This window comes from Paenibacillus pasadenensis, from assembly GCF_023715725.1.
GTDB classification, from domain to species: Bacteria; Bacillota; Bacilli; order Paenibacillales; family Paenibacillaceae; genus Paenibacillus_O; species Paenibacillus_O pasadenensis_A.
In genome coordinates this window covers 56,712-114,382 of record NZ_JAMBOT010000010.1, presented here as the reverse complement: position 1 = coordinate 114,382, position 57,671 = coordinate 56,712, and the positions used below count along the sequence as shown (strand labels likewise).

The following is a 57,671-nucleotide window of genomic DNA, read 5'->3' as shown; positions in this document are numbered from 1 at the left end:
AGGTAGGACCGTGCACCTGCCCTCGATCCATGCGCTCCAGCCGGCATTCCTGATTCCAGCTCAGGCCAGGCACCCCTCCGGCACATGAACGAACTTGCTTACGGCTGCTTCCTTCCGGACCTGACCGAGTTCACAAGTGTCCATTGCGGAGGACCCGTCCATCAACACCGTTCACAGGCGCCAAACACTGCAACGCATAACCTACGGCAGGAATTCAACCTCGCTATAGCGGATTGCGAGTTACAGGGCACCGCTACCTCCCCATCTAGCACGGCAGATCTTTAGTATAGCCCATTTAAAGGGCTTGTGCAACTGAACGCCGTTCAGCGTTTTGCGCTTTAGATGCTTGTTTTGGCAAAAGGTGCACCCCCGCTAAAAGCTCTCCGGACAGCGTTTCCCCTTCTATTTCAGTTGTTCAATCCTCCAGACGGGTGACCACCTTGTAACGGGGCATGTTGAAGGCCAGCTGCGATTGAACGCGGCTGCGCACCTCCTCCTGCTGCATGGTATTAAGTCCGCTTTTCGGTTTTACATAAACGCTCATCGTAGCGCCGTTGAACACAAGCCGCGCCGATTGCACTCCCTGCACCTCAAGCGCTTTCTGTTTGGCAAAATTGGAGTCCTGCTGATAATTTTGAGCGTGAGGCGTGTTAATTAAATGAGGATTCGTATTGGTTAAGCCAAGCTGCCCGTCCCGGTCGTAGGCTTTGCCCTTCATGGAGTTCGGGCTGCCTCCGCAAGCAGACAGTGCCAGAGCGCTAATAAGCAGCACAGCGGCGGCAAGCGGCAGTTGGCGGGAACGAATTCGATTGTTCATAGCAAAAAACCTCCCTTTAGCCATAGGATGGCTGAGGGAGGTTCTTCTATACTGCCAATAGATGGCAGTTGCAGTCGATTAGATGCCGTATTTCTTTTTGAAACGGTCTACGCGGCCGCCGGCGTCCAGGAACTTCTGCTTGCCCGTGAAGAACGGGTGACAAGCGGAGCAGATCTCAACGCGCAGGTTCGGTTTAACGGAACCAGTCTCGAAGGAATTGCCGCAAGCACAAGTAGCAGTAGTCACGTGGTATTTCGGATGAATAGCCTCTTTCATCGTCTTTCACCTCTTTCTGCCCTGAGCCTCATGCGAGCCCAGAGTTATCACATACCTGAATAATATATCATGCCTGCACGTCCCGCGCAATCATCAATCCCGCTTAACGGGGACGGGCCAGCTCGGCAGGCGGCACATGCGTGTAGGAGCCAATGACAACATCCGGCAGTTCCTCACGGAAAATTTGCAGCATCTGTTTCATGCCGTAAATCTCTCCTTGAGCTTTCGGAATGAGGTTCAGATAACTCTCGGGATCGATGTTCAAGTTGCGCATCTGGATCAGGCGAAGCCCGGTGCGGCGCACAAAATCAATCATTGCCTCCATCTCCTCCTCGCGGTCGGTGACCCCGGGAAAAATCAAGTAGTTGATGGAGGTGTAAACGCCTTTGTCCGCTGCGTAGCGCAGCGATTTTTCGACGTTTTTTAGCGTGTAGGCACGCGGTTTGTAGTAAGCATTATAATGATCGTCCAGCGCGCTGATTGTGCTGACGCGCATCAGGTCCAGACCGGCGTCAACGATGGCCCGCATGAAGTCGGTCAAGCCCGCGTTTGTGTTGATGTTGATGTAACCCAAGCGCGTCTGCTCACGCACCTGCTTCATCGCTTCGACGATGATTTTGGCCTGAGTGGAAGGCTCGCCCTCGCAGCCCTGGCCAAAGCTAATGATGGATTCGGGATGTTTAAGATGTTCCATCATAATCTGCACCAGCTCGTCCACAGTCGGCTTGAAGTTCATGCGTGTCTGCGGCGCAGGAAACGCGCTGTCTTCCGGTTGCTCGGAAATACAGCCGAAACAGCCGGCATTACAGGAATAGGAAACGGGGACAGCCCCTTCCCAGCGCTGCAAAAAGGTATTGGAAGCGGTCAGGCACTCGTAGCCGAGTGCGCAGTTGGAAAGATGCTTGTACAGCCGGTTATCCGGGTACTTCGCCAGCAGCTCCTCCACTTTGACGTTCAGCTCCGTGCGGTCGCAGTTAAGCGGATTCCAGCGCTCCGGATCGTCGCACTGCTCCGCCGCTACATAAAAACCGCCGTTTTTCCAAACGACAGCCGTATACCCGAACAGCGGCAAAACAGCGTTTTTGTCTGCTTTGACGTAACCGGGCAGCGCCAGGCGCGTGTACCCCTGCGGCAGAAGCGCTCCGACAGCTTGATAGGAACCTGGCAACAGCTCCATTTGACCGCGTTTGCTGATTCCGATCGGACGGGTTCCGGGCAGGCCGACCAAGGTCGCGCCCTCCGGCAAAGGAATAAGCTCGTCCTCCATCAGCTCGATAACGACGTCTCCGCCGCGGCCGAGCCCGGTCCAGTCGGGATGATCGAACAATTGGCCTTGTTCGTCGGCATAGACAAGATTCATGATGTCCTCCTAAGTCGGTAAAAGCGGCCGGCGATTATTCCGTCGGCGGCTGCTCGGTCGTCGCGGCTTTGGAACGCGACGTGCGGCGGGTCGTGGATGCCGCAGGTTTTTCTGCGGCATCAGCTGCAGCTGCAGCGCGCGGCGTTGCTGCGGCGCGCTTGCGCTTAGGCTGCGCAGCCGTCTCTTCGGCTGCGCTTGCGGTTTCGGATGCGGCGGGAGCTTTGGCCGCATCATCGGCTGCGGCGCGCGGCTTCCGCGTTGAGCCGGGAGGCCGGCCGCGCTTAGGCGGCGCAGCTTGAGCGGCCGGCGCCTCAGCTGGCGCGGCTGGCTGCTCCGCCGTTGGCGCGGCGGAAGCATCCGCCGCCGCCGTGCCGCGCGCTGCGGCTGAGCGCGCGCCAGGCGTGCGCCCGCGCGGCTTCGCGGCCGGCGCAGCTTCGCCTGCGCCAGCGGCTTCGCCTGCCGCCGCGCTGCGCGTCCGCGGCGCCGCCGGCTTTGCCTCGGCGGCGCGCTCGCGCTCCGGCTGCGCCGGCGCTGCGGCTGCGCTCACCGGCTTCGCAGCGGCTTCGCCTGCTCCAGCCGCTGCGCTTGGCGCCTGCGCTGCCTGATCAGCCGCAACCGCATCAGCGGCACGCGCCGTCAGGCGCTCGCCGCTGCCAGGCTGCTGCTCCGGCTGCTGCGGAGCAGCGCCGGAGCCAACAACCGGGCGCGATGCCGGGCTGTAGCCGCCCGGACGCGGGCTGCTGCTGCCGACGGGGCGGGACGTTCCCGTCTGAGCCGGACGGCTGCCGGGGCGAAGCCCCGATTGAGGACGGCTGCTGCTGTAGGAGCTGCCGGTTTGACCGGAGCGCTGCCCGCTGTAGCCGCCCTCGCTGCGGTTCGCGCTATAACCGCCTTCTCCGCGCTGCTGGTTATACCCATTATCGCTGCGCGCTGTGCCGGAGCCGCCGGTTGAATTGCCGCCACCGTTATTGTAGCCGGACGTGCCTGTACCCGAGCCTTGAGAAGAGCTGTTATTGCCTGCAGAGTAGCTGCGGTACCCGCTGCTCTGAGGATTATGATTGTTATTGCGGTAAGCGGCCGTATTGGAAACGATGGGACTGCCGCCCGCTGGAGAACCGGCTGCAGCCGATCCTCCGGCAGAATTTGTGCCAGTTGCACCAGTTACCGATGAAAGGTTTTGACGGCTGCCGTTTTTGGATTCCAGAGTAGAAAGGAATTCCACGTTCGTTTTTGTATCCCCAAGCTTTTTGAGGAAGCCGTCAACAAAGTCAGGCGAGTCGTTCATATTTTTGCGGATGACCCAGATTTTATCCAGCTCTTCCTTCGTTAAAAGCAAATCCTCGCGGCGGGTACCGGAGCGGCGAATATCGAGCGCAGGGAAAATCCGGCGCTCCGCCAGCTTCCGGTCAAGATGCAGCTCCATGTTGCCGGTGCCCTTGAACTCTTCATAAATAATATCGTCCATGCGGGAGCCCGTATCAATCAGCGCGGTCGCCAGAATCGTCAGGCTGCCGCCCTCCTCAATATTCCGCGCCGAGCCGAAAAAGCGCTTCGGACGATGGAAGGCCGCCGGGTCAATACCCCCGCTCAGCGTACGGCCGGACGGCGGAATGACAAGGTTGTAAGCCCTCGCCAGACGAGTGATGCTGTCCAGCAAAATGACAACGTCCTTTTTATGCTCGACCATGCGCAGCGCTCTCTCCAGCACCAGCTCGGCCACCTTGATGTGGTTCTCCGGCAGCTCATCAAACGTAGAGGCTACCACCTCGCCGCGTACGGAACGCGACATGTCCGTTACTTCCTCCGGACGCTCGTCGATCAGCAGCACGAACAGCTCAATTTCAGGATTGTTTTCGGAAATGCTGTTGGCAATTTCCTTCAGCAATAACGTTTTGCCCGCTTTAGGAGGCGCAACGATCAATCCGCGCTGGCCGAGGCCGACTGGAGCAAGCAGATCCATAATCCGGGTGGAAAGACGATTAGGCGTTGTTTCGAGAACAAGCTTTTTTTGCGGGAAGAGAGGAGTCAGTGCCGGAAAATGAAGCCGTTCGGCTGCCGTTTCCGGGCTCATGCCATTAACCGCATTTACTTGAAGAAGACCGAAGTAACGCTCGTTTTCTTTAGGAGGCCGGCATTTGCCGGATACAAGGTCCCCGCTGCGCAGGTCGAACCGCCGAATCTGGGATGCGGAAATGTAAATATCCTCATTGCTTGGCAAATAATTAATCGGGCGCAGAAATCCGAAGCCTTCCGGCAGGATATCCAAAATGCCCTGCATAAACAGCAGTCCGCCGCGCTCCGCCTGGGCGCGCAAAACGGCAAAAATCAATTCTTTTTTCCTCATCTGATTAAAGCTCGGCACCTCAAACTGCTTTGCGAGCTTGTACAGATCGTTTAATGACATTGCTTCCAGATCCGCGATCTGAAATTCGCTCATAAACTCACCACTTTATTCAGTTTTCGCACCTTAATCTTTACCTCATGATCGAACAATCCGAATCTATCAACTCTATTCTTTCAGTGTGTCCGCCAGAGCGTCGCTCTAACCGCAAAGAAGGAAAGGCTGTTCATCTCGTGTTGGAAAGTCTGGAAGAGAGGAATGCGCACAGATGCGGGGAAAAGAATGGCGGGCCTGCGCCGTTTGAACGATGCGCAGGCATTTCCGCCGATTAATCAGCTAGGCAACCGCCCTGGACGGGCGGCGATATCTTATATCTGCAACAATTAGTCATTCATGCTCGCGCCATACTTCAGCGCCAAGGCGGCGGAGGTTGTCCACCAGGTTGTCGTACCCGCGGTCGATATATTCAACCCCGGTAATTTCGGTGACGCCATCGGCGACGGTCAAACCGGCGACGACGAGCGATGCTCCAGCGCGAAGGTCGGCAGCGCGAACTTTGGCGGCGTTCAGAGGACTTCCCTCAATAATTGCGGAGCGTCCCTCCACACGGATATTGGCCCCCATGCGGACGAGCTCCGGCACATGCTTAAATCGGTTGCTGTACACATAATCAGTCAATATGCTTACGCCGCTCGCTTGCGTCAACAGGCTTGTCATAGGAGACTGCAGATCGGTCGCAAAGCCCGGATATACAAGCGCCCGGACGTCCACCGGCTCATAGACAGGCGTTCCAAGGATGCGAATGGACTCGTCCATTTCGATCACCTGTACGCCCATTTCCAAAAGCTTGGCGCTCATCGCTTCCATATGCTTCGGAATGACGCCATCGATAAGCACGTCTCCACGCGTAGCCGCTGCGGCAATCATATACGTACCGGCTTGAATCCGGTCCGGAATGATGGAATGGCGGCAGCCATGCATGCTATCCACACCCTCGATCCGGATCGTTTCCGTTCCGGCTCCTTTGATTCTGGCGCCCATAGAGTTGAGCAGCGTGGCGACATCGATAATTTCAGGCTCCTTCGCCGCATTCTCGATCGTCGTTACACCTTTGGCCCGGGATGCAGCCAACATGATGTTAATCGTAGCGCCAACGCTGACAACGTCCAAATAAATCTTGGCGCCGCGCAGCTCGCGGGCTGATATGCGAATGGAACCGTGATCGTTTGTCACTTCGGCGCCAAGCGCCTCAAATCCTTTAATATGCTGATCAATTGGACGCGGCTCAAAGTTACAGCCTCCCGGCAAGCCAATTACGGCTTCTCCGAACCGGCCGAGCAGAGCTCCCATCAAATAATAAGAAGCGCGCAGCAGCTTGACCTTGCCGTCAGGCATCGGGGCCGAAACGAGGTTGGACGGATCGATGCGCATTGTATCGCCGCTCCATGACACGCCCGCGCCCAGCTGCTCCAATATTTCCCCATACACCGCGACATCGCTAAGATGCGGAAGATTATCCAAAACGACTTCCGATTCAGCCAGAATAGCTGCCGGCAGCAGCGCAACCGCGCTGTTCTTGGCGCCGCTGATTTGAACCGTGCCTCGCAGCGGACGTCCGCCGCGAACCATTAATTTCTCCATTGATGCGGTATCCTCCCCGGGGAAAAACAGACCTTAAGCCGTCAGCCGGCAGGCCTGCAGCTGAAAATAACGCAGCGCGCGCCGCAGTCCATGAGAAGGGGCGCGCGCTCATTATCCTGATTCATTAGGAAGAAGACTGCCGGCCGACGGGCCGCAGACTTCGCTGAAGGAAAAGATGCGGGTCATTCTGGGCTATTATAACACACATGAAGAAGACATGTGTACTCGGCCCGCCCCCTCGAACCAATCGCCATTATTTCCCGTAATACAAAAGAAAATCCCTGCCGTACTGCCTCAGCAGCCACGAAACCGGAAGCCCGGGAACAAAAAAAGGTCCTGCAATCAGGACCCGATGGCGTACTTGCTATTGTTCTCTCCGTCGCGGCGCAGCTGCATGTTGACGGCTAGACGCATTTCGTCGATATCAAACGGCTTTGTGAAGTGCATCACAGCGCCCAGATCGGTCGCTTCTTTAATCATGTCGAGCTCTCCGTAAGCCGTCATCATAATAACCTTGATGCTGCGGTCAATCGCTTTGACATGTTTGAGGATTTCAAGGCCGTCCATGCCGGGAATTTTCATATCCAGCAGAACAAGATCCGGGCTTTCGCTTCGGACAATTTCCAAAGCCAGCTTGCCGTTCGAGGCCTGGAAGGTGGTGTACCCTTCGCTTGTAAATACCTCCATCAGGAGCACACGGATACCGTTCTGGTCATCTACGATGAGCACCTTTTTTTTGTCCAAACTTGTCTACCTCCCGTAAATTGCATGCTGTTCAACTGAGCTTAACCCTCCTCTAAACGAGGAGGAAAGCCTGTGCAGAAAATCGTGGTACATATTTCCATTTTAGATCCGGATTTACTAATCCTGTATATTCGCCCTTGCCTGCTCATCTCCTTCTTAAACATGCAAAAAAGCCGCCCATATCCTTAAAAGGAAGATGAGCGGCTATTTAGTAAGAATCTATCCTGCATAAAGCAATAAGCGCTTATTACTCTGCCACGTGCAGAGAGGCATTCACGAAACCGCGGAACAGCGCCTGCGGGCGGTTCGGACGGGAAGTGAATTCCGGATGGAATTGAACGGCCAGGAACCAAGGGTGATCCGGCAGCTCCACCATTTCAACCAGGCGTCCGTCCGGCGACGTACCGGAAATGCGCAGACCGGCTTTTTCCACCTGCTCGCGGTATTCGTTGTTAAACTCATACCGGTGGCGATGACGCTCGTATACGAGCTCGTCGTTGTATTCACGCTCGGCCAACGAGCCGGCCACAACTTTGCAAGGGTACAGGCCAAGGCGCATCGTGCCGCCAAGATCCTCAATATCCTTTTGCTCCGGAAGCAGGTCAATAACCGGGTACGGGGTAGTCGGATTGATTTCCGAGCTGTTCGCGCCTTCCAGTCCAACTACGTTGCGGGCATACTCAATAACCGCTACCTGCATGCCAAGGCAAATACCGAAGAAAGGAACGCGCTGCTCGCGCGCATAACGGATAGCCGCTACTTTGCCTTCAATTCCGCGGTCTCCGAAGCCGCCCGGCACCAGAATGCCGTTCACGCCGCCCAGCTGCTCGGCTGCATTGTCGTCCGTCAGCTCCTCAGCGTCCACCCAGCGGATGTTCACTTCGGAATCCGCCTCGATGCCCGCATGGGCCAAGGACTCAACAATGCTGAGGTACGCATCATGCAGCGCGACGTATTTGCCCACAATGGCAATTTCCGTCTTGCGCTTCAGGTTTTTCACACGATCGACGAGCTGTTTCCACTCTGTCATGTCCGGCTGCGGAGCGCTCAGCTTGAGGTGGTTGACGACATACTCGTCCAGCCCTTCCTCTTGGAGCATAAGCGGCACCTCGTACAGCGTTGAAGCATCGAGGCATTCTACGACGCCGTTCGGATCGATATCGCAGAACAGCCCGATTTTGCGCTTCATATCTTCGGAGATTTTCTTTTCCGTACGGCAAACAATGACGTTCGGCTGAATGCCGATGCTGCGCAGCTCTTTAACGCTATGCTGCGTTGGCTTTGTTTTCACTTCACCAGCGGCTTTAATGTATGGAATGAGCGTAACATGCACGTACATGACGTTGTCGCGTCCGATGTCGCTCTTGATTTGGCGGATCGCTTCCAGGAACGGCAAGCTTTCGATGTCTCCAACCGTGCCGCCGATCTCGGTAATCACGACGTCCGAGCCCGCTTCGCGTCCGGCGCGGAACACACGCTCTTTAATTTCATTTGTAATATGGGGGATGACTTGAACCGTGCCGCCAAGGTATTCGCCGCGGCGCTCTTTGGTAATAACGGAAGAGTACACTTTACCAGTCGTTACGTTGCTGTTCTTGGACAAATTGATGTCGATAAAACGTTCGTAGTGGCCCAGATCGAGATCCGTTTCCGCTCCGTCGTCCGTAACAAATACTTCGCCATGCTGATACGGGCTCATCGTTCCCGGATCGACGTTGATGTACGGATCGAATTTCTGGATCGTTACCTTCAGGCCCCGGTTCTTGAGCAGCCTGCCGAGCGAGGCTGCGGTAATGCCTTTACCGAGAGACGATACCACTCCACCCGTTACAAAGATATATTTCGTCACTGTTTAGTACCCTCCATATTTCTATGTTAGTTAAAGGTTGCCCAGGCCAGCCGGGAATCATGGCATAGCCCCTTATAAAAAACAAAAAAAGTGTCACCCGTATAAGGGGGCACTTTCTTCAATCACCCATGCAATATGCAGACTGCCCGCATCGGCATCCACTTGCCGGATCCATGCGCCTGCAGCCTTGAGCTGATTAAAAATCACTTTTCGCTCCAAAAAGCCCATGCAATAGTGTACTTCACGGCTGATGCCGTGTCAAGGACAAGCATTAAGCCCGAGCAGAGAAAAAAGGCGCTCTCCGGCCACTAAACCGGAAGCGCCTCCCGCCGATGAGCTTCATGCAGCTCAAAGCCAGAGTATTATTTTTCTTCTTCGTCGGAATCGTCGTCTTCGTCTTCTTCCTCGTCGTCGAAGTCTTCCTCGTCGTCGTCAGACTCTTCCGCCTCAGCATCCTCTTCCTCGATGGACTCGTCAACAGCAGCGTCTTCTTCCTCGCTCTCGTCGAACTCGCGATCCTCATCGAACAGATCGAAGTCTTCTTCGCTCTCGGTATAGTTCTCGTCCTCTTCACCCTCAAAGACTTCCTCGTCTTCCAGGTCGTCATCATCGTTGATGATGCGCGGACGTTTTGCATTGCTGATCGGGTCTTCGTTTTTCTCAACCGGATACCAGCGCTTAAGCCCCCACGTGTTGCTGCCGACGCAGGCGAAACGGCCGTCGATATTAATCTCCGTATAAACCTGGGCAATGACATTGTTTACTTCGCCATCCGTCAGCCCGCGGTATTTGGCAATCTCTTTCATCAAATCGCGGTAGTAGAAAGGCGTATTAGCCGCCTTCAGCACCTCAAATGCCAGATCGACCATCGGCATTTCGCGCAGGCGCTCCGCATCGAACTTTTGGGAAAGATTCGTCGTGCTCATCTAATCCAGACACATCCTCTCGGATAATCGTACGCTAGTCTTTATTCCATCATGTCCACAGTCAACCTATAGTAAAACCTATTTGCTTCAAAAAATCAAGGCGATTCGGCAGTCCGGCAGCCTCGGAAAGCCAAGTATAAGCTGTCTGCTGCGCCGAAGGCTTGTCCTCTTATCACTGCGGACCTTTGAATTCTTCCAAATCGGTACCGAAATAGCAGTAGAAATTCGGTGTCTATTCGTGTTTCAGCTTTTAATTCCGCCCCGAAAAAAGGAAGAACGAAGGGTCCCCCCTTCGCTCCTGACTGTATCCTTCCGGTTGAATGCCCCCTGAGGCGGCATTGCCCAGCTTGCAAAGAGCCCTTCGACTCTTGGTTCATTGTATGAAGCCAACAGGGCGATTGACACGAGTCGCGGCCCAAATTGTTGTAAAACGGGCAAGTTGCTCATTCGGGCAAGGACTGCACCCTCATACACTATCCAAGCATTGTCCGTCAGGAGGGACATCACTTGGATCAACTGCTCCGCTGGCTGCGCCACCTTCCTGCCTGCGCCGGCGCTCCGGCAAGGCGGCTCATGCTTTGTTTTCGCCACCGCGATGATTATTACTCCGTCCTCCATTCCTGCAAGGAAATCTCGTTTCCCCGGGAGATGCTCACTCCGCTTCCTCTCGTCCAGTCGATTAGCCTGCTGCTGCCCGCAAAAGCGGCTCTGCCGCAGCTTCCGGACAGCGTTACGTTGGAACATGACAGCTTGATTCATATGAATGCCGCAGGACTGCCCAAAGCGATGCCCGAAAAAGGGCTCCCCTGGGGCGTGCAGCAGATCCGCGCACCATTGGCATGGAACCGGACGACCGGCCATCGCGTCAAAATCGGCGTCATCGACACCGGCGTAGATCATTCACATCCCGATTTAAAATCTTCGCTCGGCCGCGGCATCAATCTGATTGACCGCACCCAGCCGCCTCATGACGATAACGGGCACGGGACTCATATTGCCGGCACTATTGCGGCAGCCAACCAGCCCTCCGGCATGATCGGCGTTGCTCCGAGATCGATTGTATACCCCGTTAAAGCGTTTGATCAGCATGGCAGCGCTTATGTGTCCGACATCATTCTCGGAATCGAGTGGTGCGTGCGCAGCGGGATGAACATCATTAATATGAGCTTTGGCATGAGATCGCGCAGCAAAGCTCTGCATACCGCCTGCATCAATGCCACCAATGCCGGGGTCATCATTATTGCCTCCTCCGGCAACGACAGCCGCAGGCGCTCTGTCGATTATCCCGCTCGTTATCCGCAGACGATATCCGTCGGCGCGACGAACCGGTTAAGGCGCATCGCCGCCTTCAGCAACCGCGGACCGTACATCGACATTTATGCGCCCGGCGACCGGATTCATTCCGCTTGGCTGAAGGGCAAGTATCATGAGATGAGCGGCACCTCGATGGCAACCTCCCATGTCAGCGGAGCTGTCGCTTTGCTGCTGGCCCAGAAGCCCGAGCTTACTCCCTCCGATATTAAAGCGATTTTGAAGCGGTCTATGATCCCGTTGCGCGGGGCCAAGGACAGCAAAGCTCCCGGGGAGCTTGACGTTCCCAAAATGATGAAAGCCGCCGAGCTCTGAGCCTCGGCGGCTTTTTTGCGAATGGTATTGCTTACATGCGTTCCGGCGCGGATACTCCGATCAGGCGCAGCGCATTAGCGATGACGGTGCGCACCGCGTCCAGCAGCGCCAGACGAGCGCCTGTTTGAGCCGCATCCTCGGTGATGGCGCGCTCGGCGCGGTAGTAGCTGTGCAGCTGGGAAGCCAGCTCGTATACATAACGGACAAGACGGTGCGGCGCATGCTGCTCCGCCGCCTGGCGGATCTCCTGCGGGAACTCCGCAAGCTTGAGCAGAAGGTCGAATTCGTGCTCGGTGTTTAGGCGGGACAGCTCCGTCTGTTCTAGCGACGGCAGACTGACGCCCTGCTCCGCAGCCTGGCGCAAAATGCTGCAAATGCGGGCATGAGCGTACTGTACATAATAAACCGGATTTTCGTTGGATGTGGATACGGCCAAATCCATATCAAAGTCCAGATGAGAGTCCATGCTGCGCATCGTGAAGAAATAACGAATCGCATCAACGCCGACTTCATCCATCAGATCTTCCATCGTCACCGCTTTGCCGGTGCGTTTGGACATTTTAACCTTTTCGCCGTTCTGGAACAGGCTGACCATCTGCGCGATGAGGACAACAAGCTTGTCCGGATCGTTGCCGAGAGCTTCCATCGCTGCCTTCATACGCGGAATGTAGCCATGGTGGTCAGCGCCCCAAATATTGATCATCGTGTCGTAGCCGCGTCCGTACTTGTCGCGGTGATAGGCGATGTCTGGCGTCAGATACGTATAAGAGCCGTCGTTCTTAATCAGAACGCGGTTTTTATCGTCTCCGTAGGCGGTTGTATTGAGCCAGGTCGCGCCTTCCTCCTCGTACACCTGACCCTTTTCGCGCAGGGCGTCAAGCGCTTGTGTGACAAGACCCTTTTCGTAAAGGGATGTTTCGCTGTACCACAGATCGAATGGAACGCGGAAACGCTCCAGGTCGCGTTTAATTTTTCCAAGCTCGCGCTCCAGGCCGTACGCTTTGAAGAAAGCAAATCGCTCCTCGTCGCTCATGGAAAGCAGGGCATCGCCGCGCTCGGCCGCAAGCTCGCGCGCAAAACCGACGATATCCTCGCCGTGATAACCGTCCTCCGGCAGCTCTGCTTGCTGTCCAAGCTGCTGGCGGTAGCGCGCCTCAATAGACTTTGCCAGATTGTTCACCTGTGCTCCGGCATCATTAATGTAGTATTCACGCGTCACTTCGTTGCCCGCAAAATCAAGCACGTTGCAGAGCGCGTCGCCGACAGCCGCTCCGCGCGCATGGCCCAGATGCAGATTGCCTGTCGGATTGGCGCTGACAAACTCAACCTCAACGCGTTTGCCGGTGTTTTCACCGCGGCCGTACTTTTCTCCTGCGGCCTGAACCTGACCGACGACCGGATACAGATAAGCGCGGTCCAGACGGAAGTTGATAAAGCCCGGTCCGGCAATATCTGCAGACAGAATGGACGCTTTCTCCTTGTCCAGATTTTCCAAGATGGCCTCAGCAATTTGGCGCGGGTTTTTGCGGGCGAGCTTTGTCAGCTGCATCGCGGCATTTGTCGCCAAATCGCCATGCGATTTGTCGCGCGGCACTTCCAGCACAAAAACCGGCAGCTCCTCGCGAGCTGCCAGCCCTGCGGCGACAACAGCGTCGGCAATACCTTCGCGGATCGCCGTATATACTTGCTCCAAAACATTCTGACTCATGAGTGATTAGCCTCCTGTATCGTAAGCCGCAATTGAAAGCGGCCGCTTAACTGGTCTTCAATGCGCAGCCGGTACGTCCACGCTAGCGTCAGCGGCAGCAGCGTTCCGCCCGTCGCCGTCGCCGACAGCTCCTCCGTCTCCGTCACCATGGGAAAGGCGAGATGAGGCGAAGAATACCTGCCTCCTCGGGATTGACCGGCCGCAAACGTCTGCTCCGACTCCAGCCCTCCCCGGCGAATAAGCGACAGCTCCTCGCCGTTCCAGCGAAGCGTCGTTCGCACCCCGCCGTGCAGCTCGTCCTGTTCCTCGTAACGGAGAAACGTCGTTTTTCCTTTTTGGATAAGCTCTCCGCGATGCTGCGCGGCAGGCGAGCGGCGTCCGTCCTGTGTGCTGTGCACGGTAATAATGACGTCGCGTTTGCCCTCTTGCGGCGGCGTTGCGCGGCGGCCCTCAGCCTGCTCCGGCGGAACGGAATTGTCCGGCAGCCCGGCCTCGCCCATGCGATTCGCGCCGGGAGAAGCTTCATTATGTCGTGTCATATCGCTTAAGCAACCCCTCTGCCCGAGCGTCAGGCGACGGGCATCGTTATCTTCATTACTATATACAGGATAGCAGCAAGTTTCAATGATCCTCTCCGGATGACGAAAAACCTTCGGGCTGCCGTTCTGCAGCTCGAAGGTTAAGATCAGAGGCGGCGCTAAGCGGCGCCGGGTACATTGCTCACAGCTAAGCTTAGTGCTCCTCCAGGCCGCGTAAATACGGTTTAAGCCGAACCCACTCCGTTAGACGATCCTCCAAATTGCGCATAGCCGGAGTCGGAACCGGGCTTGTGGAAGGCAAGCGCAGCAGCTCTAATCCCGCTAATGCGGAATGATCCTTGAAGTGTTTTTGAAAAGTGGCGTGCGACTTGGCGCCATTAAAAGCAAGCGCGCGCAACGTCGGGTATTGCTGCACCAGCCCCGGCAAATCGTTTGGCTCGGCATCGCGGATGTTCATGTCCAGGCTTCCGGGGCGGATGCAGGAGCCGATCATATCCCACATCGCCACTCCAATGCCGGCTGCGTAAGCAAGCCTCTCTTCGTAGGCATCGTCGGGCTCCCGCCCGCTGAGCGCATAAAGAATGCGCCACATATAATTGCGGTCGTTGGCATAGTACCGCTGCTCCTGCAGCGATTTGACTCCAGGCATGCTTCCAAGCACAAGCACGGTTGCGCCCGGCGCGATAATGGGCGGAAACGAATAAACCTTGCTATCCTCCAGCTTAATCCCTCCCAAGCGGCGCAGCCGGAGATCGGCGGAACGTTGACATGTATCGCAAATAAACGTCCTGTCCGGGCAAACTTTCATCCCTGTTGGCGTGTAACGCAACTGAGACGCCTTATTGAGCCAATTTTCATTCCTTTTGACACGTAACGCAACTGAGACGCCTTATTCAGTGCTGGAAGGGCCATAAAGCTCTCTTTTCCAGCATATAAGACTTCTCAGTTGCGTTAAATCTCAGAAAAGGCGATTTTAGCGGAAATAACGCTTCTCAGTTGCGTTAAACCGTACGTTGGCCGTGAGCCATCTGCTGACCCTCTGGGCTGGCCCAGCCTCCTCAAGCATCGCTACATCCATCAGTCCTGTCGAGGCCCGCACTTCCGCATCGCTACATCTACCAGTCCTGTCGAGGCCCGCCAAAGCGCCGCCCCCCTCTGACCGAAATCCCCGCCTCTATGAGAGGCTCGCAGGAGGCAACCGGCTTTTTCAGGGGGCGTTCGAACTTACCCTGGGCAAGCCGAGATACTCGCGCGGGTTAAGTCCAGGGAAGCGGAGTGAAAGGCGATTGGCAGGGGCGATGTCCTCTAGACCTGTCCGTTTTTACCGCGGAAGGCGGGCGGCGTTCCGTCGAGCTTCTCGATTTTGCCGCAAATTTCGTGATGCCACTCGGTGTCGTTGGTCATAGACGCGAGCAGCGACATATTGTACAGGTTGGCCAACCGCCGGCAATGCGAGGCGTTCACCGCCAAACAATGCTCAAAGTCCGCCTGTTCCTCGCTCGTCAGCGGCCGGCGTTCGCGGATGGTCCACAGCTCGGCCAAATGCTCATGTATCGGCAGCAATCCCATAGCGCTTTAGGCACCTCCTTGTATTCTATCAGCCAGTATAGCCAAACAAGTAGAGGTCCAAGCATCGCCGGACAAAAAAATCCCCGCTCCCCGCGTCGCAGACGGGAGGAACGGGGCTGTGCAGCGGGAACTCCCGCTGGTCGGGGATTTCAGCAGTGCCGAATAAATTAAAGCAATCCAGGCTATTAGCAGACTGCCCCGCTAACAGCAGCGCCGCTTATTGCAACGGTTTGTGCTAACGGCCGAAGCTTCCGCTGCACGAGAAGCCCCGACAGCGCGATTCCGAACGGAAAAGGCCGGTTTATTTAATGAAGCCGAGCAGCATTTCGCGAATGACTTTGGAAGCGACGATCTGCGTTTGTTCCGTAGGATCGTAAGCAGGCGCTACTTCGACGAGATCGCAGCCGACAACGTTCACGCCGGAGCGGGCAATTGCATGTACGGCATCAATCAGCTCCTTGCTCGTAATGCCGCCAGCTTCTGCGGTGCCGGTGCCCGGCGCTGCGGAAGGATCCAGCACGTCGATGTCGATCGTCAGGTAAACCGGACGGCCTTCCAGCTCAGGCAGCACTTTTTTGAGCGGCTCAAGCACTTCGAACGGATGGAAGTTAATGTTCTCGCGGGCGAACTGCCATTCCTCACGGGAGCCGGAACGGATGCCGAACTGATAAATATTTTTGCCGCCCATCAGGCCAGCCGCTTTGCGCAGCGGTGTGGAATGGGACAGCGGCTCGCCTTCATACGACTCGCGGAGATCGGCGTGCGCGTCGAAGTGAATGATGGCGAGATCCGGATGCTTTTTATAAACCTCCCGGAAAATCGGCCAGCTGACGAGATGCTCGCCGCCGAGGCCGACCGGCATCTTGCCGTCCGCCAGCACTCCAGCTACAAACTCGCCGATAATGTCGAGTGAGCGGGCTGCGTTGCCAAACGGAAGCAGCAGGTCGCCGGCATCAAAATATTCGATTTCTTCCAGGCTGCGGTCCAGATACGGGCTGTACTCTTCCAGGCCGATCGATACCTCGCGGATACGGGCCGGGCCAAAACGGGAGCCGGGACGGAAGCTCACGGTGAAGTCCATCGGCATGCCGTAGATAACGGCGCGCGATGCTTCATAGTTCTCGGAGCTGAGAATAAAAACGTTGCCGGAGTATTTTTGGTCGATTTTCATTATTTCACCAGATCCTCGACGAACTTAGGCAGTACAAACGCTGCTTTGTGCAGACGCGGCGTGTAGTACTTCGTTTCGCGCTCCGGAATAGCCGTTTCGTCTACTGCGAGCGGATCATGCTTTTTGGAGCCCATCGTGAACGTCCACAGGCCGGACGGATACGTCGGCACGTTTGCCCAGAACACGCGCACGATCGGGAAAACTTCCTTCACGTCGCGGTTAACGCTGGTGATCAGATCGGCTTTGAACCAAGGGTTGTCCGTTTGCGCAACGAACAGGCCGTCTTCTTTCAGCGCCTCGTAGATGCCTTGATAGAAGCCGCGCGTGAACAGGTTGGCCGCTGGGCCGACCGGCTCGGTGGAGTCTACCATAATAACGTCGTACTCGTTTTTATGATCGTGGATATGCATAAAGCCGTCGTTCACATGCACTTCGACGCGAGCGTCGTCCAGGCCGGAAGCGATGTTCGGCAGATACTTCTTGGAGTATTCGATAACCTTGCCGTCGATATCGACGAGCACGGCGCGTTTTACTTTTGGATGTTTGAGAATTTCGCGGATAACGCCGCCGTCGCCGCCGCCCACTACGAGCACTTGCTCCGGGTTCGGATGCGTGTTGAGCGCCGGATGCGCTACCATCTCATGGTAAACGAACTCATCCTTGTCGGTCGTCATGACCATGCCGTCGAGCACGAGCATCGTGCCGAACTCCTCGGTCTCGATCATTGCGAGCTGCTGGAAATCCGTTTGCTCGTTTACATAGGTTTCTTTCACTTTCGCCGTGATGCCGTAAGACTCGGTTTGCTTCTCTGTGTACCACAATTCCATGGTAAGAGTCCCTTCTTTCTTCTTCAGGTTTGGGGACGGAATAACCGTCCATCGGAAGACCGCCCCGGCCTGCCGGCCGGCCGAACTCGAAGCGCAGGGATGCCTGCGACAGGCTCTTACGCATACATTTCTCCCATTCGAAAGGCGATCCGGCAAAGGGTCTTTGTCGAATCCGCCCCCTTAAGGTCGACGGTTCAACCTGTATTATAGTCAAATCCCCCCCTCAATACAAACCTTTCTTCCTGCATTTTCAACAGTTTTAAAATGACGCTAACGCTCCGCCAAAGATCAGCCCTTCCATGAGCGCGTACCTTAGTTTATTGGAATTTATCCTCTGAAAAGGCAGAAAGAAGAGCGCTGCCGCCCTGCGGACGGATCTATTGCCGCGCTTCGTTTCACATGTCTTGTAGAATGGTCGTATAACCGCCCCTCCCAGCATCCATACTATGGAAAAAGATGTCGAATACTCGGGAGGAAAAGCCTGTGAACAAACGACCCGCGCCGCGCCTCAAGGCGGCCGAGCTGATCAACCGCTTAAACGCGCTGCTTAAGGCTGCATGGGCGTCACGCCTGTCTCTGCGCAGCCGAACAGCGCCGGGAGCCGTCCGGAAGGGAGCGCCCGGCACCGGACCCGCCTCTGCCCGCAGCCGTTCCGCCGGAACGATGCCCGAAGCGCGTATCTCTTCAGGCCGCCTATCCAAGGTTCGCCGATTCGTGCGCGTAAAGGGGCCTCTCCGCATCGCCGCGCTCACGGCCGGGACCGCGCTCTCCCTCCTGCTCCTGCTGCTGAGCGCCGTGCTGCTGACGCTGCGGCTGCAGTCGCTGCCTGCCAGCTCCGCCGCGCAGGTATCGCAAATCTATGACGCCTCCGGCCGGCTCATTGACTCGTTCCACGCCGGCCAAAGCCGGGAAAGCGTGCCGCTGTCGCGAATCTCCCCATACTTGATCGACGCTACGCTGGCGATCGAGGACCGGCGCTTCTACGAGCACGGCGGCTTTGATCTGCGCAGCATGGCGCGGGCGGCGCTTGTCAATCTGGAGAGCGGCCGCGCCCGCCAAGGAGCCAGCACGATTACGCAGCAGCTTGCGCGCAATCTCTATTTGACGCATGAGCGCACCTGGAAGCGCAAGCTTCGGGAGGCGGCCTACACGGTTCAGCTGGAGATGAACCTGTCCAAGGAAGAGATTTTGGGCCAATACTTCAACCAAATTTACTATGGGCATGGAGCCTACGGCATCGAGAAAGCGGCCAAAATGTACTACGGCAAACACGCATCCGAGCTTACGCTTGCCGAAAGCGCCATGCTTGCAGGCGTTCCCAAAGGGCCAAAATACTACTCGCCCTACATGAACATGGATAACGCCCTGCGCCGCCAGCGGCTCATTCTCGCCGCGATGCAGACGAGCGGGGCCATTACGCCGGAGCAAGCGGCGGCAGCCCGTGCCGAGAAGCTGGCGTTTAAGCCGCTCCAGCCTGCAGGCTCCGGCGACGGCGCGCCTTATTTCCGGGATTACGTAAGGCAGACAGCTGTTGACGAGCTTGGCCTGGACGAGCATCTGATCAGCGAGGGCGGGGTGCGCATCTACACCACGCTTGATCCCGCCATGCAGAAGGAAGCGGAGGCGGCGGTCAAAGCCGCCATTCCGTCCACGTCGGAGCAGCAGGCCGCACTCGTCGCCATCGAGCCGGAAACCGGGTATATCCGGGCGATGGTAGGCGGACGCGACTACCGCAAAGGACCGTTCAACCGCGCGCTGGCCCGCCGCCAGCCTGGCTCTTCCTTCAAGCCGATTCTGTACTTAACCGCGCTCCAAAATGGAATGACGCCGGTGAGTCCGTTTAAGAGCGCACCAACGATTTTCTCCTATGACGGAGGACGTAAAACGTACTCTCCGCGCAATTACCACGATCGTTATACGGGCAAGGATATTTCGATGCGCGATGCAATCGCCAGCTCCGACAACACCTACGCCGTCAATACAATCATGCAAGTAGGAGCGGAAAAGGTCGTTGATGCCGCCCGGCAGCTCGGCTTTGACGGCGACATGCAGCCGGTGCCGTCGCTGGCGCTTGGCACCTATCCGGCCAGCCCGCTGGAAATGGCATCGGCCTTCAGCGCACTGGCCGCAGGCGGTATGCGCGCCGAGCCGACCGCGATTTTGCGCATCGAGGACAGCAAGGGCGAGGTGCTGTACCGCGCCGAGCCGCACCGCACGCGCGTAGCCGGGGCTGCGCATGCTTATGTGCTCACCAGCCTGATGGAAAGCGTGTTCGAAACCGGCGGCACCGGCAGCCGCGTGTCGGCGATGATTCATCGTCCGGTTGCCGGCAAAACCGGCACAACCTCCGACGACGCCTGGCTCGTCGGCTATACGCCTGAGCTCGCGACAGCCGTCTGGACCGGCTACGACAAGGGACGCCGGATTACGACGGCTGAGGCGCACCGGGCGGCGCCGATCTTCGCCGCCTTCACGGAGCACGCGCTTGCCGGCCGTCCAGCGCGGCCTTTCACTGTGCCGGACGGCGTCCTGAGCGTCGCCGTTGATACCGCCAGCGGCCTGCGCTACGGTCCCGGCTGCGGCGGCTGGCGCATGGAGCTGTTCGTCGCCGGCACGGAGCCGGTCGGCACCTGCGACGGCAGCCGGGCGGCTGCGGATGAAGCTGCCGCTGGCGCCGGGGCTGGTGCAGCCGATGAGCAGCCGGGGCGCGGCGGCTGGCTGAAAGGAATTTCCCGCTGGCTGCGCCGCTGATTGTGCTGCCGCAGCGGGCGGCCTGCCGGACTGGATGATTCGCCCAGCCCGCTGGGGTATAATGAAGGAGTACATGCCAGTCGTTTGAGAATGTTAGCTTTCAACTAGGAGAAGAAGGCAGGTGTCGGTTCATGAAAGACCTCTTGAACAAAGCGTTTTCCCTCGGGCTTGGTCTGGCCGCCTCTACAAAGGAGCAGGCCGAGAAGCTCGCCCAGGAGCTGTCAACCAGAAGCGACATGAGCAAGGCCGATTCGCAGCAGTTCGTCAGCAGCATGATCTCGCGCGGGCAGGAAGCCCGCAGCACGATGGAGACCTTCATCCGCGACCGCGTCAAAGACATTACGGATGAGCTGGAGCTCGTCCATCGCGGCGAGCTCGCCAAGCTGGAGGCGCGCATCGCCGAGCTGGAAGCCCGGCTTGACGGACCGTCCGTCCATGCCGAGGCGTCCGCTCCCCCTCCGGCTGGCGGCACGGATGAATCCGCCGCTTACGAGGGCACCGGAAAAGCAGGTCCCGGCGTCCCTCCCGTCCTGCATCCCGAGCCGCCGCGCAGCGGAGCGACCGAAGGAGCCGTGCTGTACACGGAGGAGTCCGGCGGGACACAGCACGGAAAGAACGAATGACGATTGGACGCCGGCTGCGCCATCTGCAGCGCTACCGCGAAATCGCGCTTGCTTTTGCGCGCAACGGCTTCGGGTATTTCGTCCGGGAGCTCGGCCTGACCAAGCTGATTCCTCATTGGCGAAGCGTGGAGAGCCAGCATCATAGCCCTACGCGGACGACCGGAGAACGCCTCCGGTCTTTTTTGCAGGAATTGGGGCCGACGTTTGTTAAACTGGGCCAGATCGCCAGCACGCGGCATGATCTGTTTCCTCCGGATATTATCGAGGAGCTGCAAATGCTGCAGGACAAAGTGACTCCGGTTCCGTTCGACGAGGTTAAGCGCGTGCTGGAGGAGGAGCTCGGTGCGTCGCTGGACGCTGTGTTCCGTGAATTCCGCCAGGAGCCGGTCGCAGCTGCCTCGATCGGACAAGTGCACTATGCCCGGCTGCGCTCCGGCGAAGAGGTAGCCGTCAAGGTGCAGCGTCCGGGAATCCGCAAGACGGTAGAGACCGACCTGGAGATTTTGCGGAACCTGGCGCGTCTGGCGGAGCACCGGCTTCATTGGGCTAAACAGTACGGAGCGGTTGAGCTCGTTGAAGAGCTCGCCATTTCGCTTACGGCGGAGCTGGACTACACGCTGGAAGGAAGAAGCTCGGAACGTATTGCCGATCATTTCAAGGAGCGGCAGGATGTGCGGATTCCGGCCATCTGGTGGGATCTGTCCACGCGCCGTGTGCTCACGATGGAATTCCTGCGCGGCATCCAGCTGCATGACGCAGCGGCGCTGGAGAAAGCCGGCTACAATACGGCGCAGGTCGCCGAAGCGGTGGCCAGCTTGATTTTGGAGCAAATTTTTATATCCGGCCATTTCCATGCTGATCCTCACCCCGGCAATGTGCTTGTTCTACCTCCGCCTGCGGCGCGCAAGCGGAGGGGCCGGAAAGCGAATATCGCCGCCGATGGGCCAAATTCTGACCAGCAGGACGACTCGCAGCATTCCGGCAGCAAGGACAGCAGCGGCAACGCTCCCGTCATTGGCCTGATCGACTTCGGCATGACGGGGCGGCTGACGCCGGGCATGAAAAATCATTTTGCCTCACTGATTATCGCGCTTCGCCGTCAGAGCACGGACGGAGTCATTAAAGCGATCGAGTCGATGGGGCTGATTCCCGACAACGCCGACTGGCAGGAGCTGAGGCGCGATGTTGACCGGCTGCGTGAAAAGTATTACCAGGTACCATTTCGTGAGATCAGCCTGGGTGAAGCCGTGACGGATCTGTTTCACGTTTCGTACAGCCACCGGATTCGCATGCCGGCTGATTTTATGCTGCTGGGCAAAGCTTTATTGACGCTGGAAGGCGTCATTACCGGGCTCGATCCCGAATTCAGCGTCGTCGCCGTAGCGGAGCCCTTTGGCCAAAAGCTCCTGCTGGAGCGGCTGAAGCCGGGCAAGCTCGCGGAGTCGGCCGCCGGTTACGCCGCCGAATATTTGGACCTGCTCGGCGAGCTGCCCTCTCGGCTGCGCAGTCTGGGACGCCTGCTCGTTCGCGGCAAGCTGCCGCTGGAGCTGTCGGTCCGCGACGTGGACCGGATGCTGCAAAAGCTGGACCGCATCAGCGGACGTCTCAGCTTCAGCATCGTGCTGCTCAGCTTCAGCATCATTATGGCCGGACTGGTCATCGGCTCGTCCATCGGCCGCCAGCCAGGGCTGCTTTCCCGATTCCCCGTGCTGGAGATCGGCTTTACGATTGCCGCCGTCATGTTTCTGTACATGCTTGTGTCGATTTTCCGGTCGGGAAAAAAATAAAGCTTGAACCCAGCGGCATTGCCGGGGTTCAAGCCTTTTTTTTATTGACCGCACAGGAAGGTCATAGCCTCAGTCCCGGCCATTATTCCTAGTTGGAATAACCTGTGAAAATCACGCTTTCCGGGCCTACACGCGTCATTCCGGTTATGCTCGCCGTGACATAGACCGAGTAAACCGCCGATGAGCTTACCTGGGCACTGAAGTCGCATCCGTTGAAGCTGACGACTCGAGGACCCGTCTCGGATGCCAGAATCGACTCCGAGAGCGAGTATACCAGAACGCCTGAAGACGTCGCTCCTCGAAAAACATAAACGGTAACCATAGCATCGGCTGGAGTCGTCGGCTGTTGGAACGTTACCGTGCCGCTGAATTCCACCCGGGTGCTTCCGAGCGTGCCTGACGACAGATTGAGCCCAAGCACTCCGATCTGCTGCAGCGTTCCGGACGTCGGAATCGTGACCAAAATCGAGCTTCCGTAACTGGCGTTTTGCGCCGCCCTGGCATCTAACCAAGTTGACATAAGACATACCACCTTTTCCTAAAATATGGTAGCAGTATATGCTGGACAGGCTGTACCGCAACGGCTAATCACCCGTGGGAACCGTGCATATAACAGCCAGTTCGTGGAAAAAGCCCGCTCCTTGGCGCGGAGCGGGCTTAATATAAAAATAGCAGGCTTTATTGGACGTCGGCGTAATAGGAGCTAAGCGCGTCAGCGACGCCAAGCGTATTCCGCCGCAAATCCTTGGCGCTGAAGAACAGCTCGCCGGAAACGGAGCCGGACTGTTCGTTGTAATCCAGTTGTTTGATGATTTCGGAGGAAGATTGCCAGCCGGTTTCAGGCGTACCCAGCTTATATGGAGAATGACCAATGTAAAGATCCACTCCGCTGCCCTTGACCGTTGTCATCCACCAATCGGCGACCTTATCGTAAGCCGCAGTCGGATGCGCGAAGCTCCAATATATTTGCGGAGCTACATAGTCCAGCCATCCTTGCTGAACCCATAAACGGACATCCGCATACATATTGTCGTACGCGGTTACGCCGGCTTTTGTATCGGAGCCGGTCGGATCGACAGACTTGTTGCGCCAGACGCCGAACGGGCTGATTCCGAACTCGACATCCGATTTAGCCGCATGGACGGAACGATCCAGCTCTTGGACAAATTTGTTGATGTTGGAGCGGCGCCAATCGGCTTTAGACAAGCCCGATCCTGCGCTGTACAGCTTGTAGGTTGCCTCATCGTTAAACTCCGTTCCAGACGGATAGAAATAGTCATCCAGATGAATGCCGTCAACGTCGTAACGGGCCGCCACCTCGGTAATGATGTCGATAACGGCCTGCCGGGCAGCCGGGATGCCGGGATTAATGTATGGCTTGCCGCCAGCGTTGACGATCCATTCCGGCTTCTGGCGGACGAGGCTGAGCGGATCCAGCTGTGATGAATCCGTTGTTGTGGAAGCCCGGAAAGGGTTGAACCAGGCGTGGAACTCCATCCCCCGTTTGTGCGTCTCCTCGATCATGAACCCAAGCGGATCGTAATTCGGCTTCACTCCCTGCTTGCCGGTCAAATAAGACGACCAAGGGCTGAGCAGCGACGGATAGAGGGCGTCGCCTGCCGGCCGCACTTGCACGAATACTGCATTCATGCCCATCTTTTGCAGCTCGTCCAGCAGCGCCGTAAACTCTTGTTTCTGCTTGGCGCTGTCATTTGCCTTGGCGGAAGCCGCTGTCGGCCAGTCCAAATTGTACACGGTGGAAACCCATGCGCCGCGAAGCTCGGCCGGATCTTCAGCTGGCTGTTCCGGAGGCTGAGGCGACGGTGAGGGCCCCGGGGTAGTCCCCGGACCAGGGTTTCCTGTCTCGGGACCGTTGCCGGGATTTGGCGGAGTCTCCGTTCCGGTGCCGGGGTTCGCCCCATTTTCTCCAGGCGAGGTCAAGCGGACCGTCCGCAGTTTGCCATCCCATTTTACATTCAAACCAAGCTGCTCCCCGACAAAACGGAGCGGCACCATCGTGCGGCCGCCTTTAACCTCGATCGATGCGTCCAGATTAATCCGTTTTCCGTTTACAGTAGCGTAGGACTGCCCTGCAATAAGGGAAATAGAGCTTCCCGACATTTCAATATCGGCCCGTCGCTGCTTGGCGGACCAGCTGACCGTTGCGCCCAGACCTTCACTGACGATTCGCAGCGGCACCATGGTCACATTTACTTTCGGCATGATATACGGCGGCGCATCCGCTGACAGCTGCTGTCCGTCTAAATAAATGCTTATCGCAGATGCCGCTTTTGCATCGCCGGGAACGGCCGCCGTTCCAACAGCCAGCGCTGCGAGCAGCGGCAAAACGGCCAGTTTTTGCATGACGCTTTTTGCAGATGAAAATTTGTTGTAACTCACTTTCTCATTCCTTCCTCGTAGCATTTGTCTAAGCTGTCAAGGTGCTTAACCAACGCTAATTTAGACGCTGCTCCACACCTGTAAGTTGCTAAGTCTTTCCAAAATGGAGAGAGAACGGGCGAATAACGGCGAAATACAGCCTAACACTGCAAAAAGCTAGGAATGGGCGGCGAAAACGATCTAAAAATGCCGATTTGTGACTAATACTGAATATTCTGATTATTTAATTAATTGTAAACATACGGTATAATGAAGCTACTCCCACAGAGGAAAGGGGATAGTCCAATGGAGACGGTTAGCGAAGCATGTCCCCGACTGAGCATCGCAGTTCAGCAGTCGGTGAAGCTGGCCTCACGTGCAGGGCCAAGCGGGCATGCGGGTACTGAAACGGAAATCTGTTGTGCGCACGAACCAGTTATTCATTCTGTATGGAGGAAACGAAATCTGAGAAGGAAGCAAGCGTTAGGTTACGCAAGCTGCTGGGAATGGAGTGTAAGTGTCTAATTGAATAGGAAAATGTTAAGCAGGAGATAGGGCTTTCGGTTGTCAGCGGACAAGCGGAAGCCCTATTGGTATTTTCTGAATCTATCAGCCACGCAAAAGAGCCTCTGCGGCAGAACGTTCTGCCGCAGAGGCTCTTTTGCGTACATCCAATCTTCTATTAACCCCCGAGCTGATCCTTCAGCGTCTGCGGCGAATGCTCCCACCACTCGGCGTTATGGGCAATAAGCAGCTCTCGAAGCACCGTCTTTTCCTCGGCGGACAGCTCATCCAGCACAAAACGGCGCTTGATCGAATAGTCGAGGTTGTTCACATGCTGGGCGAGAATTTTCCAGCCGCGGCGAGCCTCAGTGTCGATAAGCATCGGACAGGCCGTTGCCCCTGCGTAAAAGGAGCCTTCCTCATCCCGGTCCACAGCTACCCATACGATCCAGACCGGACGGCCGTTCGGCACATTTTCTTTCTCCGGGCTGAACTTGATTCCCTTCTCTACCTTGCTCTTGGCATGCATAGCGCCGTTATCGATATACGCTTCACTGCCGTCAATGATAACGGAAGAGACGCGGCTCAGATCAATCGTGCCCGCGCCGAAGCCCCGGTGCTCCTTGTTGCTGACCACGTTAAGCGACAGCGAGCGCTTGCCTTTGGCCGGTTGCTCCGCCGCCCCCTCCGGCTGCGGTGTTCCTTTGTTTTCTTCCATGTCCTGCTCCCTTCCAAGCTTGTTCCAAACCAAGCCCATCTATAGTCCGATGCCCCTGCAAGCCGCATAAAACGGTACAGGCAGGGGCTTGTATTCGATATTTTTCATTTTAGCTAATAATCCCGCAAAAGCAAACATATAGATGGCTTACAAGCTTGTCAACGGGAGGGAAACGGTTCATGATCTTTCGCCGATCATTTCGAAACACGCTGCTCGCAGCGCTCTTAATCACCCTCTTGCCGCTCCCGGTTGCGAAGGGAACCGGCACAGCCTACGCACAATCCGGTACCGGCATTCATAATGGCTCCGCCATCGGACACGCCCTCAGCAGCCTGCAGAACGATCTGCCCGCTAATACCGGCAAATTGTCCAAGCCGGCGTCCGAATCCACCCCTGCGCCAATGCCGCAAACGCAGCCAAAGCCGCAGCCGTTATCGCAGCGGGTGACGGATTACGACATCGCGGTTAAGCTCGACGGCAACACCTTGACCGGTACGGAAACGGTAACCTGGAAAAACCCCGGCAAAAAGACGGTATCGGAGATGTATCTTCATCTGTATCCCAATGCTTTTCTGTCCGAGCAAACGACCTTTATGAAGGAGTCCGGCGGAAAGCTGCGGGAGGACAAGGCTACCGAATCAAGCCGCGGTTATATGCGCTTGGAATCGCTCAAAACCGAAGACGGCGCCAGCCTGCTGCCCCGCGTCCATTTTGTTCAACCGGATGACGGCAACCCGCATGACTTCACGCTCGCCAAGTTCAAGCTGCCGGAGCCGGTCGGGCCGGGAGAAGAGATTACGCTGAACATCGGCTTCAGCGTCGGACTGCCTGAGGTATTCGCGCGTATGGGTTATTCCGGAAAGTTCATCATGGCCGGTCAATGGTTCCCTAAAATCGCCGCCTACAACACCGCTACCTCCTCCCGCGCAGAAGGCTGGAACGTCCATCAATACCACGGCAATTCCGAGTTTTACAGCGACTTCGGCCTTTACACGGTGCGCATCGACGCGCCCGCAGGATACAAGGTTGCCGCAACCGGCGTACAAACAAAACCTGCCGAGGCATCGAAAGGCGGAAGGCAGCTTTTCACCTACTATGCCGAAGATGTTCATGACTTCGCCTGGTCGGCTTCGCCGGACTTCATCGTCAGCGAAGAGGCTTTCTCCTCTCCCGGCGTTCCAGGCGTCCGCATCAAGCTTTATCTCGATCCAAAGCACAAAGGCCTGGCGGAGCGGTACATGCACGCGGCCAAGTCCGCTCTCGCCAAATACTCGCAATGGTATGGAACCTATCCGTACAGCAGCTTGTCCATCGTCGTACCGCCGGCTGGAGCAGGCGGCGCGGGCGGCATGGAATATCCGACTCTTGTCACCGCTTTTGCCGCAGATACGGACAATCCCGGCTACAGCCTGGAGCGCGCCGTTGTGCACGAGATCGGACATCAGTATTGGTACGGCATGGTCGCCTCCAATGAATTTGAGGAAGCCTGGCTGGACGAAGGTTTTACCTCGTACGCCGAGGACAAGGTCATGGAAAGCGAGTACGGCGTAGAGCCCCGCACTGCTCTTGAAGCGAGTTATGTGACGGACCCGGCGCCGCTCAAGCAGCTGTCCTGGTCGTACGGTCCTCACAGCCGCTATGCCGACAATGTGTACAGCCGCGCAAAGCTGGTCCTGAACGGAATCGAGAACAGAACCGGCCCTGTCGTAATGAACAAGATTTTGCGGACTTATTTTAACCAGTATAAATTCAAGCATCCGACTACAGCCGACTTCAAGCGGGTTGTGGAGCAGGTAACAAAGGACAGCTGGGATGATTACTTCAGCCAGTTCGTCTACGGAGGCCAGATGGCCGATTATGCGGTTGACTCGATTCGGGTAGCAAAATCCCGCAGCGAGTCCGGCAAATCCGACTATGAATCCCAGGTTGTCATCCGGCGCATGGACGGCGTGTACGGCCCCGTGCCGGTAACGTTCAAATTTGCCGACGGCAAAACGGTTGAGCGCACATGGGATGGCATTGAGACCAACGTCCTCTACAAGCTGAACTCCTCCTCCCCGCTGCTCTGGGCGGCGGTTGATCCGCTGCGGACCAATGCGCTGGACAACCGGCAGATCAACAACTATTTGCGGGCCGAAGCCCCGCCCGAGCAGCGGGTGCGAATCGGCATCGGCATCGTGAAAGCGCTAGAGTGGCTTGCAGGAGCGTTCGCCTGGTAAAGCGGCGAGGAGAGGAGTGTCTCATTTATGTCCACCTATCTCAAGCAAGGCTGGGGATTGACGGTTAAACACTTGCCAATCGCAGCGCTTTTGTTCCTATACCGCCTGCTCTGGGGCTTTTTCCTCTACCGCTTTGTCGACAGCGTCGTGCTGCAGCTGCTTCAGCGGTATCCGGGAACAGGCGGCCCCACTCCCGGCGGGGATGCCCTGTTCTGGGCCGAATCGCAATTCCGGCTTATGAAAACCGGCCTTGCCGATCCTTATTTGTGGCTGCTTGGCGGCCTTCTGCTCGTCCGGCTGCTCGCTTCGCCTTTATTTAATGCCGGTCTCTACTATTCCATCCGGCACACAGCGGAGAGCGGAGGCACGGGCGGCACCAAGGTGATGGAAGGCATCAGGCGCAAATGGAAACCGGTCATGCTCTTCCATTTTGCCGAGCTGCTGCTGGCTCTGGCTCCCGTCTGGTGGGTTGCGAAAAAAGTAATCGGGCATGCCCAGAACTACTCCACCCTGCCTGAGCTTGCTGCCGCTGTTCTGCCCTGGCTGGGCGGCTGGCTGCTCTGGATCGGCCTGCTGCATCTGCTGACGCTTGGCCTGCAGTTCGGCGCCGTTTCCGACATGGGATTTGGAGCCGGCCTCAAACAAGCATTGAACCGGCTGCTGCCGGTAGCGGGACTCAGCCTGCTCATGCTGCTGGCATCCGGCCTGATCTCCGCCGGAGTCAGTGCGGGCGCGATGGCTCTTGCCGGCCTGGCGGGGCTTATCATCCAGCAGGCATATCATTTTATCCGGACGATGATCGATATCTGGATCGCAGCGTCCCAATTCAGCTGCTGGTCGAAACAACGCTAAAAAGCACTAGTTATGTCATATTAGTTGACAACCATTTATCGTTAGAATACAATCGTGTAAATTCTCCGACAATTTAGTCTTGTTTTTATTGAGCGACATTCGTTTATATATCATGCAGGCGGCCGCGTCCCTTGCCGAGTCAGAATCGTGTACAAGAACTTTATATACCGCTGACAATGAAATTACATTTGTATGACTTAATAAGGATAGATCAAGCCGATAACGGGACAAGATGAAAGAGAGTTTATTTTTTAGACAGAGAGGAACGAAGAACGATGAACGAACACATTCATGCTTACTATGAGCGGCTTCACCAAGCGATCGGTGAACTGCTGGGCCGTGCCGGCGCTTACCGGAGCGGCGAAGAGCTGGAAGCTCTGCAAACCGAGCACGCCAGACTGAATCCGCAGGCCGGAGAGCTGCAAGAGGGAGCTTTGATGTCTCTGATGGGCATGCGCGCCAAGCTCGTCACGATGATGGAAAACGCGCTGTACACCATTTAAATGTGCAAAACTTTCCGCGCGGAGCGGATTGAATACCAAAAGACTTAAGAGCCGTCCTGGGGACGGCTCTTTTTTCATGCGCATGGACGGTTAACCACTCCCAAGGACAAGGACGTTTATCGGATCTCTATGCCCTATCCGGTTCGGAACGCCTGCACATGCTCCTGTTTTTGATACAAATCAAGAAAAATAAGACGTTCCAAAGGATCCGTTTTGTACAAAACTACATATTTGAAACTTGTACCTCCCCATAAATCTGGATAACATTTACATCGAAGGTCAAGACGGCACGGTTGAGAGGAGGAGCTGCAATGTCAACCAGTATGAAGGATATTACAAAGGCGGTTAGCCGCAAAGTTCAAAAGACGCTTGGAGCGGCCAGCCCGATCGGGTTGTCGGAGGATTTGACCTTATATGGGATAGACTCCTTCCAACTGATTCAAATCATTGTTGAAATGGAGCATGAGCATAACCTTTCCTTTGATGACAATCAACTGATTCTAGAGAACTTCAATACCATAGAAAACATTGCCCTTCACTTAAAAGAACAGCAAATGACGTAACGAAACGGTTGTCATCCATCTCGCATTAGAATCGAGGAGCGCCATGGATCGGATATTTGTGACAGGCGGAAGCGGGTTTATCGGTACTCATCTCACGGAGAGCCTCTTAAGCAGAGGCTTCCAGCTATCCAACTATGATTTAAAGGCAGGCCGTATCCGTCAGACGAAGAAATTGAAGCTTTTATCGTTTACGCTCAGCAGTTAAATAAGTACGGATACGTCCGTATCGAGGAAAGAAGCCAGGTCCTTCCTTCGCCTTAACCCGACAGCGAAAGCGTAACCAATACCGGTTTTGAATCATGAGAATTATGAGAAATTGTCGTTTTTGGGAGGAGAATTAAGGAAAAGCCAGAATATTTCCTCCTCAGAAACGTACATAATGCCGAATTCCATCGTTGATGGAAACGGGGGAACCATTTTCAGGGTGAATTGATTTTGGGCGCAATGCCGGATAAATCATAGGGATCCTTCAACCGAACCCCACAGCTAACCTCGTAGGCTCTGGAAGGAGCACTCCAGTTTTGAAGAAGAAAGCAGCTACCCTCGTCCTCGGACTAGCCCTGCTCTTCTCCGCAGGAGCGGAGAGCGCATTGGCCAATTCCAAAATGGACGGCGTAATTAACGACGTTATCGGCACACCTTACAAGGCAGCCGGCACGACGGCCAAAGGCTTCGACTGCTCGGGCTTTACGTCCTACGTGTTCAAGCAGTTCAAAATCACCCTGCCTCATTCCTCCTCCGCCCAATCGGCTATGGGGAAAAAAGTGGCCAAGGATGATCTGAAGCCGGGAGACCTTGTGTTTTTCAACACAAGCGGAAGAGGCGTGTCCCATGTCGGCATCTATGTCGGAGACGGCGAGTTCGCCCATTCCTCTTCCAGCAAGGGAGTCATTATCAGCAAGCTGAGCGAGTCCTATTACGCCAAGCGCTACATGTCCGCCCGCCGGGTCATGAATGATTCCACCTTCGAGAAATTTGCCGACGATGCCGCAGATCAGCCGGACGGCGGTCCGGACGTCGACTAATTTCTATTGGCGCTCTTAACCCGCGCCAGCCACCGCAGCCGCAGACAGCCTCCTCGCCGGAGCGCTTGCTGCGGCTCTTTTGGTTATAATTGAAAACCAAACTTCGCCCGTAATCGTCTACACTGGAGGTTAGTCCCGATCTATTTTGATGTTAAAGGAGCCTCACTACTTCATGCAGCCTTCCAATCATTCCGTCTCTTCAGGCCCGAACGTCCGGAAACGGGTGCACCAAGGCCGGCGAAGAGGCGGCTGGTTTATCATTATGCTTGGTCTAGTCGCAGCGGGCGCAGCTCTCTTCAAGCTGGAGTTCCCGCGCCTATTCGATAAAGTTGTGCCGCAAGGCATCTACAAAGACGTTCCGCCCGTATCGGGGCTCCATCCCGAGTTGGCCTCAGCCAGCAAGGAGCTCACCCGCCAGGCAAAAGCAGCTGGTATCTCCGTCGTGTTCACCGACGGGTTCCGCAGCTCCGCGGAGCAGGATGAGCTGTATGCGCGCGGGCGCACCACGGACGGCTCCATCGTCACTCATGCCCAAGGCGGCGAGTCCTTTCACAACTATGGGCTCGCGATTGATTTTGCCTTGGAAAACCGCCAGGGAGATTACATTTGGGATATGGAATACGACGGCAACCGGAACGGAAAAGCCGACTGGATGGAGGTCGTAGCGATTGCGAAAAAACTCGGTTTCAGCTGGGGCGGCGATTGGCCGGATTTCAAAGACAATCCTCATCTGCAAATGGACTTCGGTTATTCCATCCGGGAGATGCAGCAAGGAAATCGCCCTCCGGGCTCACTGCTCGCGGACGGGACGATAAGCGGAGAAACAAAGGAAGAATAGTGCCCGGGCCGCATCGACCCTTGAAGCCGCAGAGGATTTCCTGATTAGGGAGCCTCTGCGGCTTTTTACCTATGCATTTATCATCATGTTTTGGAGAAGCTAGGCTCAAAACCAAACCTCGCCCGGGTATTTACTAGGAGCTGATTCGGAGAAATTTGACGCCTAAAGGAGTACGCAATTTATGAAGCGGTTCACAACCCCCGTCAAATCCAGCTCAAGCGCCTGGAAACGATCTTTGCAGCGAAGAATCGGCTGGGTTATTCTAACGCTTGGGCTGCTTGCAGCAAACATAGCCATAGTGAAAATGGAATTGCCGAGCGTGTTCGATAAAATCATATCGCCCAGCCTTTATAAAGAAGTACCAGCCGTATCCGAGATCCATCCCAAAGTTGCCATAGCCCTCACGCAGCTGTATGCTCAAGCTCAATCCATCGGCATTCAAGTCGTTTACAACGGCGGGCTTCGCAGTTATGCGGAACAGGACAAGCTATATGAGCAGGGACGAAGCAAGGCAGGCCGTATCGTCACCAATGACAGAGGCGGCGATTCTTATCACAACTATGGACTTGCGGTTGATTTTGTCCTTATTCAGAGAGGTAACTTGGATTGGAACATGAATTACGACGGCAATAGGAACGGAAAATCGGATTGGAAAGAGGTCATTGAACTGGCTAATAAGCTCGGGTTCACCATGGGGAGCGGCGGAAAGGAATATCCCGATCACTTACATCTGCAAATGGACTTCGGTTATTCCATTCGGCAGTTGAAGAATGGACTTCGCCCGCCGGGTTCGGTTCTTGAAGACGGCACGATAAGCGAAAGGTAACAGCCGCGTTAGATTTACGAACTCTTCACGCCGCTTTATCATTTACCTAATATTTCCCTCTTAAAATAACGGTTGTGCAGTATTCCGACTCGTTATATTAGGAGGGTTATTTAGAATGAAGAGACCGGCTAGGATAGGAAAAATATGGCTTGGTACTATGTTGGCGGCCACGACGGCCATCGGCGGCGCAGGACTTGCGGAGCTTGGAATCGGTCCGGTAGCGGCTGCGGAAGCGTCGGTTCAAGAGACGGCATCGATTTATATCGCGCCGATCCACAACGCCAAGTTTTTGGCCGGCGCAAAGTTCGATTTTCGCGTTGAGCTAAACAACTGGAACGGACAAGCGTCCGATGTCAGCATCCTGATCAACGGCAAAAACGCCGAGACCGTCTTTGGCAAAACGTTCGAAAAAACCTCCACCGATAAAAGCCGCGAGTTTACGATCCGCAACGTCTCTTTTGCCAAACCTGGCACCTATACCGTCCGTGTAAAAGCAGGCAGCTTAAGCCGTTCCGTAACCTATCAGGTCGTCAACAGCTCCGAAGCCGGACAAAAGGCGAAAAACGTCATCCTGTTCATCGGTGACGGAATGGGCGTATCCAGCGTAACGATTGCCCGCGCGATGTCCAAAGGGCTGACAGAGGGCAAGTACAACGGATTGTTGGAAATGGACAAGCTGCAGCAACGCGCCTACGTGACCACTTCCGGCATGGACTCCATCGTGACGGACTCCGCCAACAGCGCAAGCGCCTATATGACCGGTCATAAATCCGCCGTCAACGCGCTTGGCGTATATCCTGATAATACCGATAGCTCGCTCGACGATCCCAAGGTTGAAACGATTGCCGAAATGCTGAAGCGCTCGCGCGGCATGTCCGTCGGCATCGTGACGACCTCCGAGGTCGAGGACGCCACGCCGGCCTCGCTCGTTTCCCACACGCGCCGCCGTGCGGACAAACCGCAAATCGCCGAAATGCTGCTGAAGCTGCAGCCGGAGGTCGTAATGGGCGGCGGCTCCGCCTACTTCCTGCCAAAATCCGCAACCGGCAGCAAGCGCGCGGATGAAACGAACGTTATCGACGGCTTCAAAAATGCCGGATACTCGTATGTGGAAAATGCAGCTGGCCTGAAAGCGTCCGGCAACCCGAAAAAGCTGCTGGGGCTGTTCCACAGTAGCGACATGAACGTGTACTACGACCGCTCGACGAATAACACGGCAGCTCTGAAGTCTTTTACCGACCAGCCGACGCTGTGGGATATGACGAGCAAAGCAATTGAAGTGCTGAGCCAGAACGAAAACGGCTTTTTCCTGATGGTGGAGGGCGCCAGCATCGACAAACAGCTTCATACGATGGACTGGGAGCGCTCCGCCTACGACACGATCGAGATGGATAAAGCGATCGGCCTGGCGCGCGCCTTCGCGGACAAAAACGGCGATACGCTCGTCATCGCAACCGCCGACCATTCCCACACGGCGAGCATCGCCGGCACGTACCAGAAGACGGAAACGGCAAGCGGCCGCGACGCGCTGGGAACCTACGAGGCTTCCGGGTTTCCGAACTACACGGACGCCAATAAAGACGGCTTTCCGGATTCCCCGGATACCGACCGCAAGCTGGCCGTAACGTTTGGCGCGACGCCGGATTACTACGAGGATTATATTTTCAACTCCATCCCGGTCGCTCCAGCCATCAAGGACGGCGATAAATACGTCGCCAATCCGCAAACGCTTGACGATCCGGATGCGCCGGACAAAGAGAAATTCCATCATACCGGTACGCTTCCGCATGACGAGTCCACCGAGGTCCATTCCGCTGACGACGTGCCGCTGATGGCTCACGGCCCTGGCTCGGACAACTTCACCGGCACGATGGACAACACCGAGGTGTTTTACGCGATGGCGAACGCGCTTGGACTGCGGCTTGACGGCTCCAAGCCGGCTGCAGGCAACTGGCTTGAGCTGAGCGACTTCCTGAGCCTTGTCGGCGGAAGCTCCTCCTTCGATGCCAAGAAAAACGTCACCTTTGTCAAAGCTGGCGGCAGCACCATTGTGCTGTACCACAGCCAAGGCATCGCTAAGAAAAACAACAAGCCGGTTCCGCTTAAGTTTAAAACCGAAAACGGCAAGCTGATCGTGACCAGCGAGTCGCTGCTCGCCGCCCTCGGCAAGTAAGGCTAACCTTTCGCCAGCCGACAACAGAAACGGCCCTTCTACAGGAGGGCTGTTTTTTCGCTGCGCGCACGCTCTGCCCGTCCGGTTGCAACGGCAAGCCCCGCATGCCGGAGGGAGTCTCTTAACCGGATCGCTTGCGGCATGCCGAAAGCTGGCGGACTGGATTGTTTTGTCTGGCTGCCGCCGCTGACAGCCTCCTCCTCCCGTGCTACACTTAATGGGCGATGAAGCACCAGGAGGACAACAACTTGAAGCTTGTATCATGGAATGTGAACGGACTGCGCGCCTGTGTCAAAAAAGGCTTTGCCGACTATTTCGAAGCGGTCGGCGCCGATGTGTTCTGCGTGCAGGAAACGAAGCTGCAGGAGGGACAGATTGAGCTGGAGCATGGCGAGGGCTATCATCTGTTCTGGAACTACGCCGCGCGTAAGGGCTATTCCGGCACCGCCGTATGGACGCGTCATAAGCCATTGTCCGTACGTTACGGGCTTGAGGACGATTTTGAAGAAGAAGGCCGCATTCTGACCCTGGAGTTCGAGGGCTGGTATCTGGTCAACGTATATACGCCCAACTCCCGGCGCGATCTATCGCGGCTCCCTTACCGGCTGGAATGGGAAGCCCGCATGCTGGATTATTTGCGGAAGCTGGACGCCGTGAAGCCGGTTGTCATGTGCGGCGATCTCAATGTCGCCCATCAGGACGTCGATCTCAAAAACGCCCGTCCCAACCGGGGCAACTCCGGCTTTACGGACGAGGAGCGCGGCTGCATGACGACACTGCTGGAATCGGGCTTTACCGATTCGTTCCGCTTCCTCCACCCCGACCGGACAGACGCTTATACATGGTGGTCCTTCATGCCGAAGGTCCGTGAGCGGAACATCGGCTGGCGGATCGACTACTTCCTCGTTTCCGACCGGCTGCGCCCGCTGATTACATCGGCGGACATCGACAGCGCGGTGCTGGGGAGCGATCACTGCCCGGTCATACTGGAGCTATCCGAGGTACCGGGTTAGAGCGCAAGCTAGAGCGCAAGCACAAACAGACGCCTCCCCCGCACAGAGCGGTGAGGCGTCTCTTTTTATTAAGCGCGTTTGCTTTATTCGCTTTACTCCGCCTGCTCCAGGCCGGCACGGAAGGAATCCTCAGAAGCCGCTGACACTTGAGCTGCCTCATCCTCATCTGCTGCTTTCGCCGATAAAGCCGCATCGCCTCCGCTATCCCCAGCATGCCCTTCTTCCTGCTGTGCCGGACGAGGAGGACGGGGCTTCACTGGCTTCGCCGCTTCAATATCATAATAGGCTTTAAGCTCAGCCGCCTTTTTGACATTGTCCATGTTGACTTTGGCTTTCGCCAGCTTCTCCGCCACCAGCTCCCATGTAGGCTGCACCTTCAACACCGCCAAACCTCGAATCGCATTTTTGACCATACGCCGTTCCTTGGCATTGGAATAGGTGTCCTTATATCGGCGAATATCCGTATCCGGCGCGATATCCGGGAACACACGGCGGAAAATTTGCGCTGTCATTCGCGCGTCATCAAGCGCCCGGTGCGCGGAGCCCTCTGCCGGAATGGCCAGCTCCTCCAGCGCCTTTTCCACGCTGACATCGTTGCTCAGCCCGCGTGTGCGCAGGTAGACCTTGAGCAGATCGTAATAGTCTGCCCCCAGCCAGTACGTATCGTCCAGCCGATGCATCCGGGTGTCCAGCACAATCCGCTTCAGATCTTCTCCGCCCCAGGTGACGAACGTGCAGACCGAGCTGCGGTCCAGCCATTCGCGAAACGCCCGGATGACCGGCACGAAGCCTTTGGCCGTATCGATCGCCTCCTGCGGAATGCCCGTTTTCTCCCGGATAAAGCTATTCAGCTTGGCAAAATAAACCGGTTTGATCAGCGAGGAAAACTCGTCGACCTGCTCGAGGCGGTCATTCAGCCGCACTGCGCCGATCTCAATCACTTCCATCGGCTTGTCGCTGGCGAATTTTCTCCCATTGAACTCAATATCGAGAATGATGTAATCCATCGTAAACCTCCACCATTTAAGTCTATTCATCATACACGATTGGGGGGACAGAATGACAGCTGCGGCCTATTTGCCCCTCAATCTCCCTTCTGGCCCGACACCAAAATGACAATATAATCCATGCAAGGAGGGCAATCCTGTGCATATCCAAGCCCAGTCCTGTCCGCATAGAATGTATTGAGAATCATTTTCATTACGCCTTCAAAAATGGGGGATGTTCTTGCATCAAAAGATCTACCGCGCGCTCGTGCTGCTCGTATTGGCAGCGCTTGTTGCAAGCGGATGCGCCGGAAATACAGAAACCGGAACAGGCCGTTCGGAGGGCGGGGAAACGGAGGCTGCAGCCAAAGCAAAAGCCAAGGCTGAAGCGGAGAGCGGGCAAAAGCCGACAGACGGCGATGCCTGGAGCCGCATTAAGGAAGCTACCGTAGCCGATGCCGCAGAAGGGCTTCAGTCCAGCCGCAGCGCCGTCAAGGACCTGAAGCAGGCTGCAGAGGCCGGAGAAGCAGAAACACTCCGTTCGCTGACCGAGCAGCTGGCCGGCATCTGGCTTGCAATTGAGGCTGATATGAAGTCGCTTCACGCAGATAAAGCCGCTGCCGTTCGCGCCGACCTCACTCTGCTGCTGAACCAGGATTCTGCCGAAAGCCCGGTTGATGTATCGTACCGACTGTACCAGACGTACCGCGATTTGAACGAACTGCTTCAAGGCCCGTCAACCTAAACTCTATTCAGGAAAGGTGATACCACAAGATGAAACTCTCAGGAAACCGATTATTCGCTTTCATTTTGAGCTTTGCACTTATTTTATCGCTCATCCCGGCCGCTTCGGCCGCCGCAGCCTCCACAGCGGTATCTGTTACGATTAACGGCAGCAAAGCCAGCTTCGGCTCCGTAAAGCCGACCATTATCAACGGCCGCGTGTACCTGCCTGCAGCAGCATTTGCTGTTAAGCTGAACGCTACCTACAAATCCGATTCCGCCAGCAAAAAAATGGTCATCACTCGCGGAACGCGTACGATCGGCTTCACGCCTGGCTCCACCAAGGCGACGCTGAACGGCAAAGCCCTCACGCTCTCCGCGCTTCCAATTGCCAAAGGCAAAGACGTTCTCGTCCCTGCTGCAGCACTGTCCGACGCTCTGGGCGTATGGACGAACTGGAACAACTCCTCCAAAACGCTGACCGTGCAAACGGTTAAAACGTTTAAACACGCTATGGGTTCTACAACGCTGAAAAGCGTGCCGCAGCGCGTCGTCATCCTGTTCAACGGCATGGTAGACACCAGCGTTCTGCTCGGCGTCAAGCCGGTCGGTGCTGTGGAATCCTACCTGCAGCAGCCGTTTTATGAGTACCTGCGCCCAAGCCTGATCGGCGTCAAGGATCTCGGCGACGAAACCCAGCCTAACCTGGAGGGAATAGCCAACCTGAAGCCGGACCTTATTATCGCCTCTAAAATGCGTCATGAAAAAATCAACGATCAGCTGAACAAAATCGCTCCGACGGTGATGACCGAGGACGTCTTCAGCTGGCAGAACAATCTTAAATTTGCAGCCGATGTCTTGAATAAACAATCCAAAGCCGACGCTTACCTGTCCAAATGGGCTTCCCGCACTGCCGACTTCAAAAAGCGGATGGGCAGCGGCATCAAAAACATTGATGTGTCCGTTATGCGCATCAATCCTAACGGTACGGCGCGCTTCTACCTAGAAGGATTTGCTCCCAACATTCTGAAGGACCTGGGCTTCAGCTTCCCGAAAGCCCAAACGGATATTTCGTCCGACATCTTCAACATTCCGTCCAAAGAGCAAATACCGCTGCTGGATGCCGATTATATCTTTGATTTCACCGTAGACTGGGACGGCGATGGCGCTATTTATAAAACACAAAAGGAATGGATTGACAACGCGCTCTGGTCCAACCTTAAAGCCGTCAAAAACAAGAAATACTACAAGGTCAACGCCGTCAACTGGAATCTTTCCGGCGGACCGCTCGCAGCAGACAAAATGCTCGACGACCTCTATTTCTACTTCAACATCGACTAGTCCGACCTCAATAAATGTCATCCGTTATGTCTCGTCCCGCTCCGCGCCCCCTCGCGGAGCGGGATTTTCAGCGTAAATCCCGATAGGAGCGATACGATGAACCAATTGGGCTTACCCGGAACCGCCCTCAAAGCCGCCGGACTTGCAGTCGGAGTGGCACTGCTGCTCCTGTTCGCCGCTGCAAACATCATATTGGGCTATACACGCGTCAGCCTGTCCGAAGTGTGGGCGGCGCTGTTTCATTACGATGAGACGTCCATGAACCAGGCAGTTATCCGGCTGACCAGACTGCCGCGCGCGCTGATTGCCGCCGCAGTAGGCGCCAGCCTCGCCGTAGCCGGCGTCATCATGCAGGCGATAACGCGCAATCCGCTTGCATCACCTTCCATCCTTGGCATCAATTCCGGCGCAGCGCTAATGGTCGTATTCGCGATTACGATGCTGAAAGTTGAAAGCGTCGATCTGCTCGCCTGGGCGGCTTTCGCCGGAGCAGCCGTCGGCGCGATGCTTGTCTACGGCTTGAGCGCGCTCGGCAGCAGCAGCCTGTCGCCGCTGCGCATCGTGCTGGCAGGCTCGGCCATGTCGGCGCTGTTTGCTGCCGGCACACAAGGAATGCTCGTGCGCAACCAGGCATCGCTGCAGGACGTGCTGTTCTGGATGAGCGGCTCCATCGCGGGACGGCCGCTCGGCATTCTGGCAGCCGTTGCGCCTTATATGCTTATCAGCATAGCTGCAGCCTTGCTGCTCGCCCGCCATCTGAATCTGCTGGCCGCCGGGGAAGAGACTGCCAAAGGACTCGGCCTGAACATCAATTTCGTCAAAATCATCGGCGGCATCGCCATCGTGCTGCTTGCCGGCGGTTCCGTTGCTGTAGCCGGTCCGATCGGCTTTATCGGCATCGTCATTCCCGTAATCGCCCGCTTTTTCTCCGGGCTCGATCACCGCTGGATGGTGCCGTACAGCATTCTGCTTGGCGCGATGCTGCTGCTTGCGGCCGATGTTGCCGCCCGATACATCATCATGCCGCAAGAGCTTCCCGTCGGCGTGCTGACCGCCGTCATCGGCACGCCATTTTTCCTATATATCGCACGCAAAGGGAGGGCCGGCTCATGAGCGCTAACCAAAATAAAAAAAGACCCGTTCATGCCGGATCTTCTCATGAACAGCCGCACCAGCCGTCTCCAGCTGCTCCGCCCCGGAGCCGCAAACACCTCAGCCGCACAAAGGGCTGGATGCTGCTGCTCAGTCTGGGATTGGCGCTGACCGCCTTCGCTTATCTGCTATTCGGCGAATCGTATATCCGTCCTGCCCTGATGCTGCAGGCGCTTGGCGGCAGCGGAGCTGTCGAGCATCTCGTTATCGTTCGCGAGTTCCGGCTGCCCCGGCTCCTCGTAGGCATTTTGGCCGGTGCAGCGCTCTCGGTGGCGGGGACGCTGCTGCAGGGAGTATTCCGCAATCCGCTTGCCGCGCCCGATCTGGTCGGTATATCCGGCGGGGCTGCGGCTGCCGCTTCGGCTTTTCTCACCTTTCGTCCCGCATCGCTCAGCATTCACTGGCTGCCTGCCGTCGCAATGGCCGGGGCGGCTCTTATGTCCGTCATCGTTTATTCGGCGGCTTGGAAACGCGGCGTGACTCCCGCCAGACTCATTCTTGTCGGCATCGGCATGGGGGCGCTGACCACTGCCTTCACAAACACGATTCTGCTGTTAGGCTCGGTCTATACGGCAACGGACGCGTATATATGGCTGACCGGAACCATTTACGGCACGTCATGGCAGCATGTCTGGACGCTCCTGCCCTGGACGGCTCTGTTCCTGATCATCGCTCTTTATCATGGCAGGAGCCTGAACGTGCTCATGCTGTCCGACGAGACTGCCTCCGGTCTTGGCAGCCACGTGGAGCGCAGCCGCAGAGGATTGATCGCCATCAGCGTCGGTCTCGCCGGATCGGCCGTTGCGATTGGAGGCTCCATCGGTTTTGTCGGACTGATCGGGCCGCATATCGCCCGACAGCTCGTCGGACCATCTGCCAAACGGCTCATCCCTGTATCCGCTTTATGCGGCAGTCTTATCGTCGTACTGGCCGATTTTGTCGCCCGCACCGCATTTTTGCCCTTCGACATACCGGTCGGCGTGTTTACATCGGCCGTAGGGGCTCCATTTTTCATCTACTTGCTCTATCGTAATCGCCGGGGCATCCGTTAACCGAAATAAAGCAATCAGCGCTCGCTGCCCGCAGCCGCCTGCTCGACAATGAGCTGCGGACAGCGCTCGCAAAGCTCTTCCAGAAACCTATCTTCCTGCTTCGGAGCGAGCTGATAACAGTCATAAGCTCCAACCGACAGCTCGATGCGCCGCAGCGCAAAAAGGCTCATTGGCGAAGGCTCCGTATGCCGGACACGGGACAGCTTGCGATAGGGAATACGTTTGACGATCGGGCCAATCTTAATTCTCAAGTGCTCCTGACCGAAGGTATAGGAGGTTCCGGACCAGATCCAGACAATTAAAGCCGCGGTCAACAGAATCAGCACCGAGACGATATGCCGGATTATCCAATCTTCTTCATCATTCCGTAAACCTGTTATACCGCCCGCAAGCAGAAATCCGACGATCAACCAGGTATTCAGCGCCGGCAGCAGCTCTCGCTTTGGAACAAATTTCATTTCCTAACCTTCTCGCTCCTTATATGAAAGATTTTTCCAAGATTCCAGAAACTGATTTTAACATAGGATAGGGAACGTTGACTCTTTTTTTAAAAAAACTTCTCCAAACCACTTGATAACAATAATCATTATTGAGTATAGTAGATGAAGCGAGAACAACCGCTGTACCGTCTGCAGAGGCGGTATGCGCAAAAAAGACAGCCGCTGGCACGGCTGCCTCGTGAATGAATCCATTAAGCTTTAACTTCGAATGTTTTGCAGTCGGTTTCTTGGGAATTGCTCGCTTGTCCGCGATTGCTGGTCACATAAATGGAAGAAGCGTTGCATTTGTTACCGGAAGCCCAGTTTTTGCAGCTATCCACTTCACAAAGTACGTCTTTAGCCATGAAATTCACCTCCTTGGTTGAATGGAAGGCTTATATCGCAGCATACGTATCGCTCGTCCGGAATTTGCAGATTCCGCGCGGGCTGTTTGCCGTTGATACGCGCCTATTCTCAGGCACTTTCATAATCAGCTAGATAAGGGCCCACCATGACTATAGAATAAGAAGCTCAACTTAGTCAAGGCGCAAAACTTTTAACTCGTAGTAGATCTAGTTAAACCTACTGAAAAACCCTCCCATCCAATTGAGTTTGAGAGGGTTTATCCCATTATGACCAGCCAAAATCCATCGTTTTGCCCGTCTCGGCAAACGTCTTGGCGCTGCTCAAAATCATGGGCCAGCTTTCGCGGGTATTGTCGTAGGATGGATGGCCGTCCGGCCAGCGGTCGTTGACCAGCGTCAGCTTCGTCGCTGAGCCGACCGGCTCAAGCACAAGCGTAACGCGGGTTTCCAGCTCGGCATGGTTGTCCCGGTAAGAAGGACCCGGATGCTCCGTATAGCTCATACGGACATTCGGCTCAAACTCCAAAACTTCTCCATACACATGAACGGTGCGCTCCCCGTCATTGCCCGGCCCGACGTAACGAAAGGACGACCCCGGCTTAAAATCCGTTTCCAGCACCGACCCAAAAAACACAGCCCGCGTTCCTTCCGGTTCCACAAATACCTTCCACACTTCCTCTGGAGAAGCATTTACATAAATGGTATACCGCAGCTCTTCCATCCTGTCACCTCTTCCTCCATCATTGTTCACCATCAGTGTATCATGACGGCAAAACGAGGAATTGGATAAATGCGACAGCAGCCTGCTTAAGATTGTAAAGCCAGCGGCGGTACCTTTCCTCGGGCTTGGAGAGCTCCCGTGAGCGGCAGAGCGACGGTTAACACCGCGCCTCCATCGCTGTCGTTGCCGGCGCTTATCGTCCCGCCGCTGCGCTCAACGATTGCCCGTGAAATGGCCAGGCCAAGTCCAGTCTCTCCGCCTTTCCCTTTCACAAAACGCTTAAATAAATTCGGTATGAGTTCTTCCGGAAAACCCGGCCCGTCGTCGTGAATGCGTACCGTCAATGAATCTTTGCCGTATATCGCCTCCACGTTTATGGTCGACTGCGCGTGGCGGATCGCATTGGATAACAGGTTAAGAAAGGCTTGCAGCAGCTTGTCCCGGTCTGCCGTTATTAAATGGCGCTTCGGCTCCTGGTCAGGCCATTGCATATTTAGCTGGATGCTGCGGCTTCCGAGCAACGGGTTCACCCGTTCAGCCGTATCCTCAATCAGCTCCTTCACATCCACGCCGGACGGCTGAAATATATCCTCTTCGCTTTCCAGCTTCGCGAGCAGCGTCATTTCCGTTACGATTCGCGTGAGACGGCCCGCTTCATTGCGGATTATTTCCAATCCTTTAATGGATTGCTCGCCTTGAAAGACTCCGTCGCGGATTCCTTCCGCATAACCGGCAATCGACATGAGCGGTGTTTTGAGCTCATGGGACGCATTTTGAAAAAACTGCTTTTGCGCGCGGTTGTGACGATCCAGCTCGCCAGCCAGGTCATAGACCGTCCGGGCAACATTGCCGATCTCTCCTCCAGCCTGAACCAAGCTGACTTCGCCGAACCTGCGCTCCTGAACTTTATGCAGCTCCCCGCGCAGCTTCATAAGAGGACGAATCAATTTGCGCGTCAGCAGCATGCTAAGCAGTAAGGCAAGCAGACCGCCGGCAAGCAGAACAAGCAGCAGCCTTCCCATAAGCGCCCGCTCAAACTGCTTAATTTGGCTAAGCGGCGTCAATTGGGCCAGCCGACCGATCCCCGGCACTTCCAGCACATCAGAAATATAATTTCCTTGATTTGGAGATATCGTTGTAAATTGAGTACTGTCCTCCTTTCCCAGCTTCAGCGCTTCACTGGGCAGCGAGCGAACTTCATTGCTTGACTGGACAACATTCCCATCCTCATCCAGCAATAAAGCCAAACCGGAATACTCCTCGAACAGAGATTGTGCAGCCTCTGTTTTGCTAACAGCCTTTGTACCATCCGGCGACGCGGTTTGATCCTGTGGAGCTTGCTCCGGGTTCGAGCTGTCTCCACGATCCGAGGATGGAACTGCTGCCTTCTGCCCTCCCACAGCTGCCCCCAGCTTTGCTGCCATTTCCGTGTTTATTTTTCTCAATTCCTGCTTCTGATTTGCCACCAAATAATCCAGTAACACAAAATGGATCAGGACGGCTGCAAAACCGAGTACGAATACCAGAAGCAAGCCAAATGCCAGATTGAATTGGAGCTGCAGCTTCATTCTCCATCGCCTCCTTCCAGACGCAATCGATAGCCATGTCCCCACACCGCTTCAAGCGGCAGCTCGGCGCATTTTTTGCGAAGCCTTTTAATCAGATGGTCAACCGCGCGGTCGCTCCCAAAATAATCGTCGCCCCAGACCTGCACAAGCAGCTCTTCCCGGTTAAACGCCCGATTCGGATTTCTGGCAAACACATGCAGCAGCTCAAACTCCTTAAACGTTAGCTCTAACTCCTGCTCCTCCCAAAAGGCGCGGCGCTCTTCCGGCAAAATGCGCAGAAGGCCCAGCGTTACAGCTTCCTCCTGCTCGGTTTGCGAATCGTTTAATCTTCCTCTGTACCAGCGCTGGCATTGCCTTTTTACGCGGGCAACCAGCTCGCGCGGACTGAACGGTTTGACCAAATAATCGTCGCTTCCGAGCTCCAAGCCGAGTATTTTGTCCACCTCGCTGTCTTTGGCGGATATCATAATGATCGGCACCTCGGCCTTGTCGCGAATCTTCCGGCATAACTCGAAGCCGTCCATTCCTGGCAGCATAATGTCGAGCACCCACAAATCCGGAGGGTTGTCCCGGTAAAGGGCCCAGGCTTCTTCGGCTGAAGCGAGTCCGATCGTTTGATAATTTTCTCTGATCAAATAAGCCTCGACCAGATGGCGAATATTCTCGTCGTCATCCACAATAGCAACCGTAATATCCTGCATGCATCTGACCTCCTGCTCCTTAATCTCGGTTCCCCCATTATAACAAGCATGTTTCTCTCCATAGCCTGTGCCATTGTTTTTCCACAAATTCACCAACTTCATGCCACACCTCAGGCGTACGATAGACCTTGTCAGACAAACCCACACCCAAAGGAGCTACCCCACATGATGAAAAGCCGTATCGCTAGCAAAGTTGCCCTCGCCTCCGTCGTATTCGCCGCTTTAGCCAGTCCGCTGGCAGCCAGTGCCGCCGTCAGTCCTTTGAGCGACACCATTAGCTCCAGCGTAATTAAGGAAGAAATGACGAAGAAAGAAACCTCCGCAGACAAAGTAGCCGAAACGATAGCTGTGCCGCGCCGCGATTATGTGAAACTTGCTGAGAAATACGCTCCTGAAAAGGTGGCGGAATGGAAAAAAACGTTGAAGGAGCTGGAGAAGAAACCAGCAGGGAAAGTAAAGCTGGAAGAGGATGCTGGCAAAGCGGCTGTAATGTCGGAGCCTGTAAAAGTGAAACTCTCCCTGACTGATGAGACGTTCGAAGCAGCAACGGTGCAAAAGGTGGAGCAAGCGTTGGATAAAGCGGTTAAAGTCGGAGATACCGACGCAATCAGCGACTGTCTGGATGATTTGCTCGCCGAATTCCAAAGTGTTGCGAAGAGCGAAAGTGAATAAGATGCCTGCATGTAAAAAAACAGCCGCCCCGAAGAAACTCTTCCGGGCGGCTGCTGTTCGTTATGCGTTATTTTCGGTATGCAGGGGGAATTCCAGTGTCACCTTTGTGCCTTTTCCAGATTCGCTGTTAAAGGACAGGCGGCCGTCGTGTGCGTCCATAATGCGCTTGACGATGGTTAGACCGAGACCGCTTCCCCCTTTTTTGTTGGTTCGGAAAGGTTCGCCGATTCGTGCAATCTGGGCTGGCGTCATGCCGGCTCCCGTATCCGAGAACTCAATTAGCTGCCAGCCCTCCTTGACGGAGATACGAACGGTAATGCGGCCGCCTTCCGGCATAGCGTCCGTCGCATTACGGAGAATGTTGAGCAGCACTTGCTTAAACTTATTGCGGTCGCAGCGGATCATGCCGCAATGCTCGTATTCCCGTATAAGTCCGATTCCGTCCAAACGACATTGAAACTCCACAACCTGCAGTGTTTCTTCCACCAGCTCGTTCACATTCTCAAGCTGCATGCTCGGAGGTTGGCTTCTGCCCAAGCCCATAAAGTCGCCTACAATTAAATTAATCCGGTCCAACTCGCCCATAATTAACTCGTAATGCTCTTTTTTAATTCTGGTCGAGGTGAATTGCAGCATCCCCCGGACGACGGTGAGCGGATTACGGATTTCATGCGCAATGCCAACGGCAAGCTGTCCGGCCAAAACCAGCTTCTCCGCTCCGTGCAAAATCTCGTCCGCCCGCCGGGCATCCGTCATGTCACGCATAATAGCGACGGCAAATAGCATGCCGCCCTCTTTGTCGGTTATCGGCAGCATGTCCAGCAGAAAGTGATGCTGGCCCTCTTCCCGCTCCTCAGCCAGCTCAACGCCCAATAAAGGACGTCCGCCACCTGCAAGCATATCTCGGATAGGAGCTCCGATTAACGGAAGTTCGCCGCAGAGCTCTCCCAATGCCTCTTTGTTCATACGCAACAGCTTCAGCAGCGGTTGGTTCATGGAGATGATTCTGCCGTTATGATCCGTCAACATAACCCCGTAATAGGGCGTTTGCAGCAGCGCCTGGGTCAGAATCCGCTGGTGGCTGTTTTGCCGCCGTAGTTCCAGCTCGCGCTCCATCGAGGCGGCCATGGAACGGAGCAGCGCCATAAGCTGCGGATGCGAGCTTTCCGCCAGCATCATGAAGCTGAGCGTTGCCCATGGCCCGTCCTCATTATGGGGGAACAGCGGAGCCGTATAACAGGCGCTGCCATGCAGCATAATGTGGTAATGGTCCTCGCCGCTCAACAGAACCGGCTCTCTTGTCTCCAGGCAAAGCGCGACCGCATTGGGACCAATCGTATTCGAAAAGCGGACGCCCGGCACGATACCGACCTGCTGCAGCATGTTTTTCATCGCTTCATTGCCAAAAAAGCCTAGAATGTACCCCTTGCTGTCATTAATCGCGACCAGCATCGGATTTTCCGGCAACGACGAAAGGAATTCCTTGGTAAAGGAGCGGCATACACTCATCAATTCTCCGTATCGCTCCAGCTGAGCATCCAACTGCTCCGGGGTAAACCGCTCGTTATATTCCGGTATGGAGTGCGGGTCCATTCCCGCTTCAAGGCATGAGCGCTTCCAATTCTCAAGGCGCGTTTCTTTCATAACATTCTCCTGTATTCTTCTAAAGACATTGTCCCCCTGTTAAGGCAGGTTAATAGTAGCTCTAGGATACCACAAGTTACCACTTTTTAATGCTAAAAATAATCAATTCTGCTCCTGTAAATACGATAGGGCTTTAAATCTATATCAAGAGGCAGGCCTCTCGGCCTGCCTCTTCTTTATGCTTAGGTTAGTTAACGGTCAACACAGTGTTATCAACGGTAAATGTGCCGGCTTGCTGTTTATAGGCGTGTATTACGATCCGTAATGAGCTGCCGGCGGCCGTGAAGGTTTGACTGCTCGTTTTGCTGCTCGTTGTGAAATCCTCAGCCAGCATCTGGGATCCGCTGAAAACGCGGATATATCCATAAATCCCCGATGTGGAGAGGCTGGCGGTTAGTTTATAGGACTGCCCCGGGGTAACGCTCACGACCTGCTCCGCCTCTGCCGTATCGATTGCGCTTGGGATCAGCTGCAAAACGCCGCCTGTCGTGCTGGCTCCCCCCGTACCGACACTCTTCCACCCTTGAGCGGAGTTTGATACGAGAGCGAAGCTGAAATCCCCGTTCTGCAGCAGGTTCGCCGAGCCGCCGGTAAGGGTCGTCACGGTGAGCGGCGCGCTTGCAGCTGATAGATTGCCTGCGGCATCTTTGGCTTTGACGGTGAACGTATACGCCGTGCCTGGTGAAAGACCGGTAATTGTTGCAGATGTTCCGGCGGACTGGACCACATTGCCTCCAAAGGCGATTTCGTAGCCCGTCACGCCAACGTTATCTGTAGAAGCATTCCAGTTCAACGACACGCTGGCAGATGTTTTGGCTGGCGATTGCAGCTGCGTTGGCGCTGCTGGCGCTTGAGTGTCGGTGCCGCCTCCCCCGCCCCCGTTCCAGCCCGGCGCCCGGTGCGGCAGGGCAAAGCCGAAATTCGGCGTTGATTCACGCTCATAGCTGTCGTTCGGCTGATTCGTAAACGGCGTAATTCTGACCCAGTCGATGTAAGCCTTAGATACGGAGAAATTAGGAGTGCCGCCCCAGCCCGTCTCGCCTGTCGCCAGCGGGTTGGTGCTCTGAGCCGGGAACCACACTCCCAGCCAATAGCGGGCTGCGCGGTAACCGATATTATTTTGCGTATCGCTTGGATCAAATTGCTCGACATACACTAGCTGGTCATCCAGATACCACTCCACACGCGGAATGTTATCGCCGTTTTTGCCTGTGCTGTACCAGTCAAAACGATACTTATGGAATTTGCCGTCCTGAACGTGATTTTGACCCTGTGCGTTTTTAGGCAGCACAACACGGCCCGGATGATGCGCCCCTTCTCCCGGCACATAGCCGCCCCAGGTGTTAAGCCGCGCCCGGTCGAATGTTGCAACGTCCTGGCTTAAAGGAACCGAGCCGTCGTTGGCGCCAGTCGGAAATTCCCAGTCAATTTCCGTGTTGCGGATTTTGCCGCCCGGCAGCGACTCGTCCTCGACATAGTGGAACGTCCAAAAGGCAGTGACCGCTCCTAAATCGGGTGCGATTTTAGCCCGAACCTCATAACTGCCGGATGCGTAGTAGTCCCGGGTCGCCAATGCACTGCCAACCCGCTTGTTGGGATCAATCTGTTTTCCGGCAACTGCGTCGTATACGCCGTACAGATTTGTGCCGGTTACCGGTCCGTTGTAAAGGTCTCCATGGGCCTCCATGACCAAATAGCCGCTGCCGGAATCGCCCGCCACGCTTGGAACGATGGACAGGTTTTCCGGCACAACCCCGTTGTTGGGGCCTCCCCAGGCTTTGGACGGCATCAGCCATTTGCTCTGATCGAGCGTTGTGCCGCCAAAGTCGTCAAAAAGCACGCCGGGATTAGAGGCAGGCACGCCAGTCGGAGTGGCCAAAAACTCGCCGCCCGCCGCGATCAGCTCAATATCATCGATATATACCTGCCCGGCCGTCGTTCCTTTATAAGCCTCCACCATAATTTTACCTGCCGCATATTGATTGCCTGTCTGGATAATTGCCGTGACGTTCTGCCAAGCGGAGGACGTGACGGTAGCGGGAGTTACGGAAATGACTGTTTCACGGGTGTCGAACAGCCTCACCGTTTCAAACGTCAACGTCCCGCTCACGCCGCCCGTTGTTTTCATCTTCGCTTTCAACAAATACGTTTTATTCGGCGCAAGGGCAAGCTCTCCCGTACCGGCGGAATGGGCCGTGTAACTCCCTCCTAATTGTTGAATAAGCCGCGACGTCGTATCGGGACCGGTATTCAGCCGCACGCCGCCTGTTCCGTTGTACCCGAAGCTTGCCCCGAATTCCGGGGCCGTTAGCAAATTAGCCGGATCATACGAGCCGATCCAATGGTTGATGCCTCCTTGCTCAAAACCGCCGTTTAACACCATATTGCTGCCTGTGGAGGGTAAAACTTGTAGAGGCGGCATTGACGATGGCCCCTCCGCTGAAACGACCGGAGCGACCGCTGATAGCGCAAGAGCCGCTGACAGCGCAGTTTTCACTAGGGCGGGCTTCAGAGTACTCCATTTCCGACGCTGAAATGAATGGTTCACGATTATTCCTCCCCTTCAGTTTGAACATGACGACATCGGTATCCAACACAAAAAGTGCTATCGATTCTCTCCCTTCAACCCTGAATTTCCCAATATTCTAATAATTCTGATATTGGAATACGAATAGTTTAGATTTCGTAAATAGGAGCGTAAAGAAGCAAATCTCTTAATCTGTATGAAATACATTGATCCGCACAGGTTCCAATACCCGTTCATTGCGGCGTCTCTACGGCCGATACAGTAACATGTAATCGAAACCAAGGAGAGTGTCCCTTACGTATGAATAAGCTCAAAACAGTATTATGCTTCATGCTGGCGCTTCTATTTTTTGTGCCGCCAGTTCATTTTTCCTCCGCCGCGCAGCCTTCGGAGCGGCTTAGGACGAAGGTGGAAATTCGTCCAAGCATGGATTTAACAGAAATAATCGTAAAAAAATACACCGTCAGCTTTGATACGGGCATAAGCAAAGTTGATACTTACCGGTTTAACGATCCTTCCCTGCTGCTTGATCCTGCGGATGGTGACTTATTTGAAGATGATCATATGTTTGCCGTAACTGGGCTTACCTCTCGCGGATTAAAATCGTATGACACGGCCTATCAGCTTGGCGACGAAACAGAGGGAGTTACCCTTTACGAGTTTGATAACACCACGAACAAACTTCGAAAGGTTACTCGTTCCGTCTGGGATGCAGCCCCGATTGATTTATATCCCTATCTAGATATGTATACAGCAGCAACTCACGATGATCCGGGCCAAGTGGATTTTTACTCGCTGTTCACAGCAGAGAAAATTAAGCCAGGAGACAGTACTGACGGGGTACTCATAAGCCCAAACTATTTTATTTCGGGTGAGTTTGAGTCTTCATTCACGCCTAAAATGCCAAATGAATACGCCGTGTACTGCAAAAAATTCCCTAGCTTCACCGATTGTTACCGGGCAGGGCCTGGTGTTGAGCTCAAGGAACCCGTGCGAGTCACGAAAAATATCGACAATAAAGCTTCTCAAAAAACTCCGTTTCACGGAGGAAAATCCAGTCTTATCGTAAAAAATCCCATAGCAGGAGAGGGAAGCAAGATGTGGTCCGTGTCCGGACAAATGGGTTCCAATTCGCCGTTTCAGCTCTTGAAGGGAGTCCATCGTCCTTCCGTGGTTATTTCACCGGACCGTCGTTACGTAGCGATTAGTGCCAGAATGAGTGAGCTGGATAATGCCTACTCAGTATCTGTTTACGACACATCTACGTTCCGTCTCGTCGATCGGCTTTCGTCGGATAAGGATATTGGGTTTACACGTGTCGAATGGCAGAACAACGAGGTACTTCTCGTGCATCAGGCTTCGATTTGGAAAGACAAATTTCCATCGTTTTACCGAAATATCGTCTTGAAAAAAAGCTTCTCCGACCCGTCCTTAACCTCGGAGCATGAAGATAAATCCTCTGTTCAATACGATCTTTTCGACCGCTCTTCCATGCTCTATCTGGGCGAGCCTGTGGCCATACAGCACAAAAACACGCTGGTGCGTTATAAAAACCAGCCTTCATTCCGGTACAATAACGCTTATTACGTGCCCTTGAGCGACTTCGCGAAGGCTTTTCAAATCAAGTACAAGCCGGCTTCGCAGAAAATCATTTTAACCCGCACGAACAAATCGGCTGTTGTGGATCTTTTAAAAGTTGAAGCCCTTCATTATAAAAACGAAATCTATTTGCCGCTTGGCAAGTGGAATGAGCAGCTAGGACTTAAAATCATGTCGCAGGAGAAGCAGGTCATGAGCCGGAAGCTTACTCTAGGCTAATCCATTTAAAGGGAATCTACGCGCCAACCGCGAACGATTAAACATCTACATTAGGAGGGATTGCCTTGAATCCGGAAGTTACCGCTTATATCGAGCAGTTGGACGAGGGTTGGAAAGTAGAGACGGCTTCCTCGCTTCGAGAGCTGGTGTACCGCGTCATTCCTGACACGCAGGAGAGAATGCAGTACAAGAAGCCTCATTTTCTGAAAAACGGCAGTTATGCCGCTGTGATCAGCGTCGCCAAAAGCGCCGTCAGCTTTACGATTTTTAACGCGTCAGGCGTGGAGTGGCCTCAATCATTTGACGGGCCGCCCGAGCGCAAAACGATTAAGCTGACCGCCGCGCAGAAGGTGGACGACAGCTTGCTGGAGCCTCTGCTGCAGCGAGCCTCGTCAGGTCTGTAGGCAGAACAAAAAGGCGTTGGGAGATCCCAGCGCCTTTTTTCCGTTTCAGCCTCAATAACCCATTTCCTTTAGCAGACCGGATAATGTCCGCAAACGCTCGCCGATCAGCTCGCCGTCGTCGCTCAAAGCTTGGCTGAACAACCGGATATCTTCCTTAATCCGTTCATTGTCCGTGCATACCGCCACCGTCATGGCATCTCCCTGCAGGCCGATCCGGTCCAACACCGGATTCTCAGGATCATAGAGATCTTCATGCCGGTACGATTCGCGAAAATGAACCATGCTGCTCGTCACCAATATCGCCAGGTCCAGCACCCGGTGCAGCGGCAGCTCCTCGGACTGCCTCGACCATTTGCCGCCGGTATGACGCCATACTTTAGCGGAAATATCAACTTTGCCTCGATCATTCCACTGAGCCAGTCCGAGCGACAGCCCTTTGGCATCGGAATCCGGCGCGTAACGCCCGTCCACCTGCCCGTAATTTTCCGACACGATGACGGGTTTATGCTTCAAGGTTGTCGGGATTTTCATTTCCATCTCCGTACACCCACCTTTTTATTTAGTAATTTACTAGTTTACTAACAAATTAGAAAGATCATACTACGCTTCTGTTACACTGTCAAATTCAAAAGCGCCTGCTGTTTTTCCCGGCCGGCAAACTATTGCGTCAAAAAAAGCATTGCCGGAACGGCAATGCTCAGTAATCCTATTTATTTAACACGGAACGTTCGCGGTCCGATGCGTTGAATCAGCACCATGGCCGCTGCCAAATAAACAACGAGCAGGACCGCTGCTCCGGCCGCTAGCTGAGGCAGCTCGGGGCGAAGCACGAACGTAGCCCCGCAAGCACCGGATAAAACCATATTGGAGATAAAAAACAGCGGATTTTTGGAATCCATCTCCGGCGTGTACGGCTGGAACAGATAATACATGGATAGATGATGCACCGAGAACAGCAGTGATAGCGTCAAAATGAGCGCCCATACCAACAGCAGCTCCGCGCCAGGAAGCGGCTCACCGCCCGCAATGGCTGCCAGCGTGAGAGCGGCGGCCACCGCCGCGCCCGACAGCAGATTCATGCCGGAAAGACGCAGCAGCCGAATACGGTAATGCTTAGGGCTAGCTTCCCGGTAAAAGCTGTACCGCATCAGCGGCAGATCGCAGTTGTAAAACATGGCTCGGCAGAGCCGCTCGCCAACTGTCAGCGAATAGAGGGCAAACGGCAAGTATGGCGCAGCGGAAGCGAACGAAAATCCCTCGGGCAGCAGATCAACAACCTTTAGGAGCACGCAGGCCAAAACGCCAATGGAGCCAATCGCCGCCAGCCTCGTTACTAAAGGTTTGCGAATAAGCCGCCGATGCCGGGAGAAAAACAGCTCGTTCAGGAAAGCGTGACCTTGCTTCCGGGAAGCTTTTCCGCCGCCCGCATGGTCCAGCCCGCCGTCAAAATCGCTCTCCTTTGTTTCTACATCCGCCCTTTTGGCATCGGACATCATTTTGCCCAGGTTGAGCAGCGGGTCATCCCGTTTGGTCGCTGCCTCAACGGCGGCCGGGTAGTCTTTGTACCGGAGCAGCGCGTAGGCTGAAGCCGCTCCTAATACGGCAACGCAGATGACGACCGGCTCCATGAGCAGGATTTGCCCATAACCCGGAGCTTTTCCAAGCAGTGCAGGTCCATATGCGGCTGCAGCTCCGGCAAAGATGCTCAGCCAGACGACCGCTTGGTTTTTAATCAGCACAATACCGGTAAGCTGAAACAGCTTCAAGTGAGCCCATTCCCCAATAACTCGCCACATCGTTACGCATAAAGCGAGCATGAAGGCGTCAAGCAGCGAGCCTCCGAGCAGAGGCATCATCACGGCAAGAGCGATAAAAAAAGATACAAAAAAGAGCAGATACCGGTAGCTGAGCGTCGCCTTCATATACTGGTCCGGCCGGATTCGCATCAGTCTGACCGCTACGTATTTATCTCGTTTCGGCTCCATCACTCTTGCGTTCCAGATGAACGCGGTCAAGAAGCTGAGCGGCAGCAGCAGGTTCAAAAACAGCAGCAGCCGATCCTCCGGCGGAAAACGACCGGCCATCAGGAGAAGCGGTCCGTAAATCATAAGAATAAGGTAAATGAACTTGTTCGCAACAGCCCAGAGCACGCCGAGAATAAACACTACGACGGACATAGCCCTTTTCAGCCCATTACGAGCATAAAATGATTCCGGCACCAGACGGCCGATTCCAGGCAGCCTGCGGATATAATAAACGAGGCGATTCATAAAGGAAGATACCTGGATGAGCAGCAGCAGCCGATACGTATTAACCATGCGGCTCATCCTTTAAAAGCTCAATGACGGAGCTTTCGAACTCCGGGCTATGCAGCAAATCCGAAGGCACGGAGGACAGCTCTCCCTTGTTGAGGACAACCAGTTCGTCGCACAGATCGGTCGCCAGCTGCAAAATATGCGTGGAAAAAATCAGGATATGATCCCTTTTCATCTCGCGCAGCATATTTTTCATCTCCAGCGCTACAACGACATCAAAGGAAGTTAACGGTTCATCCAGCAAAATAACCGACGGCTTCGCAATGAGAAACAGCAGCATTTGCAGCTTGTTCTTCATCCCGTGCGAGTAACCTTTAATTAACCGGTGGCGGTCCTCCTGGCTCATTCTCATGCGGTCGAACCAGGCATTGATGTCCTCCCCGCTCCCCTTCAGCTCGGGGTTGGCTTCCAGGAAAAATTGAATGAACTCGTATCCGGTTAAAAACTCCGGCAAAATCGGCATCGAATAGACGTACCCGATATCCGATTCCTTCAATTCCCGAACCTGTCCATCCTGCTCCAGAATAGCGCTGCCGCGATCCATCCCCATTTCGCCGCTCAGGCAGTTGAACAGCGTCGTTTTCCCCGCTCCGTTCCGTCCGAGCAGGCCGTAAATCTTCCCTTGTTCAAATTGATAAGAAGCGCCGTTAAGCACCTGTTTGCTGTCAAATTTCTTCGAGATTCCATTGAGTGTCAAAAACAAATCGTTTCCCCCTTCATCTATCGGGTCAGCCAATTCCCAGTCCTTCACTTAAACGTTGACCGCCTCGCCTCGGTTTCATTTTGCCGTTAACCTTAATTAAACAAAAAAATACCGGACGCATAATGCGTACGGCAGTTGGAGTTCATATTATATTCCCAATAAAATAACGTTCTATCTAACAGCCGCAATAATTCCTTTTGCTTGCAGCTGATGCTGAGCATATTCGTTAGCCGGGTAATATCCCTTTTCCATCAGTTCTTTAATGTACATCTGATTGTAGATGAACGAGAAAATAATAGCCGGAACCCATGCGCCAATACCTAGAGTGAAAAATCCTACTGCTGCGCATGCGATAAACATAATGACGGCCCACTTTAGATCCCCTCTGAACAATGCCGGGAAAAACCCAAAGAAAAACGTTGTCCAGCTAAAACCGACCTTCACATCTTTTACTGCGCCTGCTGCATTAATGAGTTGAACGTGCATTTATATCCCCTCCATTATGTCTACCCCATTCTCGCTTGAATAGGGCCTTAGTATCATTTTTCGTCATCCAGCATGAATTTTTTGAGGCTTTCATCTAAATTTATACAATTTTTTGACATATAAAAAAGCATGACCGATTTGGTCATGCTTTTTCCATGTTATGTTTATGCCGCTAACATGCCCTTCTCTTCCAAAATCGTCTTGGATTGGGAATCCACAGGGTAATAGCCGCTTTTAAGCAGGTTCGTTATGTAGATTTTGTTGTAGATAAAAGCAAATACCGCATGCACAAAAACCCATCCGGTTCCAGCAGTCGGAGTAGATGCCAATACAATCAAAATAAAAATAACGCCAGCCCATTTCCAATCTCTTCTGAACAGTGCCGGGAAAAACCCAAAAATCAAGGTTGTCCAGCTGAAACCAACTTTGACTTTTTTCACTTTGCCTGTGGCATTGCTAAGTTCAATCATCATCTTGTTGACCATCCTCCGTGTTAGTATTGTTCTCATGATGTGACGCAAGGATGGTATCACTTTTCCGATAGGAATATGTAAATTTTAAGAGTTTTCTAATTATTGCTAAGAAATTTCTAATATTTATTTATATAAATTCATGAATATACACCGAATGACCTGTCAGAATCGCGGTTTTCTTGAGTGAGTGATTTGAGACTAAAAAAAGCCAGACGCAGGTGCGTCCGGCTTTTGATTAATCGATTATGGAATTTCGACCAAGGTCAGATTGTCGGCATAACCGTTGCCCGGCTGGTCTTTATAGTACGAAGTGTAAACGGTAACGGAGCTGGTGCTTGCCGTAAACTGAACCCAAGCCGACGTGTAGGAGGTGCTGTTTGAACCGGCTTCCTTATTCGTCGTGCCTTGGCTGTTCGTTACGTTTGTCGTTGTTCCGACAACGCCGAGATACGACCACGATGCCGCATTTGAATTTTTCAAACTGCCCGTCAGTCGGTACGTGCGTCCCGGAATGACCGTGACGGTCTGCTCCGCTCTGGATGTAGCCGAGTTGGATGCAAGCACCATCTCGCCGCCCGTGACGCTTACGCTGCCGCCGGTTTGCGTCCATCCGCTCATAGCCGAGGCAAAATTCCCATTAACGAGAAGATTTGGCGCCGGGGTTGGCGTTGGCGTAGCTGTCGGTGTTGGTGTAGGCGTTGCCGACGGTGTTGGTGTTGGTGTTGGTGTTGCTGTAGGCGTCGGGGTTGCAGAAGGAATTGGCGTTGGTGTAGGAGCCGGCGTTGACGATGGAGCGTTGCCGTATCCCGGATACTCTTCCCATGCCGCAAAGCCGTCCATTGGGTAAGACTCGGACTGCACAACAGCGCCGCCCGTTGCATAAGGCTTGATGCTTACATAGTCAATCAGCAGCTGAGAGGTAGAGAAATTAGGCGTTCCTGCCCAGTTGCGCGGGAACCAGTAGCCCAGCCACAGACGGCCTGGTTTGTTTGGCACATAATGCGCGCCGGTTGCCGTCCATTTCAGATCGCCGTCGAGATAGAATTTAACGCTAGGCTGGATGCCGCGCGCCGTATCTCCCGTCTCCCAAACGAACTTAAACGTATGCCATCCGCCATCCGTAATCGCTACGTTTTCGCCAAGGTCCGTGAAGTTGGCATGGTACTCCTGCGGCGTCTCCCGCTCGCCCTGCCAAGTGTTGAACAGCGCTTTATCAAACGACATGCCGGTGTGAGCCGGACCCGGACGGCCCGGGAGCTCGATATCGATTTCGTGATTGCTTGCCCAATAATCGCCGGATCCGTTATTCGCAATGTATTCCGGTGAGCCTTCGTCGAATTCTTGGTAATGGAACGTCCAAACCGCCGGTACCG

51 protein-coding genes, 1 other RNA gene, 1 pseudogene and 1 riboswitch (1 of these 54 only partly in view) are annotated in these 57,671 nt (G+C 55.0%); of the genes and pseudogenes, 21 read left to right on the top strand and 32 right to left on the bottom strand.

Features of this window, described 5'->3' with window-relative positions:
- Nucleotides 1-8: 8 nt before the first annotated feature.
- The 9 genes and pseudogenes from ffs to rpoE form a co-directional block, all read right to left on the bottom strand.
- An RNA gene (ffs, locus tag M3223_RS19490) (signal recognition particle sRNA large type) lies at nucleotides 9-274 on the bottom strand.
- Between the two features lie 141 nt (nucleotides 275-415).
- Nucleotides 416-817, bottom strand: coding sequence for a hypothetical protein (locus tag M3223_RS19485; RefSeq protein WP_251564679.1), 402 nt, complete (start codon nucleotides 815-817; stop codon nucleotides 416-418).
- A gap of 78 nt (nucleotides 818-895) precedes the next feature.
- Nucleotides 896-1,093 carry a 50S ribosomal protein L31 gene (gene rpmE, locus M3223_RS19480; protein ID WP_090780333.1) on the bottom strand — a complete coding sequence of 66 codons (198 nt, stop codon included), beginning with the start codon at nucleotides 1,091-1,093 and terminating at the stop codon, nucleotides 896-898.
- 103 nt (nucleotides 1,094-1,196) lie between these two features.
- Nucleotides 1,197-2,453, bottom strand: coding sequence for a radical SAM protein (locus M3223_RS19475; RefSeq protein WP_251564676.1), 1,257 nt, complete (start codon nucleotides 2,451-2,453; stop codon nucleotides 1,197-1,199).
- Between the two features lie 1,206 nt (nucleotides 2,454-3,659).
- Nucleotides 3,660-4,890, bottom strand: a pseudogene (gene rho / locus M3223_RS19470) (transcription termination factor Rho); the annotation flags it as partial.
- Between the two features lie 291 nt (nucleotides 4,891-5,181).
- Nucleotides 5,182-6,435, bottom strand: a complete 1,254-nt coding sequence (locus M3223_RS19465) for a UDP-N-acetylglucosamine 1-carboxyvinyltransferase (RefSeq protein ID WP_251564674.1) — start codon at nucleotides 6,433-6,435, stop codon at nucleotides 5,182-5,184.
- Between the two features lie 342 nt (nucleotides 6,436-6,777).
- The gene (locus M3223_RS19460; RefSeq protein WP_285891366.1) at nucleotides 6,778-7,179 is read right to left on the bottom strand and encodes a response regulator; all 402 of its coding nucleotides are present in this window, start codon (nucleotides 7,177-7,179) and stop codon (nucleotides 6,778-6,780) included.
- A 247-nt stretch (nucleotides 7,180-7,426) separates the two neighbouring features.
- The gene (locus tag M3223_RS19455) at nucleotides 7,427-9,028 is read right to left on the bottom strand and encodes a CTP synthase (RefSeq protein ID WP_251564672.1); all 1,602 of its coding nucleotides are present in this window, start codon (nucleotides 9,026-9,028) and stop codon (nucleotides 7,427-7,429) included.
- Between the two features lie 362 nt (nucleotides 9,029-9,390).
- Nucleotides 9,391-9,954: a DNA-directed RNA polymerase subunit delta gene (gene rpoE / locus M3223_RS19450; protein WP_251564671.1), complete on the bottom strand. Its 564-nt coding sequence runs from the start codon at nucleotides 9,952-9,954 to the stop codon at nucleotides 9,391-9,393.
- Between the two features lie 507 nt (nucleotides 9,955-10,461).
- Between rpoE and M3223_RS19445 the strand changes: the two genes are divergently transcribed.
- Nucleotides 10,462-11,580, top strand: a complete 1,119-nt coding sequence (locus tag M3223_RS19445) for a S8 family peptidase (protein WP_251564669.1) — start codon at nucleotides 10,462-10,464, stop codon at nucleotides 11,578-11,580.
- Nucleotides 11,581-11,611: 31 nt separating this feature from the next.
- Here M3223_RS19445 and argS read toward each other — a convergent pair whose 3' ends face one another.
- From argS to speE, 6 genes are all read right to left on the bottom strand, one after another.
- Nucleotides 11,612-13,288, bottom strand: a complete 1,677-nt coding sequence (gene argS / locus M3223_RS19440; RefSeq protein WP_251564667.1) for an arginine--tRNA ligase — start codon at nucleotides 13,286-13,288, stop codon at nucleotides 11,612-11,614.
- Nucleotides 13,285-13,827 carry a DUF1934 domain-containing protein gene (locus M3223_RS19435; protein WP_251564665.1) on the bottom strand — a complete coding sequence of 181 codons (543 nt, stop codon included), beginning with the start codon at nucleotides 13,825-13,827 and terminating at the stop codon, nucleotides 13,285-13,287. The genes argS and M3223_RS19435 overlap by 4 nt, the downstream gene beginning before the upstream one ends.
- A 193-nt stretch (nucleotides 13,828-14,020) precedes the next feature.
- A complete protein-coding gene (locus tag M3223_RS19430; protein ID WP_251564663.1) occupies nucleotides 14,021-14,563 on the bottom strand; it encodes a DNA-deoxyinosine glycosylase in 543 nt (180 codons plus the stop codon).
- A 569-nt stretch (nucleotides 14,564-15,132) separates the two neighbouring features.
- Nucleotides 15,133-15,396 (bottom strand): DUF7667 family protein, encoded by a 264-nt coding sequence (locus M3223_RS19425; protein WP_251564661.1) that lies wholly within the window; start codon nucleotides 15,394-15,396, stop codon nucleotides 15,133-15,135.
- Nucleotides 15,397-15,697: 301 nt separating this feature from the next.
- The gene (gene speB, locus M3223_RS19420) at nucleotides 15,698-16,567 is read right to left on the bottom strand and encodes an agmatinase (protein ID WP_251564659.1); all 870 of its coding nucleotides are present in this window, start codon (nucleotides 16,565-16,567) and stop codon (nucleotides 15,698-15,700) included.
- Nucleotides 16,567-17,394: a polyamine aminopropyltransferase gene (gene speE, locus M3223_RS19415; protein WP_251564656.1), complete on the bottom strand. Its 828-nt coding sequence runs from the start codon at nucleotides 17,392-17,394 to the stop codon at nucleotides 16,567-16,569. The genes speB and speE overlap by 1 nt, the downstream gene beginning before the upstream one ends.
- A 663-nt stretch (nucleotides 17,395-18,057) precedes the next feature.
- Between speE and M3223_RS19410 the strand changes: the two genes are divergently transcribed.
- The 3 genes from M3223_RS19410 to M3223_RS19400 all read left to right on the top strand — a co-directional run bounded on the left by M3223_RS19410 (nucleotide 18,058) and on the right by M3223_RS19400 (nucleotide 22,555).
- Nucleotides 18,058-20,145, top strand: coding sequence for a transglycosylase domain-containing protein (locus M3223_RS19410; protein ID WP_285891372.1), 2,088 nt, complete (start codon nucleotides 18,058-18,060; stop codon nucleotides 20,143-20,145).
- A 131-nt stretch (nucleotides 20,146-20,276) separates the two neighbouring features.
- A complete protein-coding gene (locus M3223_RS19405; RefSeq protein WP_251564652.1) occupies nucleotides 20,277-20,768 on the top strand; it encodes a phasin family protein in 492 nt (163 codons plus the stop codon).
- The gene (locus M3223_RS19400) at nucleotides 20,765-22,555 is read left to right on the top strand and encodes an ABC1 kinase family protein (protein WP_251564650.1); all 1,791 of its coding nucleotides are present in this window, start codon (nucleotides 20,765-20,767) and stop codon (nucleotides 22,553-22,555) included. The genes M3223_RS19405 and M3223_RS19400 overlap by 4 nt, the downstream gene beginning before the upstream one ends.
- An 88-nt stretch (nucleotides 22,556-22,643) precedes the next feature.
- Here M3223_RS19400 and M3223_RS19395 read toward each other — a convergent pair whose 3' ends face one another.
- The 3 genes from M3223_RS19395 to M3223_RS19385 form a co-directional block, all read right to left on the bottom strand.
- Nucleotides 22,644-23,075, bottom strand: a complete 432-nt coding sequence (locus tag M3223_RS19395) for a hypothetical protein (protein ID WP_251564648.1) — start codon at nucleotides 23,073-23,075, stop codon at nucleotides 22,644-22,646.
- Between the two features lie 158 nt (nucleotides 23,076-23,233).
- A complete protein-coding gene (locus tag M3223_RS19390) occupies nucleotides 23,234-24,919 on the bottom strand; it encodes a family 10 glycosylhydrolase (protein WP_251564702.1) in 1,686 nt (561 codons plus the stop codon).
- A 697-nt stretch (nucleotides 24,920-25,616) separates the two neighbouring features.
- Entirely contained in the window at nucleotides 25,617-26,156 is a 540-nt protein-coding gene (locus M3223_RS19385) for a YwhD family protein (RefSeq protein ID WP_251564700.1), read from the bottom strand.
- Nucleotides 26,157-26,335: 179 nt separating this feature from the next.
- Between M3223_RS19385 and M3223_RS19380 the strand changes: the two genes are divergently transcribed.
- From M3223_RS19380 to M3223_RS19340, 10 genes are all read left to right on the top strand, one after another.
- A complete protein-coding gene (locus M3223_RS19380; protein WP_251564646.1) occupies nucleotides 26,336-28,375 on the top strand; it encodes a M1 family metallopeptidase in 2,040 nt (679 codons plus the stop codon).
- A gap of 27 nt (nucleotides 28,376-28,402) precedes the next feature.
- Nucleotides 28,403-29,227, top strand: a complete 825-nt coding sequence (locus M3223_RS19375) for a hypothetical protein (protein ID WP_251564644.1) — start codon at nucleotides 28,403-28,405, stop codon at nucleotides 29,225-29,227.
- A 275-nt stretch (nucleotides 29,228-29,502) separates the two neighbouring features.
- Nucleotides 29,503-29,730: a hypothetical protein gene (locus M3223_RS19370; protein WP_251564642.1), complete on the top strand. Its 228-nt coding sequence runs from the start codon at nucleotides 29,503-29,505 to the stop codon at nucleotides 29,728-29,730.
- A 311-nt stretch (nucleotides 29,731-30,041) separates the two neighbouring features.
- A complete protein-coding gene (locus M3223_RS19365; RefSeq protein ID WP_251564639.1) occupies nucleotides 30,042-30,293 on the top strand; it encodes an acyl carrier protein in 252 nt (83 codons plus the stop codon).
- A gap of 43 nt (nucleotides 30,294-30,336) precedes the next feature.
- Nucleotides 30,337-30,498 carry an NAD-dependent epimerase/dehydratase family protein gene (locus M3223_RS24590; RefSeq protein ID WP_353057717.1) on the top strand — a complete coding sequence of 54 codons (162 nt, stop codon included), beginning with the start codon at nucleotides 30,337-30,339 and terminating at the stop codon, nucleotides 30,496-30,498.
- A gap of 165 nt (nucleotides 30,499-30,663) precedes the next feature.
- Nucleotides 30,664-30,809: riboswitch (cyclic di-AMP (ydaO/yuaA leader) on the top strand.
- A gap of 5 nt (nucleotides 30,810-30,814) precedes the next feature.
- The gene (locus M3223_RS19360; RefSeq protein WP_251564636.1) at nucleotides 30,815-31,318 is read left to right on the top strand and encodes a C40 family peptidase; all 504 of its coding nucleotides are present in this window, start codon (nucleotides 30,815-30,817) and stop codon (nucleotides 31,316-31,318) included.
- Between the two features lie 172 nt (nucleotides 31,319-31,490).
- The gene (locus tag M3223_RS24360) at nucleotides 31,491-32,156 is read left to right on the top strand and encodes a M15 family metallopeptidase (protein WP_285891365.1); all 666 of its coding nucleotides are present in this window, start codon (nucleotides 31,491-31,493) and stop codon (nucleotides 32,154-32,156) included.
- Nucleotides 32,157-32,337: 181 nt separating this feature from the next.
- Nucleotides 32,338-32,982, top strand: coding sequence for a M15 family metallopeptidase (locus tag M3223_RS19350; RefSeq protein WP_251564634.1), 645 nt, complete (start codon nucleotides 32,338-32,340; stop codon nucleotides 32,980-32,982).
- 115 nt (nucleotides 32,983-33,097) lie between these two features.
- On the top strand, nucleotides 33,098-35,155 hold the full coding sequence (locus M3223_RS19345) for an alkaline phosphatase (protein ID WP_251564632.1): 2,058 nt from the start codon (nucleotides 33,098-33,100) through the stop codon (nucleotides 35,153-35,155).
- 248 nt (nucleotides 35,156-35,403) lie between these two features.
- Nucleotides 35,404-36,168: an exodeoxyribonuclease III gene (locus M3223_RS19340; RefSeq protein WP_251564630.1), complete on the top strand. Its 765-nt coding sequence runs from the start codon at nucleotides 35,404-35,406 to the stop codon at nucleotides 36,166-36,168.
- Nucleotides 36,169-36,260: 92 nt separating this feature from the next.
- Here the strand turns inward: M3223_RS19340 and M3223_RS19335 are convergent, their stop codons facing one another.
- Complete coding sequence (locus tag M3223_RS19335; RefSeq protein WP_251564627.1) at nucleotides 36,261-37,175, bottom strand: 3'-5' exonuclease; 915 nt, start codon at nucleotides 37,173-37,175, stop codon at nucleotides 36,261-36,263.
- A 220-nt stretch (nucleotides 37,176-37,395) separates the two neighbouring features.
- Between M3223_RS19335 and M3223_RS19330 the strand changes: the two genes are divergently transcribed.
- From M3223_RS19330 to M3223_RS19315, 4 genes are all read left to right on the top strand, one after another.
- Nucleotides 37,396-37,899, top strand: coding sequence for a hypothetical protein (locus M3223_RS19330; RefSeq protein WP_251564625.1), 504 nt, complete (start codon nucleotides 37,396-37,398; stop codon nucleotides 37,897-37,899).
- A 29-nt stretch (nucleotides 37,900-37,928) separates the two neighbouring features.
- Complete coding sequence (locus M3223_RS19325) at nucleotides 37,929-39,218, top strand: ABC transporter substrate-binding protein (protein ID WP_251564622.1); 1,290 nt, start codon at nucleotides 37,929-37,931, stop codon at nucleotides 39,216-39,218.
- 96 nt (nucleotides 39,219-39,314) lie between these two features.
- Nucleotides 39,315-40,331 (top strand): FecCD family ABC transporter permease, encoded by a 1,017-nt coding sequence (locus M3223_RS19320; protein WP_251564619.1) that lies wholly within the window; start codon nucleotides 39,315-39,317, stop codon nucleotides 40,329-40,331.
- On the top strand, nucleotides 40,328-41,422 hold the full coding sequence (locus M3223_RS19315; protein ID WP_251564617.1) for a FecCD family ABC transporter permease: 1,095 nt from the start codon (nucleotides 40,328-40,330) through the stop codon (nucleotides 41,420-41,422). Before M3223_RS19320 ends, M3223_RS19315 begins: the two co-directional genes overlap by 4 nt.
- A gap of 14 nt (nucleotides 41,423-41,436) precedes the next feature.
- Here M3223_RS19315 and M3223_RS19310 read toward each other — a convergent pair whose 3' ends face one another.
- From M3223_RS19310 to M3223_RS19290, 5 genes are all read right to left on the bottom strand, one after another.
- Nucleotides 41,437-41,880 (bottom strand): PH domain-containing protein, encoded by a 444-nt coding sequence (locus tag M3223_RS19310; RefSeq protein WP_251564615.1) that lies wholly within the window; start codon nucleotides 41,878-41,880, stop codon nucleotides 41,437-41,439.
- 233 nt (nucleotides 41,881-42,113) lie between these two features.
- Nucleotides 42,114-42,266: a DUF1540 domain-containing protein gene (locus tag M3223_RS19305; protein ID WP_251564613.1), complete on the bottom strand. Its 153-nt coding sequence runs from the start codon at nucleotides 42,264-42,266 to the stop codon at nucleotides 42,114-42,116.
- A 265-nt stretch (nucleotides 42,267-42,531) separates the two neighbouring features.
- Nucleotides 42,532-42,987 (bottom strand): SRPBCC family protein, encoded by a 456-nt coding sequence (locus tag M3223_RS19300; protein ID WP_251564611.1) that lies wholly within the window; start codon nucleotides 42,985-42,987, stop codon nucleotides 42,532-42,534.
- Nucleotides 42,988-43,073: 86 nt separating this feature from the next.
- Nucleotides 43,074-44,555: a sensor histidine kinase gene (locus tag M3223_RS19295; RefSeq protein ID WP_251564609.1), complete on the bottom strand. Its 1,482-nt coding sequence runs from the start codon at nucleotides 44,553-44,555 to the stop codon at nucleotides 43,074-43,076.
- Nucleotides 44,552-45,256, bottom strand: coding sequence for a response regulator transcription factor (locus tag M3223_RS19290; RefSeq protein ID WP_251564606.1), 705 nt, complete (start codon nucleotides 45,254-45,256; stop codon nucleotides 44,552-44,554). The genes M3223_RS19295 and M3223_RS19290 overlap by 4 nt, the downstream gene beginning before the upstream one ends.
- Nucleotides 45,257-45,421: 165 nt before the next feature.
- Here M3223_RS19290 and M3223_RS19285 point away from each other — a divergent pair, with 165 nt between their 5' ends.
- A complete protein-coding gene (locus M3223_RS19285; RefSeq protein WP_251564604.1) occupies nucleotides 45,422-45,928 on the top strand; it encodes a hypothetical protein in 507 nt (168 codons plus the stop codon).
- Nucleotides 45,929-45,988: 60 nt separating this feature from the next.
- Here M3223_RS19285 and M3223_RS19280 read toward each other — a convergent pair whose 3' ends face one another.
- A complete protein-coding gene (locus tag M3223_RS19280; RefSeq protein ID WP_251564602.1) occupies nucleotides 45,989-47,572 on the bottom strand; it encodes an ATP-binding protein in 1,584 nt (527 codons plus the stop codon).
- A gap of 187 nt (nucleotides 47,573-47,759) precedes the next feature.
- Nucleotides 47,760-49,994, bottom strand: coding sequence for a fibronectin type III domain-containing protein (locus M3223_RS19275; protein WP_251564600.1), 2,235 nt, complete (start codon nucleotides 49,992-49,994; stop codon nucleotides 47,760-47,762).
- Nucleotides 49,995-50,399: 405 nt separating this feature from the next.
- Here M3223_RS19275 and M3223_RS19270 point away from each other — a divergent pair, with 405 nt between their 5' ends.
- Nucleotides 50,400-51,917, top strand: coding sequence for a hypothetical protein (locus M3223_RS19270; protein WP_251564599.1), 1,518 nt, complete (start codon nucleotides 50,400-50,402; stop codon nucleotides 51,915-51,917).
- A gap of 65 nt (nucleotides 51,918-51,982) precedes the next feature.
- Nucleotides 51,983-52,321 carry a DUF1801 domain-containing protein gene (locus M3223_RS19265; RefSeq protein WP_251564597.1) on the top strand — a complete coding sequence of 113 codons (339 nt, stop codon included), beginning with the start codon at nucleotides 51,983-51,985 and terminating at the stop codon, nucleotides 52,319-52,321.
- A gap of 51 nt (nucleotides 52,322-52,372) precedes the next feature.
- Here M3223_RS19265 and M3223_RS19260 read toward each other — a convergent pair whose 3' ends face one another.
- The 6 genes from M3223_RS19260 to M3223_RS19235 form a co-directional block, all read right to left on the bottom strand.
- Nucleotides 52,373-52,852 carry a DUF6530 family protein gene (locus tag M3223_RS19260; RefSeq protein WP_251564697.1) on the bottom strand — a complete coding sequence of 160 codons (480 nt, stop codon included), beginning with the start codon at nucleotides 52,850-52,852 and terminating at the stop codon, nucleotides 52,373-52,375.
- A gap of 179 nt (nucleotides 52,853-53,031) precedes the next feature.
- Nucleotides 53,032-54,639, bottom strand: coding sequence for a hypothetical protein (locus M3223_RS19255; RefSeq protein ID WP_251564595.1), 1,608 nt, complete (start codon nucleotides 54,637-54,639; stop codon nucleotides 53,032-53,034).
- Nucleotides 54,632-55,339, bottom strand: coding sequence for an ABC transporter ATP-binding protein (locus tag M3223_RS19250; RefSeq protein WP_251564593.1), 708 nt, complete (start codon nucleotides 55,337-55,339; stop codon nucleotides 54,632-54,634). Before M3223_RS19250 ends, M3223_RS19255 begins: the two co-directional genes overlap by 8 nt.
- Nucleotides 55,340-55,510: 171 nt before the next feature.
- Complete coding sequence (locus M3223_RS19245) at nucleotides 55,511-55,825, bottom strand: DUF2628 domain-containing protein (RefSeq protein WP_251564591.1); 315 nt, start codon at nucleotides 55,823-55,825, stop codon at nucleotides 55,511-55,513.
- Nucleotides 55,826-55,989: 164 nt separating this feature from the next.
- Nucleotides 55,990-56,298 (bottom strand): hypothetical protein, encoded by a 309-nt coding sequence (locus M3223_RS19240; protein WP_251564589.1) that lies wholly within the window; start codon nucleotides 56,296-56,298, stop codon nucleotides 55,990-55,992.
- A gap of 243 nt (nucleotides 56,299-56,541) precedes the next feature.
- A protein-coding gene (locus M3223_RS19235; RefSeq protein WP_251564587.1) for a glycoside hydrolase family 16 protein crosses the window boundary here: on the bottom strand, nucleotides 56,542-57,671 show its 3' portion. It continues 1,381 nt past the right edge of the window; only the last 1,130 of its 2,511 coding nucleotides appear in the window; its start codon lies beyond the right edge, outside the window; the stop codon is at nucleotides 56,542-56,544.

Coding starts and splice junctions, on each gene's coding strand:
- speE (WP_251564656.1), bottom strand. CDS start 17,394: ATGGAATTGTGGTACACAGAGAAGCAAACCGAGTCTTACGGCATCACG.
- M3223_RS19375 (WP_251564644.1), top strand. CDS start 28,403: ATGTCCACCTATCTCAAGCAAGGCTGGGGATTGACGGTTAAACACTTG.
- M3223_RS24590 (WP_353057717.1), top strand. CDS start 30,337: ATGGATCGGATATTTGTGACAGGCGGAAGCGGGTTTATCGGTACTCAT.
- M3223_RS19305 (WP_251564613.1), bottom strand. CDS start 42,266: ATGGCTAAAGACGTACTTTGTGAAGTGGATAGCTGCAAAAACTGGGCT.
- M3223_RS19395 (WP_251564648.1), bottom strand. CDS start 23,075: ATGTCAACTTGGTTAGATGCCAGGGCGGCGCAAAACGCCAGTTACGGA.
- M3223_RS19260 (WP_251564697.1), bottom strand. CDS start 52,852: ATGAAAATCCCGACAACCTTGAAGCATAAACCCGTCATCGTGTCGGAA.
- M3223_RS19310 (WP_251564615.1), bottom strand. CDS start 41,880: ATGAAATTTGTTCCAAAGCGAGAGCTGCTGCCGGCGCTGAATACCTGG.
- M3223_RS19435 (WP_251564665.1), bottom strand. CDS start 13,827: ATGACACGACATAATGAAGCTTCTCCCGGCGCGAATCGCATGGGCGAG.
- speB (WP_251564659.1), bottom strand. CDS start 16,567: ATGAAAATCGACCAAAAATACTCCGGCAACGTTTTTATTCTCAGCTCC.
- M3223_RS19410 (WP_285891372.1), top strand. CDS start 18,058: ATGCCCGAAGCGCGTATCTCTTCAGGCCGCCTATCCAAGGTTCGCCGA.
- M3223_RS19295 (WP_251564609.1), bottom strand. CDS start 44,555: ATGAAGCTGCAGCTCCAATTCAATCTGGCATTTGGCTTGCTTCTGGTA.
- M3223_RS19290 (WP_251564606.1), bottom strand. CDS start 45,256: ATGCAGGATATTACGGTTGCTATTGTGGATGACGACGAGAATATTCGC.
- rpmE (WP_090780333.1), bottom strand. CDS start 1,093: ATGAAAGAGGCTATTCATCCGAAATACCACGTGACTACTGCTACTTGT.
- M3223_RS19255 (WP_251564595.1), bottom strand. CDS start 54,639: ATGGTTAATACGTATCGGCTGCTGCTGCTCATCCAGGTATCTTCCTTT.
- M3223_RS19335 (WP_251564627.1), bottom strand. CDS start 37,175: ATGGATTACATCATTCTCGATATTGAGTTCAATGGGAGAAAATTCGCC.
- M3223_RS19300 (WP_251564611.1), bottom strand. CDS start 42,987: ATGGAAGAGCTGCGGTATACCATTTATGTAAATGCTTCTCCAGAGGAA.
- M3223_RS19270 (WP_251564599.1), top strand. CDS start 50,400: ATGAATAAGCTCAAAACAGTATTATGCTTCATGCTGGCGCTTCTATTT.
- M3223_RS19370 (WP_251564642.1), top strand. CDS start 29,503: ATGAACGAACACATTCATGCTTACTATGAGCGGCTTCACCAAGCGATC.
- M3223_RS19385 (WP_251564700.1), bottom strand. CDS start 26,156: ATGGAAGAAAACAAAGGAACACCGCAGCCGGAGGGGGCGGCGGAGCAA.
- M3223_RS19315 (WP_251564617.1), top strand. CDS start 40,328: ATGAGCGCTAACCAAAATAAAAAAAGACCCGTTCATGCCGGATCTTCT.
- M3223_RS19475 (WP_251564676.1), bottom strand. CDS start 2,453: ATGAATCTTGTCTATGCCGACGAACAAGGCCAATTGTTCGATCATCCC.
- M3223_RS19325 (WP_251564622.1), top strand. CDS start 37,929: ATGAAACTCTCAGGAAACCGATTATTCGCTTTCATTTTGAGCTTTGCA.
- M3223_RS19245 (WP_251564591.1), bottom strand. CDS start 55,825: ATGCACGTTCAACTCATTAATGCAGCAGGCGCAGTAAAAGATGTGAAG.
- argS (WP_251564667.1), bottom strand. CDS start 13,288: ATGAGTCAGAATGTTTTGGAGCAAGTATATACGGCGATCCGCGAAGGT.
- M3223_RS19320 (WP_251564619.1), top strand. CDS start 39,315: ATGAACCAATTGGGCTTACCCGGAACCGCCCTCAAAGCCGCCGGACTT.
- M3223_RS19465 (WP_251564674.1), bottom strand. CDS start 6,435: ATGGAGAAATTAATGGTTCGCGGCGGACGTCCGCTGCGAGGCACGGTT.
- M3223_RS19405 (WP_251564652.1), top strand. CDS start 20,277: ATGAAAGACCTCTTGAACAAAGCGTTTTCCCTCGGGCTTGGTCTGGCC.
- rpoE (WP_251564671.1), bottom strand. CDS start 9,954: ATGAGCACGACGAATCTTTCCCAAAAGTTCGATGCGGAGCGCCTGCGC.
- M3223_RS24360 (WP_285891365.1), top strand. CDS start 31,491: ATGCAGCCTTCCAATCATTCCGTCTCTTCAGGCCCGAACGTCCGGAAA.
- M3223_RS19275 (WP_251564600.1), bottom strand. CDS start 49,994: ATGCCGCCTCTACAAGTTTTACCCTCCACAGGCAGCAATATGGTGTTA.
- M3223_RS19285 (WP_251564604.1), top strand. CDS start 45,422: ATGATGAAAAGCCGTATCGCTAGCAAAGTTGCCCTCGCCTCCGTCGTA.
- M3223_RS19345 (WP_251564632.1), top strand. CDS start 33,098: ATGAAGAGACCGGCTAGGATAGGAAAAATATGGCTTGGTACTATGTTG.
- M3223_RS19390 (WP_251564702.1), bottom strand. CDS start 24,919: ATGCAAAAACTGGCCGTTTTGCCGCTGCTCGCAGCGCTGGCTGTTGGA.
- M3223_RS19240 (WP_251564589.1), bottom strand. CDS start 56,298: ATGATGATTGAACTTAGCAATGCCACAGGCAAAGTGAAAAAAGTCAAA.
- M3223_RS19400 (WP_251564650.1), top strand. CDS start 20,765: ATGACGATTGGACGCCGGCTGCGCCATCTGCAGCGCTACCGCGAAATC.
- M3223_RS19280 (WP_251564602.1), bottom strand. CDS start 47,572: ATGAAAGAAACGCGCCTTGAGAATTGGAAGCGCTCATGCCTTGAAGCG.
- M3223_RS19485 (WP_251564679.1), bottom strand. CDS start 817: ATGAACAATCGAATTCGTTCCCGCCAACTGCCGCTTGCCGCCGCTGTG.
- M3223_RS19350 (WP_251564634.1), top strand. CDS start 32,338: ATGAAGCGGTTCACAACCCCCGTCAAATCCAGCTCAAGCGCCTGGAAA.
- M3223_RS19425 (WP_251564661.1), bottom strand. CDS start 15,396: ATGGGATTGCTGCCGATACATGAGCATTTGGCCGAGCTGTGGACCATC.
- M3223_RS19365 (WP_251564639.1), top strand. CDS start 30,042: ATGTCAACCAGTATGAAGGATATTACAAAGGCGGTTAGCCGCAAAGTT.
- M3223_RS19380 (WP_251564646.1), top strand. CDS start 26,336: ATGATCTTTCGCCGATCATTTCGAAACACGCTGCTCGCAGCGCTCTTA.